The sequence below is a fragment of the Nocardia sp. 852002-51101_SCH5132738 genome (assembly GCF_001665695.1).
GTDB classification, from domain to species: Bacteria; Actinomycetota; Actinomycetes; order Mycobacteriales; family Mycobacteriaceae; genus Nocardia; species Nocardia nova.
This window is the reverse complement of sequence record NZ_LZML01000102.1, coordinates 56,929-101,111: the sequence shown is the minus strand read 5'-3', so window position 1 is coordinate 101,111 and position 44,183 is coordinate 56,929. Positions and strand designations below refer to the sequence as shown.

Sequence of the window (44,183 nt, the reverse complement as noted above, 5' to 3'; positions counted from 1 at the left end):
CCAGCGTCAATACACCGGCACGGCCGGAAGGATCGAGAACAGCCAAGTCGCGGTGTATCTCACCTACGCCACGACCGCCGGGCACGCTTTCCTCGACCGTGCCCTCTACCTGCCGAAATCGTGGACCACCGATCCCGGCCGCTGCCGGGACGCGGGTGTTCCCGCCGAGGTGGGTTTCGCCACCAAACCCGCTCTGGCGAAACGCTTGATCATCGATGCGCTCGACGCCGGTGTCCCTGCACTGTGGGTGACCGGCGACGAGGTCTACGGCAATGACCCGAAACTACGCGCGGCGCTGGAAGCCCGCGGCTGCGGCTACGTCCTCGCTGTCGCCCGCGATCACCGCGTCACGACACCGACCGGGCGCGTCCGCGCCGACATCCTCGCGAAAACTGTGCCGAAACGAGGGTGGCAGCCACTCTCGGCCGGTGACGGGGCCAAAGGCCCCCGCATCTACGACTGGGCCTGGATCGAGATCGGCGACAACTCCGTTCCCGGGCATCACTGGCTGCTGATCCGCCGCAACCAGCGCACCGGGGAACTCGCCTACTACCGCTGCGCGAACAACACACCGGCGCCGCTGGCCCGGCTGGTGAAGGTAGCCGGTCGCCGATGGTCGACAGAGGAGAATTTCCAGACCGCCAAGACCCTGACCGGCCTGGACCAGCACCAAGTCCGAGGGTGGCGATCCTGGCACCGCTGGACCCTGCTGGCCATGCTCGCCCACGCCTTCCTCACCGTCCTGGCCATCACCCACCCCACCGATCCCGCACCGACCGACCTGATCGCGTTGACCCGCAACGAAATCCGGCATCTGCTCACGACACTGCTACTCACACCGGTCAACACCGCCCGCCACCGGATACGTTGGTCGCACTGGCGCCGCCGACACCAATACCGCGCCCGCCGCAGCCACTACCAGCGACGATCCCAACCCACACCATGACCGCCAAGTCCGGCTGGAGTACTAGGTGGAAAAGTCGTTGCGGTCACCGGGGCCGGCAACGGGATCGGGCGGCAGGTCGTCCTGCGGCTGCTCGAACGCGGCGCCAGGGTCGCTCTGGTCGATCTGAACGGTGACTGGCTACAGCAGACCCGAGCGCTCGCCGCGGACCACGCCGATCGGATCTCAGTACACATCGTCGATGTCACCGACGTGGCGGCGGTGAACGCGCTGCCGGCGGCTGTCATCGCCGAGCACGGGCAGGTCGACGGGCTGATCAACGTCGCGGGTGTGATCCACCGGTTCGTTCCGGTCTCCGCCCTGGAACGCGGCGAGATCGAGCGCGTCGTACAGGTCAATTTCTGGGGCACGGTGAACATGTGCCTGGCGTTTCTCCCCGAGCTGCGGCAGCGGCCTCAGGCCGGACTCGTCAACGTGGCGAGTTTGGCAGGCCTGGTGCCCTTCGCGGGGCAGACGATTTACAGCGCGACGAAGGGTGCGGTCAAACAATTCAGCGAAGGGCTGTACCAAGAGCTCGCCGACACGGACGTCGCTGTCACCACCGTCTTCCCGGGCAACATCAGCACCGACCTCAGCCGTAATTCGGGAGTCGCGATGATCGACCCGGGTAACCGTAAAGTGCCGGCCACGACTCCGGAGCACACCGCCCGGCGCATCGTCGGCGGCATGGAGAAGGGGAAGTTCCGCGTCGTGGTCGGCCGGGACGCCAACCTCCTGGACAGGCTGGTACGGCTTTCGCCGCGCTGGACGACGGATCTGATTTCCCGACAGATGAAGACCGTGCTCTGAGCCCAGTACCCGCGATCGACGATCTTCAGCCATACGAATAGCGGTAACCCCGCGGGCAGCCGAAATTCTGACGGCGATTCCGGTGAGAGACGGAGGAAGACGGGAGCGCCGCCGCATCCTGCCCCCGGAAAACCGCCTCTCACCAGTCAATCTACAAGCTACGCCCGATAATCAATTTCATGATCTCGTTCGTCCCGCCATAGATCTTCTGGATCCGAGCATCCGTGAACACCCGTGAGATCGGGTATTCCGCCATGTACCCATATCCGCCGAACAGCTGGAGGCATTCGTCGGCGACGCGGCATTGTTGTTCTGTCAGCCACCATTTCGCTTTGGCGGCGGTGGGGATGTCGAGCTCGGCGCGGAGGTGTTTGGCGACGCAGTCGTCGAGGAAGGCCCAGGCGACCGAGGCGATGGTGTCGCATTCGGCGAGGGTGAATTGGGTGTTCTGGAAGTTGAAGATGGGTTTGCCGAAAGCCTGGCGTTCCTTGGTGTAGGCGACGGTCATCTCGACGGTCTTCTCGATCGCTGCCGCGGCGGCGACGGCCAGGATCAGACGCTCCTGCGGTAGTTGCTGCATGAGCTGGATGAAGCCGGTGCCCTCGGTGGCGCCGAGGAGGTTGGTCTTCGGGACGCGTACGGCGTCGAAGAACAGTTCGCAGGTGTCCTGGCCGTGCTGGCCGACCTTCTCGAGGTTGCGGCCGCGCCGGAAGCCGTCTCGGTCGGTCTCGACGGCGATCAGCGAAACCGATTCCGCGCCTTTGCCTTCGGAGGTCTTGGCGGCGACGATCACCAGATCGGCGAGCAGGCCGTTGGAGATGAAGGTCTTGGCGCCGTCGATGACGTAGTGGTCACCGTCGGCGACCGCGCGGGTGCGGATGCCCTGCAGGTCGGAACCGGTGCCGGGTTCGGTCATGGCGATGGCGGCGACGATCTCGCCGGAGGCCATCTTCGGCAGCCATGCCTGCTTCTGTTCCTCGGTGCCGTAGGCGTTGATGTAGTGCGCGACGATCGTGGAATGCACCGGGTTGCCGAGGCTGGGCGCCATGGCGCGGGTCTGCTCGATCGCGATCACGGCCTCGTGGGCGAAGGTGCCGCCGCCACCGCCGTACTCCTCGGGGATGGAGATGCACAGCAGCCCCAATTCGCCTGCGCGGTTCCAGATTTCGCGGTCGACGTGGTGCTGGCGGCCCCAGCGATCCTCGTTCGGTGCGCACTCCTTCTCGAAGAAGCGGCGCGCCAAATCGGTGAGCGCGTCGAGATCTTCGTCCATCCACGGGGACCGATGCACCGGCACGGGGAAACTCCTTTGGTCGAATACGGTGTTCGTTCGCCAAGGTAGGAGCGCGCCGCGCGGCAGCCAATGACCGCAGCGCTCGATCTTGTGACCGGATCGCTCAGGGCGCGGCGGCGGGACCGCGATAGGAACCGGGGGAGCTGCCGGTCCAGCGCCGGAACGCGCGGGAGAAGGCGCTGGGTTCGGAGAATCCGAGCCGGCGCGATATCGCTGTCACCGTCTCGCCGCGCACCAGCGCCGCGATCGCGGCATCGCGCAGGATCTGTTCGCGGATGCGGCTGGGCGAAGTATGTTCCTCGCTCAATTTGCGCCGCAGTGTCGCGGGGCTGACGGACAGTTCGCCGGCGATCTGTTCGACACCGGGCCAGTGCCGTGGTCCGCCGCGCTCCAGGATCCGGCGCACCTGCGCCGCGGTGGACACCGAATCGTCGCCGCGGCCGATCACGGCCTCGGGGGCGTTGCGCAGGAAGCGCAACAGATCGTCCTCGTCGCGCACGAGGGGTGCGGTGAGCAGGGCGGCATCGAACACCAGGGCCGGATGGGGCGCCGAAAAGCGCACGGGCGCATCGAAGATCAGGTCGTAGTCGTCGAGATCGTTGGGCGGATAGGGGACTTCGACGTGCAGCAGTCGCAGCGAGCCGCCCACCGACCAGTCCAGGAAGCGGTAGACGACCATCAGCATGGTGTCGATGATCAGGCTGTGCGGATGACGGATATCGCTGAGGTCGAACGCGATTCGCGCCTCGCGGGCGTCGGCGCTCAGCTGTAGCGGCGGAAATCCCGGCAGGGCCTTCTGGAACATCCGGAACCGGTGCAGTGCGGTGGCGAGATCGCGGGAACCGAGCAGGGCGAAGCACACCAGCCGGAAGGTGCCGCGCGGCATCGGGTGACGGCCCAATCCGAGTAGTTCGTCGTCGGTGCTGCGCCACAGTTGCTGCACCAGATGCACGGCTTGCCCGACGGTGACGCGGGCGCGGCCCTGGTTCAGCAGTTGCGGCGCGATGCCGGCTTCGGCGAGCAGTTCCCCGGTGTCCCACCCGCGCCGGCGCGCCAGGTCGACGATCGCGTGCACGCGCCCGATGGGCAGCGTGAAGGCGGTCGACGGCGGGGGCACTCGGCGACGCTATCAACGCCGCGTTCCGGTGCTCGTGACCGCCTCGGCGGCCGGATGTGCCGGGTTCGTCAGCGTGCACGACTACCATCGATCTTCCCGCCGTGGCGCGGGCGTTCCGGTGTCGGAAGGAGTGCGATGAGCCCTGCGACGATGGCCGCCTGGCAGGTGGTGCGGCCCGGTCTGATCGACGAATCCCCGCCGGTCCGCGCCCGGATCCCGATTCCCGAGCCGGCCGCGGGAGAGGTGCTGGTGCGAGTGCTGGCCTGCGGCGTGTGCCGCACCGATCTGCATGTCGCCGAGGGTGATCTGCCGGTGCACCGGCAGCGGGTGGTGCCCGGTCACGAGGTCGTGGGGGAGGTGGTGGCTGCGGGTGCCGGAGCGACGGCTGTCGCGCCCGGTGACCGGGTCGGTATCGCGTGGTTGCGCAGCACGTGCGGGGTGTGCGCGTACTGCCGCCGCGGCGCGGAGAATCTGTGCCCGAATTCGCGCTACACCGGATGGGACGCCGACGGTGGTTACGCCGAATATGCCACGGCGCCTGCCGATTACGTGTATCCGCTGCCTTCCGGGTATGCCGACGCGGAATTGGCCCCCTTGCTCTGCGCGGGCATCATCGGCTACCGGGCGCTGCGACGGGCCGCGCTGCCGCCGGGGGGACGGCTCGGTATCTACGGTTTCGGCGGCAGCGCGCATCTGGCCGCCCAGGTCGCCCTGGCGCAGGGCGCCGAGGTGCACGTGATGACCCGCGACGCCGCCGCGCGGGAGTTGGCCCTGGCGCTGGGCGCGGCCTCGGCGCAGGGCGCGGCCGACCCGCCGCCGGTGTCGCTGGATTCGGCGATCCTGTTCGCGCCGGTCGGGGACCTCGTGCTGCCCGCGTTGGAGGGGCTGGACCGCGGTGGTGTGCTGTCGATCGCGGGTATCCACCTCACGGACATCCCGGTGCTGAACTATCAGCGCCATCTGTTCCAGGAGCGCGAGATCCGTTCGGTCACGGCCAACACGCGCGCGGACGGCCGCGAATTCCTGGAATTCTGCGCTCGGCACCGGATGCAGGTTCGCATCAACCCCTATCCGCTCGAATCCGCCGACCGGGCCCTGGCCGACCTGGCACACGGCCGATTCGCCGGGGCGGCTGTGCTGCTGCCCGGAGCCCGCTGACCGCACCCGGTACCATCGAATTGGAACGCGTTCTAATTCATGACCGGGCCGGCGGTGCAGGAGGTTGCGATGGCGGCGGAGCGGCAGACGGCGGGCAATGGTCGCGGGGCGGCCGGCGGGCGCTTCGGTACCCGCGTATCGGGCACGACCTCGGTGCCCGCGGGGCGAATGGTGGATCTGCCCGGGCGCGGGCGGACCTATCTGGTCGATATTCCGGGGCCCGAGGGCGCACCGACGGTGATCCTGTTGCACGGTCTGGTGACCACGGCGATGCTGAACTGGTTTCCGGCCCTGGCGGAGTTGTCCGAGCACTATCGGGTGGTGCTGTTCGACCAACGCTGGCACGGGCACGGAATCCGTTCGCCGCGTTTCGATCTCGACGAACTGGCCGACGACGTCGTCGCTGTCGCGGAGGTGACCGGCGTGGACCGGCCGATCCTGGCGGGGTACTCCATGGGCGGCATCGTCGCCCAAACGGTCGCGCACCGGCGCCCGGACCTCGTCGGCGGCCTGGTGCTGTGCGCGACGACTTACCGTTTCCGGGAGAAATGGCGGGAACGGCTGTTCCACGGCGGGATGGCGCTGCTCGCCGGGGTGATGACCGAGACGGCGGGTCGTAGAGTGGCGGAGGCGGCGACCAAACTGCCGCATGTGCCCGAAATATCCTGGGAGACAGGGCGAATGGATCGCTGGGCGCTGGCGGAGCTGCGCACTACCAGCGGGTGGGCGATGACTCAGGCGATCGCCGAATTGGGGCGCTTCGATTCCTCGCCGTGGCTGTCGAGCCTGCGGGTGCCCACGGGCGTGGTGATCACGACACACGACCGCGCGCTGCCGGTCTATCGGCAGCTGGAGATGGCGACAATGATCGCCGGTGCGGAGATTTTCCTCGTATCGGCCGGACATGCGGCATGTGTACTCGAGGCGGACGCCTTTGTCCCTGTGCTCCTCGAGGCCTGCGCGGCGGTGGCCGCTCGGCGGGAGAGCTGAGGCGCTCAGCGCTGGGTCTGAGCCGCCTTCAGTAGCGCGGAGATGCTGTCGTGTACGGCGTCGGCCATCCGGTCCGGATCGGGAACCAGTTCACGGCAGGCGATGAAGCCGAAATCGAGATCGCCGTTGGCCGACAGCACCGTGACGTTGAGGCCGGCGCCGTGGAAGACCGGGCCGAACGGGAACAGCGCGTCGATGCGGTAGCCGAGGAAGTACAGCGGCTGCTGCGGTCCGGGCACATTGGAGATCACCAGGTTGTGCACCACCGGATGCCGTTCGGCGAGTTTGAACGACGAATAGGCGCGCACCGCGATCCGGAAGGTGTTCGGCGGCGCGTATTCGGCCCAATCCTGCAGGAAGTCCGCGCCCAGGACTTCGTGTTCCTCCTTGGCGCCGACGTTGGCCTCCGCAATGAGCCGCAGCCGTTCCACCGGATCCTCGACGTCGGTGTAGAGCTGGGCGAACAGCGTCGACACCTTGTTGACGCCGCGTTCGTGCCGTGTCGTCTCGTGGGTGGAGACGGGCACCGAGGCGATCAGCGAGGTGTCCGGTAATTCGTCGTGTTCGCTCAGGTATTGCCGGAGCGCCCCCGCGATGACGGTGAGGACGACATCGTTGATTTTCACGCCGAACGCCGCCCGGATCTCCTTGATATCGGCGAGCGGGGCGGTGGTGAAGGCGACGCTGCGATGACGGGTGATGGTGCGGTTGAACGGCGTGCGCGGCGCGGTGAACGGAATTGCCATGCCCTGTTTGTCGGCACGCCTGCGCTGCACCATCCCGCCGAGCTTGCCCAGCGTCTTGGGCACCATGCCGACCACGCCGAGTTTCGCCGGCATCCGCACCAGCCCTTCGGCCGCGAGGGCGAGATCGTTGGGTTCGGCGGACTTCGTGTCGGTCTCGGCCGGCGGATCGGGGTAGTGCACACCCGGCTCGGCATCGCACAGATAGGCCATCATGTTGGCGCCGGTGACGCCGTCGACGGCGGCGTGATGGTATTTCGACACCACGGCGACCTTGCCGTCGGCCAGGCCCTCGATCACCCACATCTCCCACAGCGGCCGGGCGCGGTCCATCGGCTGCGCGGCGATGTCGCCGACGAGTTCGGCCAGTTCCTTCGGGCCGCCGGGGGAGGGCAGCCCGAGGCGGCGGACGTGCCGGTCGAGGTCGAAGTCGTTATCGGTGACCCAGACCGGGTGGTCGAGGTCGAACGGGACCCGATGGACGCGGCGGCGCATGGAGGGGATCAGGTGCAGGCGGCGGCCCAGTTCCTCCTTCAGCGCGGTGAATTCGTAGTCGGTCCCGTCGGCGGGCGGGTCGAGAATCAGCAGCGCGCACACGTGCAGTAGTTGGGTGTCGGTCTCCAGGTACAGAAAGCTGGCATCCAGCCCGGTCAGTCGCTCCATACCTACAGACTATTAGAACACGTTCTAGTTTTGGCCGAAATGGCCGGGGAGTTCGGTCACATTCCGGTGGGTTTCGTGCCAGCGATCAGTTGCGAGACGGTCACGAAACCGTAACCGCGCGAACGGAGTTCCGCGACGATGCGCGGAATCGCTGCCGCCGCGGCCGACTGGTACATCGCATGCAACAGAATGATCGAACCCGGCCGGGCGCGGTTCACCGTCTTCGAGACTATGGCATCGGTGCTCGCCCCACCGGCGGAATCGGATTCGACATCCCACATCACGGTGGTGCGGTCGTGGTGCGACAGATACCAGGGGAGTGCGACCAGCTTCTTTCCGTAGGGCGGGCGGAAGGTCACCGGGCCGTGGTATCCGGTGCGCTCGATTTCGGCGTCGGTGCGCTCGACCTCGTCGCGGACCGTGGCCGGGGTGACGAAGACCAGCCGCCGGTGGGTGTAGCTGTGGTTACCGAGCTCGTGCCCGGCCGCCGCGATCTGCGCCCCGTAGTCGCGATGGGCCGCCAGGTCGCGGCCGACGAGGTAGAACGTGGCCGGAACATGTTCGGCGGCAAGGGTTTCCAGAATCGCGGGGGTGCGGTCGGTGGGGCCGTCGTCGATGGTCAGCGCGACGACCTTTGCGCTGGTGTCGACGCGGTGGACCAAGCGGCCGGCGACCTGGAAGGTCCGCGAATTCATCAGGACGTAGGTGCCGATCGACAGCACTGCCGCGAGGACGACGACGATCGCGCCGCCGAGCAGAAGCCTGCGTTTCACCGGCGAAACCTACCACCGGACACCGGGTCCGGTGGTAGGTGCGGATCACCAGTGCAGGCCGGGCAGCCGGTTGACGATACGAGCCGCGGGGGTGGGCAAACCCATCAGCGGCTGCACCACCGGCGCGAGCGCGAGCAGCGGACTGCGGCCGCCGGTCTCGCCCGTATCGGCGGCGGCGCGGCCGTGCTTGGCCGCGGTGGATTCGCCCGTCCGCCGGAAGCCTTGGTGCAGAATGGCCTTCTTCACCGAGGGCATGACCGTGTCGATAACCTGGGCGAAGGTGCCGATCGGAGTGTCGATGCGCGCGGGCCGCTCCTCGAGTGCGCGCACCACGATCGCCGCCGCCTGTTCAGGGCTGTGCACCGGCAGTGACCGGTACATCTCGGTCGGGGCGATCATCGGCGTGCGCACCAACGGCATCCGCACCGAGGTGAAGGTGATGCCGGCGTCGGCGTTCTCGACCGCCGCGATCTCGCTGAAGGTGTCCAGTGCCGATTTGCTCGCCACGTACGCGGCGAAGCGCGGCAGTTTGGTCTGCACCGCGATCGAGGAGATGTTGACCACGTGGCCGAATCGGCGCTCCCGCATCGCCGGCAGCAGCGCCAGGATCAGCCGCACCGCTCCGAAGTAGTTGACGGCCATCGTCCGCTCGAAGTCGTGCATGCGGTCGGTGGAGTTCAGCACCGAGCGGCGGATCGAACGCCCGGCGTTGTTCACCACGTAGTCGACATGGTGATGGTCGGCGAGCACCTGCTTGACCAGCAGTTCGACCGCCTTCTCGTCGGTGATGTCGCACGAATAGCTGTAGGCGTCGCCGCCCTGCTCGCGCACCTGGGCGGCCGCCGCCTCGAGCTCGTCGACCCCGCGCGCCACCATCAGCACCGTCGCGCCGCGCTGCGCCACCGCGTGCGCGGTCGCCAGGCCGATCCCGGAGGAAGCGCCGGTGATGAGCACGATGCGGTCGCGCAGCCGGTCGCCGCCGCCGTGGCGGCGCGCCCGGTCGGGATCCAGGTGGGCGCGCCAGTACCGCCACAGATTCTCGGCGTAGGTGTCGAAGGCGGGGACCTCGAGATCGGTGCGGCGCAGCAGCGCCCGGGTGGAATCGGAAACGAATTCCGACGCGAACGAGGTGTGCGGGGCGACCTCGGCGGGAATGCCGAACTGGCTCAACAGGAAATCGCGCGCCGCGGTGACACCGGGCAGCCGGTTCAGCGTTGCCATTGCGGTGTGGCTGCCCGGCACCGGGCCCAAGCCGCCGGGTGCGCCGGCTGCTCGCGACAGCGCGCCGTAGATTTCGGTGAACGGCTGCGGACGCGGGTTGACCAGGTGGAAGGTGCGCTTGTTCAGCCCCGGGCGGCCGATGAGCTCGACCATGGCCTGGGCGACGTAGTCGACCGGGACGATATTGGTCGCGCCGAGATCCGGCAGCGGCAGCGGCAGCCCGCCCGGGAGCGCGGCCAGCCGCGCGATCGCGGGGAAGAAGTAGTACGGACCGTCGATCTTGTCCATCTCGCCGGTGCGGGAATCGCCGACCACGATGGCCGGGCGATACACCCGCCAGCGCAGCCCCGCGCTTTCGCGGACCAGTCGCTCGGCGGCGAATTTCGTTCGGTGGTAAGGAGATTCGAGATTCTGGCCGAGGTCGAAATCGTCTTCGAAGAATTTGCCGCGATGGTCACCGGCCACCGCCACCGACGACACGTGGTGCAGCATCGCATCCAGTTCGGTGGCGAGCGCGATCACCGCGCGGGTGCCGTTCACATTCGCCGCGTAGGCGGATTCCTCATCGGCGGTCATGTCGTAGACCGCGCCCAGATGCACCACATGCTGTGCGGCCGGCGGTTCGTCCACCAGCCCCAGCCCCTCGGCCGTCAGGTCTCCGACCAGCGGAAACACCCGGTCGGTGGCATTCCATCGGGCCGCGAGTTCGGCCAGTTTGGCCGCCGAGGCCTCGCGTACGAGCACGTGCACCACGGCATCGGAATCGGAGGTGAGCAATCCCTCCACCACGCGACGTCCCAGAAAACCCGTTCCACCGGTCACGATATAGGTGGCCATAACCCCTCCTTGCATGTCGAACATGTTGTCGCACAACGTTGTTCGTCCGACATGCGTCGGTGGATGCGGACTGAACGAATCGGCCTCTATCAGAATCGAGGTCGCTGTAGGAACCCCTGTGTGCCTAACTGGTGAGTAACTTTAGCTGGCGGCGAGTTGTGCCCGCAACCAAACGGCGCCCCCTGTGGTGTGGGACTTGTCACCACGTGGGAGCGCCGATCGGTATGTGTAACAACGATTTTGATGTAACTCGGAGACGCACCCGGCTACTTATTGGCAACCTTCCGGTCGATTGTCCAAGAGCGTCGGAGGTCGGTTCAGCCTTCGCGGCGGACCGGGAATTCGCTTGCCAGATCCGCGAATACGGCACTGTTGAGATCGAAGGCGCGCCGGCACTCGCCGAGTACTCGCTGCTTCTCCAGATCGTCGACGGCCAGTTCGTCGAGCAGGGTGCGGTAGCCGCGCTTGAAAGCGGCCGGGTTCGCGATCTGATCGAACACGTAGAAGCGCACCCCGTCGCCACGCTTGGGCAGCTGCCACAGCTTCGCCGCGGTGCCCCGAATGACCTGACCGCCGGACAGATCACCCAGATAGCGGGTGTAGTGGTGGGCCACATATCCCGCCGGCCAGGTCAGCGCGCACTCGGTGATGCGGGCGGCGTACTCGGCGGTGGCGGGCAGCGCGTCGATGTCGTCGCGCCACTGCGGGCCGCCCAGATGCGCCAGATCGTCCTCGAGATGCGCCAGGCGCGCGAGTTCGGGCCGGATGAACGGACCGGCGACCGGATCGTCGGCGAGGGTGTCCCAGTGCGCCTCGAGCGCCCGGTAGATGTGCCAGAGCTGGCCGGTGTAGCGATAGAACGCCCGGACGTCCAGGGCGCCGCCCAGCATGTCGCTCATGAAGGTGGAGTTCTCGGCGCGTTCGTGCTGTTCGGCGGTGGCGGAGCGGATCTGCGCGGAGAACGGCACGGGCTGCTCGGTGGAGGTGGCGTCCGGCATGATCGGAGATTTCCTCGCTTCGTGGGGCGACAAGTATGGGTAACCTAACTTCGCCTCCGACGATACCGGTCGACAAGCGTGACGGAATCAAACTTTCGGACGAGAAACCCACGCGCGGCCGTGTACGCGGCGACCGGTGGATGTCGATGAACTGCCGTTTCGTCGCCGGCGGCGGACGGGGTGAACAAATCGTGCAAACCTCGCCGACTTTGCGAGTTTTCTCGCAGTCTGGTGGAGGTTTGCACGAAAAGTTCAGCACAACCGCCCCGACCGGTTCCCTGCGGGTCTGCGGGCGGTCCCGGCCTCGGACGTGGATCGTTCGTGGGCGCGGTCTTCCCGCTCGAGCACGGCGAACATGCGATGCTGGTGGCGCGGCAGAACCCTTGTAGGTCAATCGCTTTGGGGCGGGCGGTCGAACTTCTCGATCGTGGCTTTCGATGTCGATCGGTCTTGCAGGACCAGCTCCCACGGGCCCACGTTCACGTCGAAGTTCTTGCCGAACCCCACCCATTTGCCTGCTAGCCGGGTCGCCGTCAGTTCGGACAGCAGTTGGATCGCCCCGAAATACCGCGCGCCTTTGTAGTAGCCGCTGGGGGCCGTGGCTTCCGACCAGGTGCCCGTCGCGATATGCCCGTCGAGGGTGAGGTCGAGTTCGAGTGTGCCCGCCGCCGACTTCGGCAGGCTGCGGACGGTGAGCCGCTGTTCGTGCTGGAGCACGACGACGTAATGCGACGAGGTGAAAGTCTGCTCGCGGCCGGAGGAGTAGAACTCGTAGCGGGACAACCAGATTCCGGAGTATGTGCCGGAATTGGGCTGCGGTGCGGACTGGCCGGGATGGCGTTCCCGGGGGACGTCACCGATGGCTGAGTGGACTTCGTGGCCGGCCGTGTCGTCGCCGGACAGGCTGCGTCCGGCCATCACGGCGCCGAATCCGAGGCTTTCGATGGGCAGGCGCATCACCTGTTCCAAGGCGCGCGCATGCGACGGGCGGGGGTTGGCGGTCGCGCCGGATTCCCATCGCTGGACGAGTCGTTTCGTCGCGCTGACGCATCCGGCCTCGCGCAGCATGCGGGCGAGATCGTCCTGGCTCAGCAGTCGTGCCGTGCGGGCGGCGCGCAAGGCGACGTTCGGCGTTCCCATGCGCCCACCGTAGAGGAATGACGCCTGAATGTCGCCCCGTTTGTGTGCCGATTGACGCCGTTTTCGTCGTCGCCCGGCGGCGGTGGTCTGCGCGAATCTGTCCGTAGTTCCGGCGCCGGGAGCTTCGGTTCCGGGCGCCGGGGGATTCCGAACCGAACAGCGAGGGGTGTGTGCGATGTGGGTGTTGTTCCTGCTCACCGTGGGGTTGCTCGTGTTGACTGTCGTGCTGGTGCGCCTTCCGCTGCGTGGCGAGGTGCGTCGCCGGGGATCGGCGGTCGTGAGGGATGCGCGCCCGGTCGCGCTGGGGTGGGTGCATCCGGAGTCGCCGTGTCTCGACTGGGATATCGCTCAGGTACGGCGGCTGGCGGTGCGGCTGGGCTATCGGCTGGTGTGGGCGCCGGAGACGAGTCGGCTACCGCTCGCCGATCAGGTTCGAGCGGCCGGTGCCGACGTCGTAATTGCGCCGTCGACAGAGCATTTCGACTTCCTTGCCCTGAATTCGGTGATGGCGGTCGCCGACGTCGAGACGGTGAACCCTCGGCTCTCCTTTTCCCGTTGGGCTACTGGAGGGCAACCCGGCCGGTAGCGGAAGCAGGGGCGGGGTGACGATAGGGGTGGTGGCGCGTTCGATCGGGGCACTCCGGTGCGGCGTAACCGGTGATTTCCGGGCGTTCGCTCGCCGCGGGCGAACCGAACTATTCGGGCGAACGCGACGAGTTCGGACAAGCTCGGACAAGTCGGGCGCGTGGTGGCGCGCGCGAGACTCCTTGTGTTACAACGGTTTTACGGATAGTTCCCTAAGCTAATTAACTATTGAGAGGCGGCGGAATGTGCGGAATCGCGGGCTGGGTGGCGTTCTCGGACGACCTCACCCGGCAGCAGGGGGTTGTCGATGCGATGACCGAAACCATGGCCTGTCGCGGGCCGGACGGGCGGGGCACCTTCGTTCGTACACACGCGGCACTGGGGCATCGGCGACTGGCCATCATCGACCTGCCGGGCGGGACGCAGCCGATGACCGTACCGACCCCGGCCGGCGACGTAGCGATGGTGTACTCGGGGGAGGCCTACAACTTCCGTGAACTGCGCGAGGAGCTGCGCGGACTCGGGCACCGCTTCGACACCGACAGCGACACCGAGGTGGTATTGCACGGCTATCTGCAATGGGGTGAGTCCGTCGTCGACCACCTCAACGGCATGTACGCCTTCGCGATCTGGGACCAGCGCGACCAGAAGCTGGTGATGGTGCGCGACCGGATGGGGATCAAACCGTTCTACTACTACCCGACCCCCGACGGTGTGCTGTTCGGCTCCGAGCCGAAGGCCATCCTCGCCAACCCGCTGGCGGCCGCGACCGTCGACCTGGACGGTCTGCGCGAGCTGTTCGCCATGACCAAACAGCCCGGTTGGTCGCTGTGGAAGGGGATGGAAGAGGTGCTGCCGGGCACGCTGGTCACGGTGGACCGCAACGGAATTCGCACCCGCACCTACTGGCGGCTGCATGCCGTCGAGCACACCGACAGCCAGGAACGGACCGTCGCCCGGGTGCGTGAGCTGCTGACCGACATCGTCGATCGCCAGCTCATCTCCGATGTGCCGCGCTGCGTGCTGCTCTCGGGCGGACTGGACTCGAGCGCGATCACCGGCCTGGCCGCGACCCGGCTCGCCCGCGACGGCGAGCAATTGCGCACGTTCTCGGTGGATTTCGCCAACCAGGAGCAGAACTTCGTTCCCGACGAGATGCGCGACACCCCGGATTCGCCGTTCGTGCGGGAGGTGGCAGCCCTTGTGCGCTCGGCCCATCGCGACGTGATGTTGAATCCGGCGGATCTGGCCGATCCGGCGGCGCGGCGCGCGGTCGTCACCGCCCGCGACATCCCTGTCGGTTTCGGCGATATGGACACCTCGCTGTATCTGCTGTTCGCGGCGATCCGGCAGCAATCGACCGTGGCGCTGTCGGGGGAGTCGGCCGACGAGGTGTTCGGCGGGTATCGCTGGTTCCACGACGAGGTGGCACTGAAGGAGGACAACTTTCCGTGGCTCGCGTTCAACAGCGCCCTGACCGGCGACTCCCGCTGGCAGATCCTGAACCCGGCCCTGCGTGAACGGCTCCGGCTCGAGGAGTTCGTCGCCGACCAATACAGCGCGGCGGTGGCCGAGGTCGAGCACCTCGACGGCGAATCCGAGGTCGAGCACCGGATGCGGACTGTTTGCCACCTGCACCTGACCCGGTTCGTGCGCACGTTGCTCGACCGTAAGGACCGCGCGTCGATGGCGGTCGGCCTCGAGGTGCGGGTGCCGTTCTGCGACCACCGCCTGGTCGAATACGTCTACAACACCCCGTGGTCGCTGAAGACGTTCGACGGCCGGGAGAAGAGCCTGCTGCGGCATGCGGCCGAGCATGTGCTGCCGGAATCGGTCGTGCGGCGCGTCAAGAGCCCGTACCCGTCGACGCAGGATCCGGGCTACGCGGCGGTGCTGCAGCAGCAGGCGAAACATGTTCTCGCCGAGAGTGATTCACGGCTGTTCGACCTCATCGACCGGCAGTGGCTGCAGCGGGCGGTTGCCCTCGACCCGGCGGGCATCGACAGCGCCGTGCGCGCCGGATTGGACCGCATCATCGATCTGCACACCTGGCTGGAGCTGTATTCTCCGCAACTGCAGCTGGATTGAGCGCTCGTCCGGGCCGGCCCCGTCCCCCCTCGGAGCCGGCCCGGACGCTGTCCATGCTGGTCAAATATCTTGCCAGCCGTTTGCTCGCGCGCCGGAACAAGCACGTGAACATTATTTACTAATAGGTGTTCACAAAACGGGTGTGGTGTGGTTCACTCCATAGGAACGTGTTCCAAAGGAGGTACCGTGTCCGCGCCGTCTCTGCCGTCCATCAGTCACGATTTCGATTTCACCGACCCCGATCTGCTGTCGCAGCGCCTGCCCGTGGCCGAATGGGCCGAACTGCGCCGCACCGCCCCGGTGTGGTGGGTCGACCAGCCCAACGGAGTGAGTGGATTCGACGACGGCGGCTACTGGGTGGTGAGCCGGCTCGACGACATCAAGGAGATCTCGAAGAACTCCGAGGTCTTCTCCACCCACGAGAACACCGCGGTGATCCGTTTCAAGGGCGACATCACCCGCGAGGAGATCGAGATCCAGCGGGCCATGCTGGTCAACACCGATCCGCCGGCGCACGACAAGCTGCGCCGCATCATTTCGCGCGGCTTCACCCCGCGTGCGGTGGAGAGCCTGCGGGCCGCGCTGCGCGAGCGGGCCGAGCGGATCGTGCACGAGGCGAAGAAGACCGGCGGCGGCGACTTCGTCCAGCAGGTGGCCTGTGAGCTGCCGCTGCAGGCCATCGCCGAACTGCTCGGCGTGCCGCAGGAGGATCGCGTCAAGCTGTTCGAGTGGTCCAACCAGATGATGGGCTACGACGACCCCGAGTACGCCGACAGCTACAAGATGGCCAACGCCCAGGTCATGGGCTACGCGTGGAACCTCGCCGAGGAGAAGCGCAAATGCCCGGCCGACGACATCGTCTCCCAGCTGCTCAACGCCGATATCGAGGGTGAGGCGCTGGGCTCGGAGGAGTTCGCGTGGTTCGTCATCCTGCTGGCCGTGGCCGGTAACGAGACCACGCGCAACGCCACCACCCACGGCATGAAGGCCTTCGTGGACAACCCGGCGCAGTGGGAGCTCTACAAGGCCGAGCGGCCGCGCACCGCGCCCGACGAGATCGTGCGCTGGGCGACCCCGGTCATCGCGTTCCAGCGAACCGCGTTGTCGGACACCGAAATCGGCGGTCAGGCCATCAAGAAGGGCCAGCGGGTCGGCCTGTTCTACTCCTCGGCGAACTTCGACGAGGAACGTTTCGACAAGCCGTTCGACTTCGACATCATGCGAAACCCGAACCCGCACGTGGGTTTCGGCGGCACCGGCACCCACTACTGCGTCGGCGCCAACCTGGCCCGGCTGCAGCTGGATCTGATCTTCAACGCCATCGCCGACGTGATGCCCAACCTGCGTGAGGTTTCCGAGCCGGTCCGGCTACGCTCGGGCTGGTTGAACGGAATCAAGAGCTGGCAGGTCGCCTACGAGTGAGCGCCGCGGCCGCCGGGGCAGCGCCCTCGGCGTCCCCGGTCTCCGGCGGCCCAGGACACAGCGTGCGTACCGGCCTCGACGTACCCGTGACGTCGGGGCCGGTGCGCATGCGACGAAGGACGACGCATGACAGCCGCACGACGGGGCCGGATGCCCGCGGTCAGCGACGCCGACATCCGGCGCGTGGCCCGCACGCTCCTGGTGGAGCAGGGACCCGAGGCGGTGACCCTGCGCGCCATCGCGCGTGAGCTGGGTATCACCGCACCCGCGTTGTATCGGTACTACGCCTCCCGCGACGACCTGGTGGGTGCGCTGCGCAGCGATATCTGCGCCGACCTGGCCCAGGAGCTCGCCGAACAGGTGGCCGAGTTGCCCGAGGACGGCATGGTCCAGCTGTTCGCCATCTGCAAGGGTTTCCGGCAGTGGGCCCTGGCTCACGCCCACGAGTTCACGCTCGTCTTCGCCTCGCCGGCCGGGGGGTCGGCCAGCGCCATGCGGCAATTCGACGAACCGTTCGGCCGCATCTTCCTGGAGGCCGCGGGCCGGCTGCTGACCACCTACGACATCGTCACCCCGCCGACCGATGTGATCCCGCACGCGCTGCGCGAAGACCTCATCGGATTCCAGACCGAACTGCTCACCGTGCTCGCCGAATCGGGGCAGAAATTCCCGGCCGAGAAGCTGGACCTGGGTGTCACCTATCTGATGATCCAGTTCTGGGCTCGGCTGTACGGGCATGTCACCCTCGAAGTCTTCGGCAACTACCCGATGCCGGTCGGCAACCCTGATGCGCTGTTCGATGCGACGCTGGCCGATCTGGCCCGCTCCATCGGGTTCGCGGCCTGAGGCATCCCGGGCCGCGAACCCGGCGGTCTCAGGTGAAGTCGTCGGGGCGCACCCCGGTGACCCGCCGCAGGATCCGCGGCCGGCGCAGCCACCGTGCGAACCACTCGCCGAGCGTGATACCGCCGCCGAGGGCACAGCCGACCACCAGCGCGGCGAACATCTGATTCAGCCCGACCAGCAGATCGTCGTTGATCAGGGCGAACAGGCCGCGATAGACCTTGAGACCGGGAAGCAGCGGAGTGATGCCCGCGATGGCGACGACCAGCGGGGGCGTCACCGCGCGGCGGGCCAGCAGACCACCGGCGAGACCGATCGCGGTCGCCGAGACCGCGGCCGCGATCACCGGCCCGAAACCGGCGTGCTGCACGAACAGGTAGCACACGGTGATCCCCGCACCGCTGATGGCGGCGACGGCGAGGGCCCGGCGCTCGGCATAACAGGCGAGCGCGAACGCCGCCGCCGCCACCGCACCGGCGGTGATCTTCAACGGCAGATTGGTGATGTCGTAGGACGGCGACATGTCGATCGGCGGCACCTGGGCGCCGAAGGCTTGCGCTCCGCGCAGTGCCAAACCGACCCCGCCGATGATCGCACCGGTCATGACCAGCACTTCCAGCATGCGGGCGGCGGCCGTGATCGGTGCGCCGGTGATCGCGTCCTCGACCGCACCGACCAGCTGTAAACCACTGAGCAGCACGGTGATCCCGGCCGCGACGATCACGCTGGGATTGGTCTCCAACCCCTCGGCGAAGGTCTGCAGCAGTATTGCGGGCAGGGTCGCGATGATGCCGCCCATCATGTTCTGGAAGAAGAAGGGCAGGCCGCGCTTGTTCAGCTCGCGGTTGCATCGGTCGATCAGCAACGTCGTGGCGAAACTCACGGCCGCGACCAGCACGCCACCACCCAGCAACAGCGCGATGGACGCGGCCAGCAACGACCAGCCGAAGGTGGCGACCCACCGGTTGTAGGGGTGCGGGGCGGTGGTGATCGCGTCGAGGGCGGCGTGCGCCTCCTGAGGCGGCACCACCTCGCGGCGGATCCGCCGGGTGAGGCGGTCGACGGCCGACAGGCGAGTGAAGTCCAGCGAGCGGTACTGCACCACCCGCATGGTGCTGGCGGGCGGCAGCGACGGACCCCGATCGGCGGAGATGCGAATCGAGTTGTAGGTCACATCGATATCGCACTGCGCCAAACCGTATGTCGCGGCGATGAATTCGACCTGTGTGCTGGTGTCGGTCACGGCGGTGCCCGACGCGAGCACCACCTCGCCGACTCGCTCGGCCAGGTCGAGCACCTCGGTTACCGCGGCGTCGTCGGTGAGATCGATCGGCTTCAGCGGGGCCGGTGCCTCGACCACCGAGTCCACCGTGGCGCGCCGCTGGGCGACCAGCCGATCGGTTACCGCTCCCATCGCCCGATGCCACAACGAACTCGGCCGGGTTTCCGGCCCCGTGCGGACGAGTTCGGGCTCCAACTCATCTGTCACACTGCACACGGTAGCCGGAGTCGCCGCGCGGCCCGGGGTCAGCTCCCTCACGCCGCCGGAAGCGGCGAATAGAGCAAACCGCTGGTTATCGTCGGTGCTTCCCAGTCCCGCTACAGTCGATAACCATGGGCACCGATACGGCTACGGGTACTGAAGCAGCAGATTCCGTGAGATCGGACTCCGCGCAGTCGGAGGCCGGGACATCGAGCACCGGGATATCGAAGAACGGGAAGTCGACCGCCGACCATCTGCGGGCCGCGCTCGACGGCCCGTGGCGCGAGGTCCGCGAACAGGCGCGAAGGCAGTTGGTCGACGACCGGTTGTTCGGTGATCCCTACCTCGACTACCGCCAGGCTCGCGCGCGAGTACTGGACCAGATGCGCCTCATCGCCGAATTCGGTTATGCGGAAAAAGGTTTCAGTATGGAGCACGGTGGCACCGGCGATCCCGGCGGGGCCGTGACCGGCCTGGAGATGCTCGCCTACACCGATCTGTCGCTGTGGGTGAAGGCCGGCGTGCAGTGGGGTCTGTTCGGCGGCGCGGTGGAAAACCTCGGCACCGACCGCCACACCGACATCGTCAAACGGCTGCTGTCGCTGGATCTGCTCGGCTGTTTCGCGATGACCGAATCCGGGCACGGCAGCGACGTGGCGAATCTGGAGACCACCGCCACCTACGACCCGGCGACCGGTGAGTTCGTGGTGCACAGCCCGACCGCCTCCGCCCGCAAGGACTACATCGGCGGCGCCGCCGAACACGCCCGGATGGCGGCCGTCTTCGCCCAGCTGATCACCGGCGGCGAGAGCAAGGGCGTGCACTGCTTCCTCGTCCCGATCCGCGACGAGGAGGGCAACGACCTGCCCGGGGTCACCACCTCGGACTGCGGTCTCAAGGGCGGTCTGCCCGGCGTCGACAACGGTCGCATCGAATTCGACCACGTCCGGATCCCGCGGGAGAACCTGCTCAACCGCTACGCCGACGTCGAACCCGACGGGACCTACCGCTCCGATATCGAGAACCCGAGCCGCCGGTTCTTCACCACGCTGGGCACACTGGTGCGCGGACGGATCAGTGTCGGCGGCGCGGCCGCCGCCGGTGCGCGGGTGGCGTTGAGTATCGCGCTGCGCTACGGCGACAAGCGCCGCCAGTTCTCCGATCCGGACGACGGCAGCGAAATCCTGCTGCTGGACTATCGCAGCCATCAGCGCCGGCTGTTCCCGCATGTCGCGCGGGCGTTCGCGCTGGCGTTCGCCCAGAACGATCTGGTGCGGCGCATGCACCTGGTGCAGACCGGGCAGAATCTGGACCCGGAGGCGCAGCGCGCGCTGGAGAAGCGGGCCGCCGGCCTGAAGGTCGCCCAGACCCGCCACGCCACCCGATCCATCCAGGAATGTCGCGAATGCTGCGGCGGCGCAGGCTATCTCACCGAGAACCGGCTGGTCACCCTGAAGGCCGACACCGACGTGTTCACCACCTTCGAAGGTGACAACGTGGTGCTGACCCAGCTGGTGGCCAAGGAGCTGCTCACCGCCTACTCGGACGAGGTGCGCGATCTCGACGCGCTCGGCTGGGTGAAATTCGCGGCCACCATGGCCCGCGACGTGGTGCGTGAGACCTCGGGTGTGCGCCAGCTCATCCAGCGCCTGCGCGACCGCTCCGACGACGGCGTCGACGAGGGCGATCTGTCCCGGCGTTCGGTGCAGCTGCAGCTGTTCGCCGACCGCGAGGACTATCTGACCCGCACCGCCGCGCACCGGCTGCGCGCGCGGGCCGAGGAGACCGGGCCGTTCGAGGCGTTCAACAACGCACAGGACCACATCCTCGCCGCCGGTGAGGCGCATATCGACCGGCTGGTGCTGGAGGCGTTCATCGAGGGCATCGCCGATATCGAGGATCCCGACGCGCGAGCGCTGGCCGACACCGTCTGCGATCTGTTCGTGTACTCCACCATCGAACAGAATCAGGCCTGGTACATCATGCACCGCTTCATGTCGGTGGATCGGGCCAAGTCGGTGCGCCGCGGTGTCAACGAACTCGTGGACCGGTTGCGGCCGGAGTCGGTCACACTCGTCGAAGCGCTCGGCGTGCCCGAGGCCATGCTGCGCGCGGCGATGCTCGACGACGCGAGCGTGCATCAGGGCGCGTGAATCCACGCTCGATATCGGCGGCCCGTGACGGTGGGGCGGTAGCCGGACGCGGCTATGGTCGACAGGTGCCCGCTCCACCGCCGGTCGCTCGAAATCGAGCGTATGTCGTTGCCGCCGCCGTCACCCTGATCGGCCTGCTGATCACCGTGACGGTTCCGCTGAGCTTCCCCGCCGGCGGGGGGCCGACGGCGTTCGATCGCGCGATCGGCGATCGCGTGCACGAGGGGTTGGACGCGCATCGTGGCGTCTACGATGCGCTGGTGGTGCCGAGCGACGCCTATATCGTGTTGCCGCTGTTGCTGATCGGTGTGCTCTACTGCGCCCGCCGGCGCGACTGGTGGGGTGCCGGATTTCTGGTGCTCGTCCCGGAGCTGGTGGTCGCGATCAACACCTGGGCTTTGAAACCGCTGTGGGACAGGCATTTACAGCACTATCTCGCCTACCCGAGTGGGCACACGGTCCAATTCGTCGCCATCGCAACGGGTTTGCTGCTCGTCGCCGCCACCGTGCGCTTGCGCCTCGTCCTCGGCATGGTCGCCGCACTCGCGCTGGCGGCCGTGGCGGTGGGCATGGTGGGTCTCGGCTATCACTATCCGACCGATGTCGTCGGCGGCGCCGCGTTCGCCGTCGGAGCGGTGACCGCCTGCTGGGCGGTGACGACGGCACTGCGCATGCGGTTGGAGACCCGGCCGCTTCGGGTGGAGGCCGCCGGCGAGTCCGGCGCCGGCGCACAGGCGGAGTCGGGCGAGGATGCCGCAGGGGACAGCGATCGTACGGCGGGCACGCCCGCGGCCTGAGGGATGCCCGCGGCGGGCGCCGCCGGTCCGGCTCAGCCGGGGCCGAAGTTCAGGACCAGCGAGATCACGAACCAGACCACCCAGGCGGCGCCGACGAGCATGCCGATCGCGAGCAGGATGCGCAGCACCGCCCGGCCGGGATCGATGCGGTCCGCCTCCTTCGGATACAGGTTCCACGGGCTGTACCAGGGCATCGTGATCGCGACGGGGCGCCCGTAGGACTGATCGGCGTGGGCCTGTTCCTCCAGAAACGCTTCCGCCTGCGCCTGTTGCGGGCCGCCGTACCACAGCGTGGTGTCCACCGGTCCGCCGAAACCCTCGGCGACGAGATCCTGCGGGGCGGGCAGATACGGCAGAATGCCCAATCCGCGGAAGGTCAGCGCGACCTCGTTGACCGTCCACTGCGCCCGGCCCTGCGAGGTGAGCGCGGTCAGGCAATCGGCCAGCCGCCGGGGATCGTCGCCGAGCACCACCTGGAAGCCGGGATCGTTCCACAACTGGCGGATCGTCGGCTGGGCCCCGTGTGGCGGCACCACCACGACCACGCCCTGCACCACGCGCTGGCCCAGGCCGCGTTCGGCCAGCCAGTTCTGCAGGGCGTGGGTGTGCTCGCGGGAGCGGTCCAGCGGTGTGCCGCGATCGCCGCCCTCGAAACTCACCACGTGCCCGCCGACCCGCCACGGCCCGTTCAACGGGACCTCGAGGTCGCCGCTCACCCGCTCGACCAAGGCCTCGGCCTCGATCACCACGCAGGTGGTCGGCGTCCAGATCACCGCATCGAACTGATGCAGCCGGTCGGCGTAGAACAGACTGCAGTTGACCGTTGCCACACCCTGCGGGTCACCCGGCCCCTTCCAGGTACGCAACCAGTCGATGAGGACCCGCTCGGCCAGGGTCCCGGCCGCGTTCTGCACTCGCACGAGCATTGGCGACCGCCCTTCCGTCGACACTCGATACCGGAAAGCATAAGGGGCACTACGGGTCCGGGGGAGACTTCGACGCGCCGGTGTCGGCATATCGCGTGCCTTCGCCGCCCGTCGGGGCAGTGGCGAAGGCGCCCGGTATGCAGACCGTCAGCGCTGGGCGGGCGCGGGATCGATCGGCGCGATGGGCAGCCGCAGCGCGCCGGGCGCGGTATCGGGCACGGTGGCGTAGTGGGGGGCGACCGGGTCGATGCGGCGGTAGCCCGCGCCCAGTTCCGGTCGCGGATCGGGTTCACCCTTGTTGGGCCAGAACGCCATCGCGCGTTCGGCCTGCGCGGTGATCGTCAGCGACGGGTTCACCCCGAGGTTCGCGGTGACCGCGGATCCGTCGGCGATATGCAGTCCGGGATGGCCGAATACCCGCTGATACGGGTCCACCACACCGCTTTCGGGTCCTTCGCCGATCACGCAGCCGCCGATGTAGTGCGCGGTGGCGGGGATGTTGAACACGTCCATGACCAGGCCGTGCACGTCGCCGTCGACCTTCTCCCCGAACCGGCGGCCGACCTCGTGGGCCAGCGGAATCCAGGTCGGATTCGGTTGTCCGGTGCCCTGTCTGGTCTTCAGCTGCCCCCAGCGGCGGAACGAGGTCAGCGAATTGTCCAGCGACTGCATCACCAGCAGGATCACCGACTTCTCCGAGGCGTGACGGGCGTTGAGGCTGCGCGCGAACACCAGCGGGTGCAGCACGATGGCCAGCAGGAAGCGCAGGAACCGGAACGCGCCGCCGTCGACGATCGGCACCGACATCGGGAACAGCGCGTTCTGCCCCTTGCCGTAGTGGCAGACCTCGACGTGAGTGTCGGGTTCGGGATGGATCGAGGACGTGATGGCGATGCCCTCGGCGAAATCGCTGCGCTGCCGGCTGACCACATTGAGAATGGCCTCGGAGTTGCTGCGGGTCAGCTCGCCCAGCCGGGGCGACAGGTTCGGCAGCACCTTGTCGTCGCGCATCTTGTGCAACAGCTTCTGCGTGCCCAGCGCCGCGGCGGCGAAGACGACCTGTTCGGCGGTGAAAGTCTTGCGGCCCTTGCGAACCCAGCGATCCGAGCGCTGCGTCTCGATGGCGTAGCCGCCGCCCACCATCGGACGCACGCGCGTCGCCGTGGTCAGCTCGAACACCTTCGCACCGGCCTGTTCGGCGAGGTACAGGTAGTTGGTGGGGGTGGTGTTCTTGGCGTTGTGCGGGCAGCCGGTGAAGCAGCGCGCGCAGTGGATGCAGCCGCTGCGGCGCGGGCCGGCGCCGCCGAAGTAGGGGTCGTCGACCTCGACGCCGGGCTGCTCCTCGTTGAAGAACACGCCGACGTTGGTGGGGTGATAGGTATCACCCACGCCGAGATCGTCTGCGATGGAACGGATCACCTCGTCGGCGGGCGTGACGCGCGGGTTGGGCGCCACGCCCAGCATCCGCTTGGCCTGGTCGTAGTAGGGGGACAGTTCACTGCGCCAGTCGGCGATATGGGCCCACTGCTTGTCGGTGTAGAAGTTCGGCAGCGGTTCGTAGAGGGTGTTGCCGTAGATCAGCGAGCCACCGCCCACACCGGCGGCGGAGAACACCGCGCACTTGCCGAGCACGCTGATCCGCTGCGGCCCGGTCAGGCCCAGGCGCGGCGCCCAGATCGACTTGCGCACATTCCAATTCGAATTCGGAATGGCCTCCGCGGGCCAGCGCCGGCCGGATTCCAGAACGGCCACCCGATAGCCCTTCTCGGTGAGGCGCAGCGCACTGACGCTGCCACCGAAGCCGGAGCCGATCACCACCACGTCGTAGTCGAAGTCGGGCATGTCTTCCTCTCGTCACCGCGTTCACAATGAAACGGTTACGACTCATTGTGTCACTCGCTAGTGTGCCATCCGGGCGGATGCGACCGGTAAACCTATCGTGCCGCCGTACCCGTCGCGGCGTGCCCGAATGGCGCGGCGGGATCGGTTCGGGTAAGCAACAGGCGTGAGCAACCGACCGGCCGGCGGGTCCGGCCCCGACCATCAGGCCTCCGAGCCCCCGGAGCCCGCGCGCGAGTCCGCGGACGCCGCGGTCGGCACGGAGACCGACCGCATTCTCACCGTGCCGAACGTGCTGAGTGTGCTGCGGCTGATCGGCGTGCCGGTCTTCCTCTGGCTGCTGCTGGTCCTGCATGCCGACGGCTGGGCGTTCGCGCTGTTGGTCGCCAGTGGCGTCACCGACTACCTCGACGGAAAGCTGGCGCGGCTGCTCGATCAGTACTCGCGGCTGGGCGCGCTGCTGGACCCGTTGGTGGATCGGTTGTATCTCATCGCCACCGTGCTCGGCCTGCTGGTGCGCGGAATCCTGCCGTGGCCGTTCGTCGTCGTATTGATCGGCCGCGACCTGATCCTGAGCGCGACGCTGCCGATCTATCGCCGCCGCAACCTCGATCCGCCGGAGGTCATCTACCTCGGCAAGGCGGCCACCTTCGCGCTGATGTCGGCGCTGCCGTGGCTGCTGGCCGGCCAGATGGATTGGGCGGCGGCCGGTTTCGGCCGGGCCTTCGGCTGGGCGCTGCTGTGGTGGGGTACGGCGGTCTACGTGTGGACGGGTCTGCTGTATCTGCGCAAGGCCTTCGCCGTCGCCCGGACCATACCTGTTGCGCCGCGAGCAACTTCGTAGCGGGTGTGGCGATCCGACGTGTCGGCACGGGTCGATAGAGTTGTGCCGAACGCCGGTCGGCCGACACCCGTGAAAGGACGCCCCGTGAGAGGAATCAGCCTGTGACCAACCTTCCCGAGGACCTTCGCTACACCGAGGAACACGAGTGGGTGCAGCGGATCGCGCCGAACCGCGTGCGGGTCGGTATCACCGATTTCGCGCAGTCGCAGCTCGGTGATGTGGTGTTCGTGCAGCTGCCGGCAGTCGACACCGTGGTGTCGGCCGGCGAGGCGATCGCCGAGGTCGAATCGACCAAGAGCGTCTCGGAGATCTACGCTCCGCTGAACGCGAAAGTCGTTGCGGCGAACGAAGATCTCGACTCCGAGCCGGAATCGCTGAACACCGATCCCTACGGCGACGGATGGATGTTCGAGCTGCAGATCGACGACGCCGAGGCACTCGATACCGCCCTCGGTGCATTGCTCGATGCCGCAGGTTACCAAGGAGTTATCGAGGGCTGAGTCAGCCTTCCCAGTTCTACCTGCACGGGTGCGGCCCAGCAGGGTACGGTCAATGCCAACAGATGTGCCGGCGGCCGGTGCCGGGAACTCTGCCGGAACTTGCCGGTGACACCTGACAGCGCGACAGCCGGTCGCGATGGGTGGCGACGGTGAGGGCAGTGCGCTCGGAATTGGCGCCGGATACCGGTACGGAAAATCGGTTCGAGGAGGAGAGCAAGGGTGAGCGAGAACAAAGACCCGGGATACGGGGAGAGCGCGGCCGAAACGACTTCGGTGTTCCGCGCTGACTTCCTCAACGAGGTCGACGCGTCGCGCTCCGGTGAGCAGACCGGCGAGCAGCCGGTGCAAGGGGTCGAGGGGCTGCCCGCGGGTGCTGCCCTGCTGGTGGTCAAGCGCGGTCCCAACGCGGGGTCGCGGTTCCTGTTGGATCAGCCCACCACGTCGGCGGGCCGTCACCCCGACAGCGACATCTTTCTCGACGATGTCACCGTGTCCCGTCGGCACGCGGAGTTCCGGCAGGACGAGGACACCTTCCAGGTCGTCGACGTGGGCAGCCTGAACGGCACCTACGTCAACCGGGAGCCGGTGGATTCCTCGGAGCTGCAGAACGGTGACGAGGTGCAGATCGGCAAGTTCCGGCTGGTCTTCCTGACCGGACCGCGACCGCAGGTCAACGAGCCGAGCGCATAACGGCCGAGGCGGATTCCACTGATGACTGGCGCAGCGCAATGGACACGCGGAGGAATGTCGATCGGCTCCGTGCTGGACCTGCTGCGTCCGGATTTTCCGGACATCACCATTTCCAAGATCCGCTTCCTCGAATCGGAGGGGCTGATCCGCCCGGAGCGCACGCCTTCGGGATATCGCAGATTCTCGGTCGCCGATGTCGAGCGGCTGAAATTCGTGCTGACCGCGCAGCGGGATCAGTATCTGCCGCTGAAGGTGATCAAGGAGCAGCTCGAAGCGATCGACCGCGGCGCGGCGACCCTGGGTGTGCGCGAGGCGCGGGCCCGGGCCGACGGCGCCGGTGTGGACGGCTCGGGGCGTGCGCCCGAGTCCACCCGCACGGTGGGCGCCCCCGCGGCGCCCCGGCGGCTGGGTGTGGTGCCCGGCGAGGTGTCGCCGGACGAATTGCGTCTCGATCACGAAATGCGCGTCACGCGTGCCGATCTGCTGGAGCAGGCCGGGATAGATGAGAAATTTCTCACCGAACTGATACGCGCCGGGCTCATCACGCCCGGCGCTGCCGGATTCTTCGACGCCGAGGCCGTCACCTTGGCTCGCACCGCCCAGGCGATGAGCGAATTCGGTTTGGAGGCACGGCATCTGCGGGCGTTCAAGCTGGCAGCGGACCGGGAGGCGGCCATGATCGCCCAGATCGCCGCGCCGATAGCCAAGAGCCGCGACGCCGATGCCCGGGCCCGCGCCGAGGAGACCGTACGCGAGTTGGCGGCGTTGTCGCTGACGCTGCATACCAGCTTGGTGAAGACGTCGGTGCGGGCTTCCCTCGGCGGCTGAATTCTTCGCCTAGACTCGGTGATACGGCCTGCCCAGCTGGGCTCGTGCGGGCGGCCGGCGAGTATGGGAGGCCAGTGCGATGAGTGAAATGCGTGTGATCGGCATCCGGGTCGAGCAGCCCCAGAACCAGCCCGTGTTGCTGCTGCGTGAAGAGTCGGGCGACCGTTATCTGCCCATTTGGATCGGTCAGGCCGAGGCGACCGCCATCGTGCTCGAGCAGGAGGGGGTGACCCCGATCCGGCCCCTGACCCACGACCTGATCAAGATCCTGATCCACGACCTCGGCCACACCTTGAAAGAGGTGCGAATCGTGGATTTGCAGGAGGGAACCTTCTACGCCGACCTCGTCTTCGACAACGACGTGCGGATCTCCGCACGTCCGTCGGATTCGATAGCTATCGCCTTGCGGGTCGGTTGCCCGATCTACGCGGAGGAACCGGTCCTCGAGGAAGCCGGGCTGGTGATGCCCGACGAACGCGAGGACGAGGTGGAGAAGTTCAAGGAGTTCCTGGAGTCGGTGTCACCGGACGATTTCAAGGCCACCGACAGCTGAGCTTCTCGCCCGGGTTACCGGCGACCGCGTATGGCGGTCAGGTGATCTCGACTGTGCTCTATACCTCACGTAGAGGGTGAGAAACACGCCGCACGCGGAGTTTGGCTCCATGCCCGTGCTGCCGAGACAATCGACAGAGTAGCCTCGACAGTTAGGCCGTTGTTCTTCTTCGGCGATGCAGTGAGGGAGTAGCAGTGGGAGACCGACCGCAGCAACCAGCACCCGACCCGCGGCCCACCGCGGTCGTGCAGCCAGGGCTGTTCCCTGACGACACGGTGCCCGACGAGCTGGTCGGTTACCGCGTTCCCAGCGCCTGCCAGGTGGCCGGTATCACCTACCGGCAGCTCGACTACTGGGCCCGCACCGGGCTCGTCGTCCCCTCGATTCGCAGCGCCACCGGTTCCGGCAGTCAGCGCCTGTACTCCTTCAAGGACATCCTGGTTCTCAAGATCGTCAAGCGGCTGCTCGACGCCGGGATCTCACTGCAGAACATCCGCATCGCCGTCGATCATCTGCGCAGCCGCGGGGTCGAGGATCTGGCCGGGATCACGCTGTTCTCCGACGGCACCACCGTCTACGAATGTTCCTCGCCGGAAGAGGTCGTCGATTTACTGCAGGGCGGTCAGGGCGTCTTCGGTATCGCCGTCAGCGGGGCCATGCGCGAGCTGACCGGCGCGATCGCCAACTTCCCGGCCGAACGCGCCGAGACCCACGAGGCGAGCGACCGGCCCGAGGACGAATTGGCCTACCGGCGCAAGGCACGCGAGAACCGCAAGACCGGATAGTCGTCGCTCGCCGAATGTGATGCAGCCGACTGCGTGCTGAGCTGGGTCGGAAACATGGCGTTTACCGCGCACCGCTTAGACTGAGGGTGCGTCGCCGCCGTGCGGGAGAGTTCCGGGTTTCGTCCCGGACGCCGAAGGAGCAGCACCTCCCCGTCAATCTCTCAGGCATCAGGGACCGTACGGAGTTCGACGCCTCTGGAAAGCGGCGGCCGCACACAATGCGGGCCGCCCGCCCATGGGGAAAGGGATCGCGCGCGACCCCGAATCTCTCAGGCGCCACGACAGAGGGGGAGGGCCGACAGTCGTCGACGGTGGCACCCGGGGTGCCGGTCGACCCGCCCGAGCCTTGGAGCTGCCGTGACCCGTAGTTTCGCCGACCGCCACATCGGACCCGACACCACCGAACTGGATCGGATCCTCGATACCGTCGGCGTCGGGTCGATGGACGAACTCGCCGCACGTGCCGTGTCCGCGAGCATTCTGGACGCCGCCGGCGAGACCGGACTGGACGCGCTGCCGGCCGCGGTCTCCGAACACGACGCTCTCACCGAACTTGCGGCGCTGGCGCATTCGAACACCGTCGCCACGTCGATGATCGGCCTCGGTTACTACGACACCCTGACCCCGCCGGTGCTGGTCCGCAACCTGCTGGAAAACCCCGCCTGGTACACCGCGTACACGCCGTATCAGCCCGAGATCAGCCAGGGCCGGCTCGAAGCGCTGCTGAACTTCCAGACCATGGTCTCCGATCTGACCGGGATGGAGGTGGCCAACGCCTCCATGCTGGACGAGGCCACCGCCGCCGCCGAGGCGATGACGCTGCTGCAGCGCGCCAACCGCAAGAGCACCTCCCAGCGCCTGCTCATCGATGCCGACCTGTTCCCGCAGACCCGAACCGTGCTGACCACCCGGGCCGAACCGCTCGGCATCACGCTGGTCGAGGCGGATCTGAGTTCCGGCGAACTGCCCGAGGGCGACTTCTTCGGCGTGGTCCTGCAGACTCCGGGCGCCTCCGGCCGGATCGCGGACCCGACCGCGGTGATCGCCGCGGCGCACGCGCGGGGTGCGCTGGTCGCGGTCGGCGCCGACCTGCTGGCGCTGACGCTCATCGCCCCGCCCGGGGAGCAGGGCGCCGACGTATGCTTCGGCACCACCCAGCGGTTCGGTGTCCCGCTCGGCTTCGGCGGCCCGCACGCCGGATATCTCGCGGTGCGCACCGCACACGCGCGGCAACTGCCCGGCCGGCTGGTCGGCGTTTCGGTCGACGCCGACGGGGACCGCGCCTACCGGCTCGCGCTGCAGACCCGCGAACAGCACATCCGCCGCGAGAAGGCGACCTCGAACATCTGCACCGCGCAGGTGCTGCTCGCGATCGTGGCCGCGATGTATGCCTCCTACCACGGCGCCGACGGGCTGCGCGCGATCGCGCGGCGGGTGCACGGTCACGCCGAGCGGCTCGCCACCGGGCTCGGCGACGCGGTCGTGCACGAACGCTTCTTCGACACCGTCCTGGTGTCGGTGCCCGGTGGCGCCGAGGCCGTGGTCGCCAAGGCGAAGGGGCGCGGTATCAACCTGCGTCTCGTCGACGCCGACCATGTGGCGGTGGCCTGTGACGAGGCGACCACCGAGGCTCAGGTGGCGATCGTGCTGGAATGCTTCGGCGCCGACGGGGTGCCGGAGACGGCCACGCTGCCCTCGATCGAAACCCGGACCTCGGCGTATCTGACGCATCCGGCGTTCACCCGTTATCACACCGAAACCGCGATGCTGCGGTATCTGCGGCAGCTGTCGGACAAGGATATCGCCTTGGACCGCAGCATGATTCCGCTCGGTTCGTGCACCATGAAGCTCAACGCCACCGCCGAGATGGAGCCCATCACCTGGCCCGGTTTCGCGCGCCTGCACCCGTACGCGCCGCTGGAGGACGCGCCCGGCATGCTGCGGGTGATCGAGGATCTCGAGCACTGGCTGGCCGCGGTCACCGGGTACGACCGGGTGAGCCTGCAGCCCAATGCCGGTAGTCAGGGCGAGTACGCGGGATTGCTCGCGATCCGCCGCTATCACCTCGACCGCGGCGACACCCACCGCGACACCTGCCTGATTCCCTCCAGTGCGCACGGCACCAACGCCGCGTCGGCGGCGATGGCCGGGCTGCGGGTGGAGGTCGTGAAATGCCGGGACAACGGCGACGTCGATCTGGACGATCTGCGCGCCAAGATCGCCGATCACGCCGATCGGCTGGCCTGCATCATGATCACCTATCCGTCCACCCACGGCGTGTACGAACACGAGGTGGCCGAGTTGTGCGCGCTTGTGCACGATGCGGGCGGACAGGTGTACGTCGACGGCGCGAATCTGAATGCTCTTGTGGGACTTGCCCGCCCGGGGCGCTTCGGCGGCGACGTCTCGCACCTGAACCTGCACAAGACCTTCTGTATCCCGCACGGCGGCGGAGGTCCCGGCGTGGGCCCGGTCGCGGTGCGCGAACATCTGGCGCCCTACCTCCCCGGCGATCCGCTGCAGCCGGATTCGCACGCGGTGTCCGCGGCGCGGTACGGTTCGGCCTCGATCCTGCCGATCACCTGGGCCTATATCCGGATGATGGGCGCCGACGGCCTGCGCCGGGCCACGCTGACCGCGATCGCCTCGGCCAATTACCTTGCGCGGCGGCTGGATTCGCATTTCCCGGTGCTCTACACCGGGGAGAACGGCATGGTCGCCCACGAGTGCATCCTGGATCTGCGCGAGATCACCAAGCGCACCGGCGTGACCGTCGACGATGTGGCAAAACGCCTGGCCGACTACGGATTCCACGCCCCGACCATGAGTTTCCCGGTCGCCGGGACGCTGATGGTCGAGCCCACCGAAAGTGAGAACCTCGAAGAGCTCGACGCCTTCGCCGACGCGATGATCGCGATCAAGGGTGAGATCGACGAGGTTGCCGCCGGCACCTGGCCGGTCGAGCAGAGCCCGCTGCGCGGCGCCCCGCATACCGCCGCTTCGCTCGTCGGCGAGTGGGACTATCCCTACAGCCGGGAGACCGCCGTCTACCCGCTGGGTGTGCACTCCGGCCGGGCCAAGGTATGGCCCGCGGTCCGGCGCATCGACGGAGCCTTCGGTGACCGCAATCTGGTGTGCTCGTGCCCGCCGCTCGAGGCCTACACCGACTGAGTTCTCGGCCGAGCGCGGGGTCACGCTTCGGCGGCGACCGCCTGCGCGTAGGCCTCGGCGAGGCGTTCGGTGGCGGTCGGCTTGCCGGTATCCGGGCGCGCGATCCCGAGGTGGCGTTCGCGCAGCTCGTCCATGAATTCCGCCCACAGTTGCGGGCCGCCGGCCTCGAGCAGTTCCGCGCGGACGCGCAATCCGGGGGTTGTCGGACGGTGTCGCAGGCCCCAGGAGGAGAGGGCGGCCAAGACCGGAACCAGCTGGATCGCGGGTTCGGTGAGGCTGTAGGTGGCGCGCTGTCCGCGGCGGACCTCGTCGCGGGTCAGCAGTCCGGCGTCGACGAGGGTTTTGAGCCGGTCGGCGAGGATATTGGAGGCGATGCCCTCCTCCGACCGGGACTGCAGCTGCCGGAAATGACGGCGGTCGCCGAACATGATGTCGCGCAGCACCAGCATCGTCCACCGATCGCCGACCACCTCGACGGCGGCGTTGATCGGACAGCCCGACCGCTGTTCCGAAAGCTGTTCCTCGGACACCACACCTCCTTCGCCAACTGCTTGCATCTTACTAGCACTAGCGGCTGTGACGGTGCCCGAGATCCGCTGGCTGGTGAAGCCGGCGGCCAACGGCCCTACGGCGTGGTCAGCGCGTGGTTGACCGCGGTGCCGAAGGTCATGTCGTCGGAGGTGCTGACCTTGGTGTAGGTGCCGCCGGTCTTCTGAGCCAGATTCTGCAGGGTCTGCGCCCCCTGGCCGCCCACGACGATCACATCCACCCGCACCGGATGCGCGGCATCGGCGACGCCGGTGATATCGGTGATCAGCTGATCCCCGGTCACCGAGGAATTGTCGTTGGGGCCGCCGGTGATGAGCAGCACCGAATTCGTCTTACCCGGGGAATAGTTCTTCACCGCGCTGCGGTAGGCGGCCTCGAGCGACGGGTAAGTGCGGTCGGTGCTCGAACCGGCCAGCGTGACGTTGCCCAGGGCCGTGGACAATTCGGAGCGGTGTTGCGGTGTGAGCGCCTGGGTGGGCGCGACCATTCGATAGGGATTGCCGTCGGTCAATTGATTGGCGTAGATCCAGGCGCCGGCACCGAAATCCGGCGGCATCGTGTCGAGGGTCGACTGGACCGCGGCGAGAGCGTTGTTCAACCGCGACATCGAACCGTCGCTGGGTGCCATCGACGCCGAGGTGTCGATGAGAATGGTGGCCTGCACGCCCAGGACCGGATGGGCGAGCACCGACTGCACCCGATCGAGGACCGACTTCGCCGGCACCGCGGTGGGTGTGGCGGCCGCGGCGCCGAATCCGTTGTCGGTGAACAGCTTCTGTTGTTCGGGAGCGCGCAGGAAGTCGGCGAACATGCCGGCCGCCAGGTTCTGGGTCTTGTCGACCCAGCTTCCGGTGAGCATCGCGGCGGGATGATCGGCGACCGGCGCGGCACCGGTCGGATGGAACAGCGCGACGCTCGGCCGGGTCTTGGCTTGCTGCTCGGTAACTGCTACCGCGTGGATTGGGGAGTTGGGGCCTTGCGCGGAATCGGCGACCGCCGCCAGCGCGGAGGCGGTGTCCCCGGATTCCGGTGCGTCGGCGGCCAATCCGGAGATGGCGGCGATGACCTGACCGGACGCGGCGGATTCATCGGTCAGCGGATCGGAGCCGGAGACGGCCGACCCGACCGCGACCGCGGCGGCCAGCGAATCGTCACCCGGTGGCATCGCCATCCGCAGCGGACCCCAGCTGCCGAGGCCGATATCGCCGAGCGATCCGCGCTGCAGGCGCGCCAGATCCGACCAGCTGAGGTTGGCCTTCTCCATCGCTTGCGCCAGGGTGCCGGGGGCGGCCACCGCGATCGGGCTGACGGCGATCGAGGCGGGCGTGCCCTGCACCAGTCCCGGAACCCGCATCTGCTCGACCGCCCGCGAAGAACTCGGAATCCAGAGACCGGGTTGTGGGCCGAGCTTGGCGTCCCAGTTCGGGGCGGTGAGCCCGGTCACCATCGCGGCGGTGGTCCGTTCGGTGACGGAGACCTTCGCGCAGTGATCGCGGATCTGGGGGTGGGTGGCGTTGTAGCGGTCGGCGGCGGCGCGCACGGGAGCGGCGATATCGGGATCGACGGTGACCGCGAGCGTCACCGGGCCCTCGATGCACTGGCCGGCGGCGCTGCGGTTCTCCGATGCCGAACGATTGCTGAGCCAGAACCAACCGGCGACCGCCACGATCAGCAGCAGGACCGCCACCACGGTGATAACCAAACCTTTGCTGACGCCCCGTGATCCGTCCGCGCTGCGATGTGTGCCCACGATTTTCCAGTGTATGGTCACGCGAAAACCGGCGCTCGACCAGGATCGGTCGAGCGCCGGGCTCGGATCGTGCGAGTGACGCGGACCACTCGCACGTGTCGTTCTCAGTCGCGGATCAGCTTGCCGCGGTCGAATTCGTGACCGCCCCACACACCGGACTGGCCGGTGCCGGCCGCGAACTCCGCGCACTGCCGGCGAATGGGGCAGCCGGCGCAGATTCCGCGCGCGTAGTCGAAGTCCTGCGACGGGTACGGGAACCAGGCATCGTGGTTCGGGTCACCCTTGCATGCGGCCTGGTCCCAGCTCTGTGTATCCGAGACCGGGAGCAGATCCACCAGGGTGAGTGCCGGAGTCGTAGTTGTCATATCGGATCCCTCCTTCCTCGGGATGTGCGGGTGTTCACTGTGCGCCGGTGGCTGTTCACTGTGCGCCCGTGGCGACGAGGTCCTTCCAGATCCGCCGTTGCCGCCGCTGCATGTCGGTGGGCGCCTTGGGTTCCCAGAGCAGTCGCATCCCGGCCTCGTCCGGGGTGCGGTCGGCCTTGCGGGTGTTGCACGGTCCGCAGGCGGCGACCAGGTTGTTCCAGGTATTGGGCCCGCCCCGGCTGCGCGGGCGGATGTGGTCGACGGTGCGGGCCCAGCCGGCGCAGTATCCGCACCGGTGACGGTCCCGCCGCAGCACACCCGCGAGGGTGGCCCGGCTCTCGTCGTGCACGAGCACGCTGTGCTCGAGATAGACGTAGCGCAGCAACCGGATCGTCTGCGGCAGAGCGATTTCCAGATGCTTGGAGCGAATCGGGAAATGCGGTTGCCGCTCGGCCACGGTCTCGGCGGTCCCGCTGATCACCAGCACGACCGCGCGATCCGCGCCGATATCGGTCAGCGCCTCGTAGGACGCGTTGAGGACCAGTACCTGGGCGTGTATCCAGTTGTCGGGAGCGAGAGTTCTTTCGGCGTGACGAGACAGCATGGGGGTCACCATGTTTCGTGAAAAAGTGGAACGAGGAGAGGAGGGGGAGCCGATCAGGCCTGCCGGAAGAGGCGACCGGATTCCCGCTCGGCTTGCCGCAGAATGCTCTGCGACTGCTCGACGCCGGTCGAATGTCGCTGCCCGGCAAGATCGTTCATCTCGTCGCGCATACTCTTCGGATACATCGGCCACCTCCTCCTTCCCGTTACTCGTCGAATGGCCCCGCTGTGCGGCGGGACCGGTTGATCATCGTTGTCATGGTGACACAGCGTTACCGCCGTTGTCGGGTCATTTTTTCGTCGCCGCAACCGATCCGGCGGGCGACGCTAACCCCCGTTGCCGCAGTTACAGCGCTGGGGGTGTTCGAACTATTCCCTGACCTCGCGGAGTCGTGTGTGTGTTCGGCCACGCCGCGACCGGCGTAGGGCGATCGGATCTGTGGGTCCGGTCTTCAGCCTGGTGCGCATCTCAGCCTGCGCAGTGCAGCCCGAATCCGGTCGCGTCGCAGCCCAAGCCGTCCCGCAGTCGCAGGCTGCGGTCGTAATCGCCGCCGGCCTGGGTGCGGTACGGGATCGGCTCGATCGCGTCGATCCGCGACAATCGCGCCCGCAGGTCGTCGGCGATGGCGGAGAAACGTTCGGAGTCGACCCGGATGGTGCCGTGGACGAGGAACGGGGGCAGCACATCCATGCCGGCGTAGTAGAGGATGCCGTGGTGGATGGGAAAGAGCAGGTCGTCGATGTGGCCGTTGATGCCACGTTCGGAGTAGGCCGGCTCCCGTCCGCCGATGGAGACCACCAGCATGGCTCGCCGCCCACTCAGCGCGCCCGCACCGTATCGGGGCAGCGCCGTGCTGCCGGATCCGTAGGCGAAGCCGTTGGTGAACACCCGGTCCACCCAGCCCTCGAGGATGGCGGGCATCGAGTACCACCACAGCGGAAAGTGCAGCAGCACCGCGTCGGCCCACCGCAGTTTGTCCTGTTCAGCCGTGATATCGGCGGTCAGCGTGCCGTTGCTGTACGCCTCGCCGGAGGCCTGCATGAAGGTGCCCGTACCGGACTCACCGAAATCGGCGGCATCGGCCTGCGCCTTCCAGCCCATCGCATACAGATCGCTGACCACGACCTCATGTCCTGCGCCGCGAAGGTGTTCCACCGCAACATCTTTGAGAGCTCCGGTGAGCGAATCGGGTTCGGGATGCGCATACACGATCAGAATTCGCATATGTGGCGACAACGGTTCGATACCGCCGCGCATTCCCGCGCCCGAGCGCCCGGATGTGTCGCCGACAGGACCGGAATGTGAGATTTGCGTGACAAACTGGTTGGAAAATATTGCGCGGCAATCGAATTGTGGGAGCGGGCGTGCTGATACTCTGTGGCCGAGGGGTCGCCGCAGATCTCCGTCACGACATCTTGGGGGAGTGATATGTCGACAGATCGACGAGTGCTCGAAAACTTGGAGACCGCCACTGTGACGGGCGGGGAGGGCGCATTCGCGCCTTCCAGCGCTGTCGCCGGCAAGCTGGAGGCCATTCGTGCCGAGGCGGGTCTTCCCGCGCTCGCGGCGGCGGTGTGGCGCGGGGGCACCCTGATCGGCTCATGGGCGAGCGGGGTGCGGAAACTGGGAGATCCGACGCCGGTGACGACGGCCGACGAATGGCATCTGGGGTCCGACACCAAGGCGATGACCGCGACGTTGATCGGTCTCCTCGTCGATCGCGGACAACTCGCTTTCTCCGATCGCCTCGACACCGTGCTCGCCGGTGAGACGATCGACCCCGGTTATCGCGCCACCACCATCGAACAGTTGCTCCAGCATCGCGGCGGCGCCCCGGCCGCCATGCCCGCCGACATCAAGCAGCGGATGTGGTCCGACGGCGATGACCCCGGCGCCCGGATCCGAGCCGTGCGGTCGCTGCTGAGCCGCCCGCCCGCACAGGCACCCGGCACGTACGCCTATGCGAATGCCGGCTATCTGATCCTCGGCATCGTGCTGGAACGGATCGCGAAGACGCCGTGGGAGAACATGATTCGGACCGAGCTGTTCGCGAAGCTCGGCATGACGTCGGCCGGCTTCGGACCGCCCGGCAACGGCACCGCCGTCGATCAGCCGTGGGGGCATACGAATGCTGGGAACGCGCTCGAACCCGGTGCGGGGAACACGCTCGAACCCATTGCACCCGCGGATCCGCGCGCGGACAACCCACCGGCCTACGGACCGGCGGGACGGGTCCATGTCGGTCTCGCGGACTGGGGGAAATTCCTCACCATGCACGTCCGGGGTGCTCGCGGTGAGCCGACCTTGCTGTCCGCGGCGACGATGGCGCGTCTGCATCAACCGCCGCCAGGTGGCGACTACGCCGCCGGTTGGCGCGTCACGACCAGGGACTGGTCCGGCGGTGTCGCGCTGACCCATACCGGTAGCAATTTGCTGTGGCTGGCGACCACCTGGTTGGGGCCGGCGCGCGATGTGGCCTTCGCGACGGCGACCAACTGCTGTGCCGACTCCGCCGACAAGGCGCTGGACGACGCGACCTGCGTGCTGATAGAGGCCTTCGTCGGCGGGTGATCGTCGGCGCGTGCGATCGACGGGACCTCCGCGGCGAAGCCGCACGGACGCCGGCCGCCAAAGAGTGTTCCGAGCGCGAAGCAGCCCCGGTCGTTCGATACGACCGGGGCTGCGACGTCACGGTTCGCCGCGACAGGGTCACGACGAGTTTCGGATCAGCCCTTCGCGGCGAGCGCCTTGGCCTCGCGGCGGCGGCGGTGCAGGATGGGCTCGGTGTAGCCGTTGGGCTGGCAGGCACCTTCGAGGATCAGTTCCTTGGCGGCCTGGAAGGCGACGCTGCCGGCGAAGTCGGGGGCCATCGGCTTGTAGGCGGCGTCACCGGCGTTCTGCCGGTCGACGACGGGCGCCATCCGCTCCAGGCTCTCGACGATCTGCGCCTCGGTGACGATGCCGTGGCGCAGCCAGTTCGCCATCAGCTGGCTCGAAATGCGCAGGGTCGCACGGTCTTCCATGAGCGCGACATCGTTGATGTCGGGCACCTTGGAGCAGCCGACGCCCTGATCGATCCAGCGGACCACGTAGCCCAGGATGGACTGCGAGTTGTTGTCCAGCTCGTTGCGGATCTCCTCGGCCGACCAGTTGGTGTCGGCGGCCAGCGGGATCTCCAGGATCTGGTCGACGGTGGCGCGCGGGCCGCCCTTGGCGATCTCGGCCTGCCGCTTGAACACGTCCACCAGGTGGTAGTGGGTGGCGTGCAGGGTGGCGGCGGTCGGGGAGGGCACCCAGGCGGTGGTGGCGCCGGCGCGCGGGTGGCCGATCTTCTGCTCGAGCATGTCGTGCATCAGATCCGGCATGGCCCACATGCCCTTACCGATCTGCGCCTTGTGCTGCAGGCCGGTGGCCAGGCCCTTGTCGACGTTCCAGTCCTCGTAGGCCAGGATCCACTGCTGCTTCTTCATCTCGGCCTTGCGGATCATCGCGCCGGCCTCCATGGAGGTGTGGATCTCGTCGCCGGTGCGGTCCAGGAAGCCGGTGTTGATGAACACCACGCGGTCCTTCGCGGCCGCGATGCAGGCCTTGAGGTTGACGGTGGTGCGGCGCTCCTCGTCCATGATGCCGACCTTGAGGGTGTTGCGGGGCAGGCCCAGCACATCCTCGACCCGGCCGAACAGCTCGTTGGCGAAGGCGACCTCGTCGGGGCCGTGCATCTTCGGCTTCACGATGTACACCGAACCGGTGCGCGAGTTGCTGACCTTGGCGTTGCCGTTGAGCGAGTGCACCGCGATCAGCGAGGTGATCAGGCCGTCGAGGATGCCCTCGGGCACCTCGTTGCCCTGCGCGTCGAGGATCGCGTCGGAGGTCATCAGGTGGCCCACGTTGCGGACGAACAGCAGCGAGCGGCCGTGCAGGACCACGTCGTTGCCGTCGAGGCCGGTGTACACCCGGTCCGGGTTCATGGTGCGGGTGAAGGTCTTGCCGCCCTTGCTGACCTCTTCGGCCAGATCGCCCTTCATCAGGCCCAGCCAGTTGTGGTAGCAGAGCACCTTGTCCTCGGCGTCGACCGCGGCGACCGAGTCCTCGAAGTCCATGATCGTGGTGACCGCGGACTCGAGCACGACGTCCTTCACGCCCGCGTCGTCGGTCTTGCCGATCGGCGATTCCGGGTCGATCTGGATGTCGATGTGCAAACCGTTGTGGCGCAGCAGGATCGAGCTCGGCGCGGACGGATCGCCCAGGTAGCCGACCAGGGCCGAGGAATCGGCCAGCCCGATGTCGGTGCCGTCCTCGAGGGTGACCTCGAGTTCACCGTCGACGATCTTGTAGGCCTTGGAGCCGACGTGCGAGCCGGTGATCAGCGGCACGGCGTCGTCGAGGAAGTTGCGCGCCCATTCGATGACCTTGTCGCCGCGGACCTTGTTGTAGCTGGTGCCCTTCTCCGCGCCGTTGGCCTCGGAGATGGCGTCGGTGCCGTAGAGCGCGTCGTAGAGCGAGCCCCAGCGCGCGTTGGCGGCGTTGATGGCGAAGCGCGCGTTGCTCACCGGCACGACCAGCTGCGGGCCGGCGGTGGTCGCGATCTCGTCGTCGACGTTCTGGGTGCCGATGGCGAAATCGGCGGGCTCTTCGCGCAGGTAGCCGATCTCGGCGAGGAACTTCTTGTAGGCGGCCTTGTCGTAGCCCTTGCCCGGGTTCTCGGCGTGCCAGGCGTCGAGTTTGCCCTGGATCTCGTCGCGTTCGGCCAGCAGGGCGCGGTTGCGGGGAGCGAGGTCGTTGATGACGCTCTCCGCACCGGTCCAGAACGCGGCGGAATCTACGCCGGAGCCGGGGAGCGCCTCGTTCTCCACGAAGTCGTGAAGAACCTTGGCCACCTGGAGCCCGCCGACCTGAATCCGCTCTGTCATCTACTGCCTCATTTCGAGAAAGCCGGATGGAAAAAGTACGCCTGTCATGTTACCCATGGGTAGTTGCGTGGTCGCGGTCGGCATCGATTGAGCAGGCCCGATTGTATCGTGGGCCACAACTGGGGTCGGCTGCCCCGGGGCGTCTCCGGGGCGATCAGGCCGTCCGGGCGAGCTGTGCGGTTTCGGTGTCGTGCGCCGGCTCGGGAAGGTGGCGGGTGCGCCGGGGGACAGTCGCCAGCAACAAGCCGCCCACGGCCCAGCAGCTCAGCACCGCCAGTGCCGCTGCCGAGCCCGCACCGCCGAAATAGGCGGTCGAGCGCAGCGCGGTGGCGGCCGCGCCGGGCGGGAGCAGTGTTCCCAGGGTGCCCCAGCCGGTCGGCAGCAGTTCCGGTGCGGACATGGCGCCGGAGAGTGGAATGCCCAGTGCGACAAAGGTTGCCGCGCCCACACCGAGTCCGGCGAGGCCGAGCACGGCACGCAGGCCGAGGAGTGCGAGTGCGATCGCGCCGATGGCCAGGGCGACCACTCCCGCGTTGGCGAGGTAATTTCCGGTCAGCACGTCGAGCCAGGTGTGCAGAACGGCGGTGACGGCGAATCCGGCGATGAGCGCGACGGCTACGGCCGCGCCGATCCGGGCGGTGCGGCCCAGCGCCAGCAGCGACAGGGCGGCGCCGGTCAACAGGCCGCCGATGACCATGGGGACCAGAGTGAGGCCGAATACCGCGCCGTGCGGGTCGGCGGCAGGCGTGGCGACGACATCGGTGACCACCGGCGCCGGCGAAAGCTGTTGCGGGATCGGGGTGCTGGGTGCGGGTTGGCCCGCGGCAGGACTACCGGGCTGCGGCGACTGCCCGGAATTCGTCTGCGGCGCAGCGGATCGGCTCATGCTCCGGGCGGCTTCGGTCAGGGCTTGGGCGACGGCCGGGCCGGCGGCGGAGGCGGTCAACACCTCCGGTCCGTTCGCGCCGATCACGATGGCGCCGTAGATATCGCGATCCTCGATGGCCTGAACGGCCGTCGTGCGGTCGGGATACGTCGTCGTGTCGATCGCCGAATCGCCGAGCGCGCCGAGGCCCTGGCGCACCTGTTCGACGGCGGGGGCCGGGCCGGCCAGCCCGACCGGGAGGTGACGTGGGGCCAGGTTGGAGGTCGGCCAGGCGAAGGCCGTGACCAGCACGGTGATCAGGGCGGACAGGGCCAGAACCGGTCCGAGAACGGTGGCGGGCGACGGTCGCATCGCAACTCCAAAGAGAAGGAACGTTCTTTTTGTATTTCGAGCATGCGCCCGCGGCCGGGAGATTGTCAAGAACGAACGTTCTTTTATGATGCGGACATGCCGCGACTGACCGAACAGCGTCGCACCGCCCGGCGAAACCAGCTGATCGCTGCCGCCGTGCGCTGTGTGGCCCGGGAGGGATTCCACAAGACGACGATGTCGGCGGTGATCGCCGAATCGGGGATGTCGGCGGGGGCGGTCTACGGCTATTTCGCATCCAAGAACGACATCATCCGCGCGATCGCCGACTCCGTGCTCGGCCGGATGACGGCGAATCTGGCTCGGCTCACCGAGGGGGCGACGCCGGTGGCGCCGATCGATGCGCTGGAGTCGGTGCTCGGGCAGATCGCGGATCTGGCTCGCGACGGCGATATTCCGCGCGTCGCGGTGCAGGCGTGGGCGGAGGCCGGGCGGGACGAGGTGGTGGCCGGGATCGTCCGTGAACGCCTGGCTCAAGTCCGGAACGCCTGGCGGGAATTGCTCCTGCGCGCCCGTGAGGCCGGATTGCTCTCCGCCGCAGCCGATATCGACGCGCTCGCCCAGGTCATGCTCGGCGCGATGATGGGCTTCCTGCAGCAGTACCTGTTGATGGGCGACGTACGCCCGGATTCCTACGCTGCCGCCTATCGCAGTCTGGCGGGCGCCGGAGAGTAGGCGAACCGATCGCGAGATTCGTCGGCACGGTGCCGGGAGCTCGCGGTATGCCATCGTGAGCCGCCGGGTTTCGGGTCAGGCGGGAAGCTGACCACTGCCGTCGTGCAGCCAGGAGTTGCCGGACTGACCGGCAGGGGAGATTACCGCCGGGGCTCGACCCACAGCGCTTCGGCCAGGACCCGCAGATCGCCCTTCGGCGTCGAAATGGCCACGCCGACAGTGTGTTTGCGCCCGGAGGCGGCGATCGGCCAGGACCAGACCAGGTACTTCTCCCCGGCGCGAACCGGTCCGATGCGACGGGTGGTGAGGGCGGCCGTGACGCCCCCGGGCCGCATTCCGGACAGTTCGATGGCTGCCCAGCCGCCGGGGCAGTCGACGGCCGACCAGATGTTCTCCGTGGTCAGATGCCCTCCGGGCCCGGCCAATTCGGCATCGGGAACCCAGGCGGCCGCGACGAGATCGTGGTCGCGCATCCGCCAGGGATACAGTCGCAGGCCCCGGCCCGGTGCATTCGCGGTGCCGCAGCCGTAGCAGTCGGGAATGGGCCGGCCCGCGGCGAACGAGTCGCGAGACGCGACAACCGCCTCTTCCCATGCGGGTGGCGGGGTGACGGCTAATTCCACCGAACCCGGGCTCGCCTCGGCGAGGATTGTGCCGTCGGAATCGGTGAGCACACTGCCGGATTCGGAATCGGTGATCAGGACCGGGGTGCGCACCGGAACACCGCGCCGGAAGTCGACGCGCACCTCACCGCCGACGCGATCGGCGAGCATGCCCGCCACGTAGCCGCCGAACGCCAGATCCGGATAACCGTGGATATGCGTGGGAATGGTGATCGCCGTACCGACAGTCATCCGCGTCCGAACCTCTCGATTGTGTGCCGACCCAGGGACCATAGCGGCACCCACCGACATCCTCGGGTCCGCCGGACGATCCGCACCGGACCGGCCCTCTCGCCGCGGCCGCCGAACCTGCGGACAAGGAAGTGGTCGACCATGGCCGCCGGAATCGGCCTAGGGGAGTGGTTGCGCGCCGCGCTGGTTCAGCATCAGCGCGATCAACCCGGTCTCCTGGCTCTGGGCGACGAGCATGGCCCGGGCCTGCTCCTTCACCGGGCCGGAGGCGATCTGCCGGTCGGCGGCGCGAGCCATCGCGATACCGCCCTCGTGATGGCGGTACATCAGTTGCAGGAAAAGGATTTCCGCGTCACGCCCCCGGGCGGCCGAGAGCCGGTCCAGTTCGGCCGTGCTCGCCATTCCCGGCATGCCGGCCGCCGACGCGGTGGTGGCGGGCCCGCTCGCCGCGTGATGGTGTGCGGAAACCGTATCCGCGCTCATCCATGCCATCGGGTGATCCGACATCGGGGCGGCGTTCGCCAGGCGCAGCCATCCGAGCATCGTGCCGATCTCCACCCGCTGCGACTGGTCGATCTGCTGTGCCAGCCGCAGTACCTGTGGGTCGACCCTGGGGTCCAGACGCTGCACCATCTGGATCGCCTGCTGATGGTGAGCGGTCATATCCTGGGCGAATCCGATTTCGGTGGCGTCGAGAACCGGTGCGGCGGTGTGGTTCTCGGGCAGGACGACCGGCCGCAGCGCAGCGCCGATCACCAACAGGATCAACGCCGCCGCCGCAGAGGAGCCCCAGCGCAGCCATCGCGACATCTAGGACCCCACGATCGAATGCTGGTCGGCCGGTGGTGAATACACGTCGTTGTCCAGCTGCAACACCATGAATCCGTTGTCGTTGCAGGAGGTCCACAGCTGGCTGCCGTGCCATTCCGGAGGCGCGAAACACCAGTCGGAGGACACGTCACCGAAGGCCAGCATCCCGGTGCGCGGTGACAGGGCCTGGGCCGGATCGAATTTCCCGTCCAGAATG

39 protein-coding genes, 1 pseudogene and 1 riboswitch (1 of these 41 running past the window's edge) are annotated in these 44,183 nt (G+C 67.7%); of the genes and pseudogenes, 19 read left to right on the top strand and 21 right to left on the bottom strand.

Annotation, left to right across the window (positions count from 1 at the left end; translation table 11 throughout):
• Positions 1-946 (top strand): IS701 family transposase (locus tag A5789_RS14180; RefSeq protein ID WP_064905498.1); only part of this gene is annotated, 946 nt, incomplete at its 5' end.
• Between the two features lie 42 nt (positions 947-988).
• A pseudogene (locus tag A5789_RS14175) lies at positions 989-1,753 on the top strand (SDR family NAD(P)-dependent oxidoreductase); the annotation flags it as partial.
• Positions 1,754-1,904: 151 nt separating this feature from the next.
• Here A5789_RS14175 and A5789_RS14170 read toward each other — a convergent pair.
• Entirely contained in the window at positions 1,905-3,026 is a 1,122-nt protein-coding gene (locus A5789_RS14170) for an acyl-CoA dehydrogenase family protein (RefSeq protein WP_063028198.1), read from the bottom strand.
• 124 nt (positions 3,027-3,150) lie between these two features.
• Positions 3,151-4,164, bottom strand: coding sequence for an AraC family transcriptional regulator (locus tag A5789_RS14165; RefSeq protein ID WP_064905488.1), 1,014 nt, complete (start codon positions 4,162-4,164; stop codon positions 3,151-3,153).
• Positions 4,165-4,314: 150 nt separating this feature from the next.
• Here A5789_RS14165 and A5789_RS14160 point away from each other — a divergent pair, with 150 nt between their 5' ends.
• Both A5789_RS14160 and A5789_RS14155 read left to right on the top strand, forming a co-directional pair.
• Positions 4,315-5,322 (top strand): zinc-binding alcohol dehydrogenase family protein, encoded by a 1,008-nt coding sequence (locus A5789_RS14160; protein ID WP_064905485.1) that lies wholly within the window; start codon positions 4,315-4,317, stop codon positions 5,320-5,322.
• Positions 5,323-5,391: 69 nt separating this feature from the next.
• On the top strand, positions 5,392-6,312 hold the full coding sequence (locus A5789_RS14155) for an alpha/beta fold hydrolase (protein WP_082856940.1): 921 nt from the start codon (positions 5,392-5,394) through the stop codon (positions 6,310-6,312).
• A gap of 5 nt (positions 6,313-6,317) precedes the next feature.
• Here A5789_RS14155 and A5789_RS14150 read toward each other — a convergent pair whose 3' ends face one another.
• The 5 genes from A5789_RS14150 to A5789_RS14130 form a co-directional block, all read right to left on the bottom strand.
• Complete coding sequence (locus A5789_RS14150) at positions 6,318-7,718, bottom strand: wax ester/triacylglycerol synthase family O-acyltransferase (protein ID WP_063013152.1); 1,401 nt, start codon at positions 7,716-7,718, stop codon at positions 6,318-6,320.
• A 56-nt stretch (positions 7,719-7,774) separates the two neighbouring features.
• Positions 7,775-8,491, bottom strand: coding sequence for a polysaccharide deacetylase family protein (locus A5789_RS14145; protein WP_063013150.1), 717 nt, complete (start codon positions 8,489-8,491; stop codon positions 7,775-7,777).
• Positions 8,492-8,536: 45 nt separating this feature from the next.
• The gene (locus A5789_RS14140) at positions 8,537-10,549 is read right to left on the bottom strand and encodes an SDR family oxidoreductase (RefSeq protein WP_064905483.1); all 2,013 of its coding nucleotides are present in this window, start codon (positions 10,547-10,549) and stop codon (positions 8,537-8,539) included.
• A gap of 317 nt (positions 10,550-10,866) precedes the next feature.
• The gene (locus tag A5789_RS14135; protein WP_063028185.1) at positions 10,867-11,547 is read right to left on the bottom strand and encodes a heme oxygenase (biliverdin-producing); all 681 of its coding nucleotides are present in this window, start codon (positions 11,545-11,547) and stop codon (positions 10,867-10,869) included.
• Between the two features lie 390 nt (positions 11,548-11,937).
• Entirely contained in the window at positions 11,938-12,687 is a 750-nt protein-coding gene (locus tag A5789_RS14130) for a helix-turn-helix transcriptional regulator (protein WP_064905481.1), read from the bottom strand.
• 175 nt (positions 12,688-12,862) lie between these two features.
• Between A5789_RS14130 and A5789_RS14125 the strand changes: the two genes are divergently transcribed.
• From A5789_RS14125 to A5789_RS14110, 4 genes are all read left to right on the top strand, one after another.
• On the top strand, positions 12,863-13,273 hold the full coding sequence (locus A5789_RS14125; RefSeq protein ID WP_321190270.1) for a hypothetical protein: 411 nt from the start codon (positions 12,863-12,865) through the stop codon (positions 13,271-13,273).
• 242 nt (positions 13,274-13,515) lie between these two features.
• Positions 13,516-15,360: an asparagine synthase (glutamine-hydrolyzing) gene (gene asnB / locus A5789_RS14120; protein WP_064905479.1), complete on the top strand. Its 1,845-nt coding sequence runs from the start codon at positions 13,516-13,518 to the stop codon at positions 15,358-15,360.
• Positions 15,361-15,546: 186 nt separating this feature from the next.
• Entirely contained in the window at positions 15,547-16,782 is a 1,236-nt protein-coding gene (locus A5789_RS14115; RefSeq protein WP_063013140.1) for a cytochrome P450, read from the top strand.
• Positions 16,783-16,908: 126 nt separating this feature from the next.
• Positions 16,909-17,628 carry a TetR/AcrR family transcriptional regulator gene (locus tag A5789_RS14110; protein WP_030517733.1) on the top strand — a complete coding sequence of 240 codons (720 nt, stop codon included), beginning with the start codon at positions 16,909-16,911 and terminating at the stop codon, positions 17,626-17,628.
• A 28-nt stretch (positions 17,629-17,656) separates the two neighbouring features.
• Here the strand turns inward: A5789_RS14110 and A5789_RS14105 are convergent, their stop codons facing one another.
• Entirely contained in the window at positions 17,657-19,039 is a 1,383-nt protein-coding gene (locus A5789_RS14105) for a threonine/serine exporter ThrE family protein (RefSeq protein ID WP_063013138.1), read from the bottom strand.
• A gap of 200 nt (positions 19,040-19,239) precedes the next feature.
• Between A5789_RS14105 and A5789_RS14100 the strand changes: the two genes are divergently transcribed.
• A complete protein-coding gene (locus tag A5789_RS14100; protein WP_082940705.1) occupies positions 19,240-21,261 on the top strand; it encodes an acyl-CoA dehydrogenase in 2,022 nt (673 codons plus the stop codon).
• Between the two features lie 65 nt (positions 21,262-21,326).
• A complete protein-coding gene (locus tag A5789_RS14095; protein ID WP_064905477.1) occupies positions 21,327-22,058 on the top strand; it encodes a phosphatase PAP2 family protein in 732 nt (243 codons plus the stop codon).
• A gap of 32 nt (positions 22,059-22,090) precedes the next feature.
• Here the strand turns inward: A5789_RS14095 and A5789_RS14090 are convergent, their stop codons facing one another.
• On the bottom strand, positions 22,091-22,984 hold the full coding sequence (locus A5789_RS14090; RefSeq protein ID WP_030517729.1) for a nuclease-related domain-containing protein: 894 nt from the start codon (positions 22,982-22,984) through the stop codon (positions 22,091-22,093).
• A gap of 147 nt (positions 22,985-23,131) precedes the next feature.
• Complete coding sequence (locus tag A5789_RS14085; RefSeq protein WP_064905476.1) at positions 23,132-24,826, bottom strand: GMC oxidoreductase; 1,695 nt, start codon at positions 24,824-24,826, stop codon at positions 23,132-23,134.
• A gap of 271 nt (positions 24,827-25,097) precedes the next feature.
• Here A5789_RS14085 and A5789_RS14080 point away from each other — a divergent pair, with 271 nt between their 5' ends.
• From A5789_RS14080 to gcvP, 7 genes are all read left to right on the top strand, one after another.
• Complete coding sequence (locus tag A5789_RS14080; protein ID WP_036500985.1) at positions 25,098-25,667, top strand: CDP-alcohol phosphatidyltransferase family protein; 570 nt, start codon at positions 25,098-25,100, stop codon at positions 25,665-25,667.
• 101 nt (positions 25,668-25,768) lie between these two features.
• The gene (gene gcvH, locus A5789_RS14075) at positions 25,769-26,167 is read left to right on the top strand and encodes a glycine cleavage system protein GcvH (RefSeq protein ID WP_063013135.1); all 399 of its coding nucleotides are present in this window, start codon (positions 25,769-25,771) and stop codon (positions 26,165-26,167) included.
• A 219-nt stretch (positions 26,168-26,386) separates the two neighbouring features.
• A complete protein-coding gene (locus A5789_RS14070; protein ID WP_036500944.1) occupies positions 26,387-26,857 on the top strand; it encodes an FHA domain-containing protein in 471 nt (156 codons plus the stop codon).
• Between the two features lie 54 nt (positions 26,858-26,911).
• Positions 26,912-27,685 carry a MerR family transcriptional regulator gene (locus A5789_RS14065; RefSeq protein ID WP_104363541.1) on the top strand — a complete coding sequence of 258 codons (774 nt, stop codon included), beginning with the start codon at positions 26,912-26,914 and terminating at the stop codon, positions 27,683-27,685.
• 79 nt (positions 27,686-27,764) lie between these two features.
• A complete protein-coding gene (locus A5789_RS14060) occupies positions 27,765-28,238 on the top strand; it encodes a bifunctional nuclease family protein (RefSeq protein ID WP_030517724.1) in 474 nt (157 codons plus the stop codon).
• 194 nt (positions 28,239-28,432) lie between these two features.
• A complete protein-coding gene (locus A5789_RS14055; protein ID WP_051024556.1) occupies positions 28,433-29,023 on the top strand; it encodes a MerR family transcriptional regulator in 591 nt (196 codons plus the stop codon).
• 92 nt (positions 29,024-29,115) lie between these two features.
• A riboswitch (glycine riboswitch) is annotated at positions 29,116-29,211 on the top strand.
• Positions 29,212-29,380: 169 nt separating this feature from the next.
• Entirely contained in the window at positions 29,381-32,194 is a 2,814-nt protein-coding gene (gene gcvP / locus A5789_RS14050; RefSeq protein ID WP_064905474.1) for an aminomethyl-transferring glycine dehydrogenase, read from the top strand.
• Positions 32,195-32,214: 20 nt separating this feature from the next.
• Here gcvP and A5789_RS14045 read toward each other — a convergent pair whose 3' ends face one another.
• The 6 genes from A5789_RS14045 to A5789_RS14025 all read right to left on the bottom strand — a co-directional run bounded on the left by A5789_RS14045 (position 32,215) and on the right by A5789_RS14025 (position 36,686).
• Positions 32,215-32,724, bottom strand: a complete 510-nt coding sequence (locus tag A5789_RS14045) for a helix-turn-helix domain-containing protein (RefSeq protein ID WP_227463143.1) — start codon at positions 32,722-32,724, stop codon at positions 32,215-32,217.
• A gap of 95 nt (positions 32,725-32,819) precedes the next feature.
• Positions 32,820-34,493 (bottom strand): substrate-binding domain-containing protein, encoded by a 1,674-nt coding sequence (locus tag A5789_RS14040; protein WP_193615603.1) that lies wholly within the window; start codon positions 34,491-34,493, stop codon positions 32,820-32,822.
• A gap of 104 nt (positions 34,494-34,597) precedes the next feature.
• Positions 34,598-34,858, bottom strand: a complete 261-nt coding sequence (locus A5789_RS14035; protein WP_030517719.1) for a WhiB family transcriptional regulator — start codon at positions 34,856-34,858, stop codon at positions 34,598-34,600.
• A gap of 55 nt (positions 34,859-34,913) precedes the next feature.
• On the bottom strand, positions 34,914-35,462 hold the full coding sequence (locus A5789_RS14030; protein ID WP_063013127.1) for an HNH endonuclease: 549 nt from the start codon (positions 35,460-35,462) through the stop codon (positions 34,914-34,916).
• Positions 35,463-35,515: 53 nt separating this feature from the next.
• Positions 35,516-35,647: a hypothetical protein gene (locus A5789_RS38265; RefSeq protein WP_255401986.1), complete on the bottom strand. Its 132-nt coding sequence runs from the start codon at positions 35,645-35,647 to the stop codon at positions 35,516-35,518.
• Positions 35,648-35,930: 283 nt separating this feature from the next.
• Positions 35,931-36,686: an NAD(P)H-dependent oxidoreductase gene (locus A5789_RS14025; protein WP_064906821.1), complete on the bottom strand. Its 756-nt coding sequence runs from the start codon at positions 36,684-36,686 to the stop codon at positions 35,931-35,933.
• Between the two features lie 204 nt (positions 36,687-36,890).
• On the opposite strand from A5789_RS14025, the gene A5789_RS14020 reads away from it, so the two are divergent.
• The gene (locus A5789_RS14020; protein ID WP_082940704.1) at positions 36,891-38,033 is read left to right on the top strand and encodes a serine hydrolase; all 1,143 of its coding nucleotides are present in this window, start codon (positions 36,891-36,893) and stop codon (positions 38,031-38,033) included.
• A gap of 155 nt (positions 38,034-38,188) precedes the next feature.
• On the opposite strand, the gene A5789_RS14015 is transcribed toward A5789_RS14020, so the two are convergent.
• Together A5789_RS14015 and A5789_RS14010 are read right to left on the bottom strand one after the other, a co-directional pair.
• Positions 38,189-40,372 (bottom strand): malate synthase G, encoded by a 2,184-nt coding sequence (locus A5789_RS14015; protein WP_063013121.1) that lies wholly within the window; start codon positions 40,370-40,372, stop codon positions 38,189-38,191.
• Positions 40,373-40,526: 154 nt separating this feature from the next.
• Complete coding sequence (locus A5789_RS14010; RefSeq protein ID WP_064906798.1) at positions 40,527-41,609, bottom strand: hypothetical protein; 1,083 nt, start codon at positions 41,607-41,609, stop codon at positions 40,527-40,529.
• A gap of 96 nt (positions 41,610-41,705) precedes the next feature.
• Here A5789_RS14010 and A5789_RS14005 point away from each other — a divergent pair, with 96 nt between their 5' ends.
• Positions 41,706-42,302 carry a TetR/AcrR family transcriptional regulator gene (locus A5789_RS14005; protein WP_063013117.1) on the top strand — a complete coding sequence of 199 codons (597 nt, stop codon included), beginning with the start codon at positions 41,706-41,708 and terminating at the stop codon, positions 42,300-42,302.
• A gap of 140 nt (positions 42,303-42,442) precedes the next feature.
• On the opposite strand, the gene A5789_RS14000 is transcribed toward A5789_RS14005, so the two are convergent.
• The 3 genes from A5789_RS14000 to A5789_RS13990 form a co-directional block, all read right to left on the bottom strand.
• Positions 42,443-43,156: a hotdog fold domain-containing protein gene (locus A5789_RS14000; RefSeq protein ID WP_030517713.1), complete on the bottom strand. Its 714-nt coding sequence runs from the start codon at positions 43,154-43,156 to the stop codon at positions 42,443-42,445.
• Positions 43,157-43,315: 159 nt separating this feature from the next.
• A complete protein-coding gene (locus A5789_RS13995; RefSeq protein WP_064906799.1) occupies positions 43,316-43,966 on the bottom strand; it encodes a DUF305 domain-containing protein in 651 nt (216 codons plus the stop codon).
• Positions 43,967-44,183 carry the final stretch of an LVIVD repeat-containing protein gene (locus A5789_RS13990; protein ID WP_030517711.1) on the bottom strand. Its footprint extends 1,361 nt past the window's final position, so the window shows 217 of its 1,578 coding nt (coding positions 1,362-1,578); its start codon lies beyond the right edge, outside the window; the stop codon is at positions 43,967-43,969.

What these genes read in the sequence shown, in the direction of transcription:
- A5789_RS14090 (WP_030517729.1), bottom strand. Translation starts at nt 22,984, where the DNA reads ATGCTCGTGCGAGTGCAGAACGCGGCCGGGACCCTGGCCGAGCGGGTC.
- A5789_RS13995 (WP_064906799.1), bottom strand. Translation starts at nt 43,966, where the DNA reads ATGTCGCGATGGCTGCGCTGGGGCTCCTCTGCGGCGGCGGCGTTGATC.
- A5789_RS14100 (WP_082940705.1), top strand. Translation starts at nt 19,240, where the DNA reads ATGGGCACCGATACGGCTACGGGTACTGAAGCAGCAGATTCCGTGAGA.
- A5789_RS14130 (WP_064905481.1), bottom strand. Translation starts at nt 12,687, where the DNA reads ATGGGAACGCCGAACGTCGCCTTGCGCGCCGCCCGCACGGCACGACTG.
- A5789_RS14170 (WP_063028198.1), bottom strand. Translation starts at nt 3,026, where the DNA reads ATGGACGAAGATCTCGACGCGCTCACCGATTTGGCGCGCCGCTTCTTC.
- A5789_RS14105 (WP_063013138.1), bottom strand. Translation starts at nt 19,039, where the DNA reads ATGGGAGCGGTAACCGATCGGCTGGTCGCCCAGCGGCGCGCCACGGTG.
- A5789_RS14025 (WP_064906821.1), bottom strand. Translation starts at nt 36,686, where the DNA reads ATGCGAATTCTGATCGTGTATGCGCATCCCGAACCCGATTCGCTCACC.
- A5789_RS14085 (WP_064905476.1), bottom strand. Translation starts at nt 24,826, where the DNA reads ATGCCCGACTTCGACTACGACGTGGTGGTGATCGGCTCCGGCTTCGGT.
- A5789_RS14030 (WP_063013127.1), bottom strand. Translation starts at nt 35,462, where the DNA reads ATGCTGTCTCGTCACGCCGAAAGAACTCTCGCTCCCGACAACTGGATA.
- A5789_RS14135 (WP_063028185.1), bottom strand. Translation starts at nt 11,547, where the DNA reads ATGCCGGACGCCACCTCCACCGAGCAGCCCGTGCCGTTCTCCGCGCAG.
- A5789_RS14150 (WP_063013152.1), bottom strand. Translation starts at nt 7,718, where the DNA reads ATGGAGCGACTGACCGGGCTGGATGCCAGCTTTCTGTACCTGGAGACC.
- A5789_RS14035 (WP_030517719.1), bottom strand. Translation starts at nt 34,858, where the DNA reads ATGACAACTACGACTCCGGCACTCACCCTGGTGGATCTGCTCCCGGTC.
- A5789_RS14000 (WP_030517713.1), bottom strand. Translation starts at nt 43,156, where the DNA reads ATGACTGTCGGTACGGCGATCACCATTCCCACGCATATCCACGGTTAT.
- A5789_RS14015 (WP_063013121.1), bottom strand. Translation starts at nt 40,372, where the DNA reads ATGACAGAGCGGATTCAGGTCGGCGGGCTCCAGGTGGCCAAGGTTCTT.
- A5789_RS14140 (WP_064905483.1), bottom strand. Translation starts at nt 10,549, where the DNA reads ATGGCCACCTATATCGTGACCGGTGGAACGGGTTTTCTGGGACGTCGC.
- A5789_RS14110 (WP_030517733.1), top strand. Translation starts at nt 16,909, where the DNA reads ATGACAGCCGCACGACGGGGCCGGATGCCCGCGGTCAGCGACGCCGAC.
- A5789_RS14010 (WP_064906798.1), bottom strand. Translation starts at nt 41,609, where the DNA reads ATGCGACCGTCGCCCGCCACCGTTCTCGGACCGGTTCTGGCCCTGTCC.
- A5789_RS14160 (WP_064905485.1), top strand. Translation starts at nt 4,315, where the DNA reads ATGGCCGCCTGGCAGGTGGTGCGGCCCGGTCTGATCGACGAATCCCCG.
- A5789_RS14065 (WP_104363541.1), top strand. Translation starts at nt 26,912, where the DNA reads ATGTCGATCGGCTCCGTGCTGGACCTGCTGCGTCCGGATTTTCCGGAC.
- A5789_RS14020 (WP_082940704.1), top strand. Translation starts at nt 36,891, where the DNA reads ATGTCGACAGATCGACGAGTGCTCGAAAACTTGGAGACCGCCACTGTG.
- A5789_RS14125 (WP_321190270.1), top strand. Translation starts at nt 12,863, where the DNA reads ATGTGGGTGTTGTTCCTGCTCACCGTGGGGTTGCTCGTGTTGACTGTC.
- A5789_RS14155 (WP_082856940.1), top strand. Translation starts at nt 5,392, where the DNA reads ATGGCGGCGGAGCGGCAGACGGCGGGCAATGGTCGCGGGGCGGCCGGC.
- asnB (WP_064905479.1), top strand. Translation starts at nt 13,516, where the DNA reads ATGTGCGGAATCGCGGGCTGGGTGGCGTTCTCGGACGACCTCACCCGG.
- A5789_RS14060 (WP_030517724.1), top strand. Translation starts at nt 27,765, where the DNA reads ATGAGTGAAATGCGTGTGATCGGCATCCGGGTCGAGCAGCCCCAGAAC.
- A5789_RS38265 (WP_255401986.1), bottom strand. Translation starts at nt 35,647, where the DNA reads ATGTATCCGAAGAGTATGCGCGACGAGATGAACGATCTTGCCGGGCAG.
- A5789_RS14005 (WP_063013117.1), top strand. Translation starts at nt 41,706, where the DNA reads ATGCCGCGACTGACCGAACAGCGTCGCACCGCCCGGCGAAACCAGCTG.